The sequence below is a fragment of the Alteraurantiacibacter palmitatis genome, from assembly GCF_037154115.1.
Taxonomy (GTDB): domain Bacteria; phylum Pseudomonadota; class Alphaproteobacteria; order Sphingomonadales; family Sphingomonadaceae; genus Alteraurantiacibacter; species Alteraurantiacibacter palmitatis.
In genome coordinates this window covers 1-56,196 of sequence record NZ_JBANRO010000002.1, presented here as the reverse complement: position 1 = coordinate 56,196, position 56,196 = coordinate 1, and the positions used below count along the sequence as shown (strand labels likewise).

The 56,196-nt window shown below is 60.6% G+C and carries 56 protein-coding genes, 1 pseudogene and 1 other annotated feature (1 of these 58 only partly in view); of the genes and pseudogenes, 35 read left to right on the top strand and 22 right to left on the bottom strand.

Features of this window, described 5'->3' with window-relative positions:
- On the bottom strand, nucleotides 1-1,134 hold the 5' portion of the coding sequence (locus WFP44_RS02335; RefSeq protein ID WP_336924738.1) for a cyclopropane-fatty-acyl-phospholipid synthase family protein. The gene continues 165 nt to the left of window position 1, outside the view; the window shows 1,134 of its 1,299 coding nt (coding positions 1-1,134); its start codon is at nucleotides 1,132-1,134; its stop codon lies beyond the left edge, outside the window.
- Between the two features lie 143 nt (nucleotides 1,135-1,277).
- Nucleotides 1,278-1,332, bottom strand: a sequence feature (sul1 is cis-regulatory element that is thought to sense ions involved in sulfur or methionine metabolism; They are found in Alphaproteobacteria).
- 99 nt (nucleotides 1,333-1,431) lie between these two features.
- On the opposite strand from WFP44_RS02335, the gene WFP44_RS02330 reads away from it, so the two are divergent.
- Nucleotides 1,432-2,148, top strand: coding sequence for a polyamine aminopropyltransferase (locus WFP44_RS02330; RefSeq protein ID WP_336924737.1), 717 nt, complete (start codon nucleotides 1,432-1,434; stop codon nucleotides 2,146-2,148).
- Between the two features lie 23 nt (nucleotides 2,149-2,171).
- On the opposite strand, the gene WFP44_RS02325 is transcribed toward WFP44_RS02330, so the two are convergent.
- The 3 genes from WFP44_RS02325 to WFP44_RS02315 form a co-directional block, all read right to left on the bottom strand.
- Nucleotides 2,172-4,052, bottom strand: a complete 1,881-nt coding sequence (locus WFP44_RS02325) for an ABC-F family ATP-binding cassette domain-containing protein (RefSeq protein WP_336924736.1) — start codon at nucleotides 4,050-4,052, stop codon at nucleotides 2,172-2,174.
- A gap of 59 nt (nucleotides 4,053-4,111) precedes the next feature.
- A complete protein-coding gene (locus tag WFP44_RS02320) occupies nucleotides 4,112-4,339 on the bottom strand; it encodes a DUF4170 domain-containing protein (RefSeq protein ID WP_377922500.1) in 228 nt (75 codons plus the stop codon).
- A 190-nt stretch (nucleotides 4,340-4,529) separates the two neighbouring features.
- A complete protein-coding gene (locus WFP44_RS02315) occupies nucleotides 4,530-5,120 on the bottom strand; it encodes a hypothetical protein (RefSeq protein WP_336924735.1) in 591 nt (196 codons plus the stop codon).
- Nucleotides 5,121-5,653: 533 nt separating this feature from the next.
- Here WFP44_RS02315 and WFP44_RS02310 point away from each other — a divergent pair.
- From WFP44_RS02310 to WFP44_RS02295, 4 genes are all read left to right on the top strand, one after another.
- Nucleotides 5,654-7,306, top strand: a complete 1,653-nt coding sequence (locus WFP44_RS02310) for a peptide chain release factor 3 (protein WP_336924734.1) — start codon at nucleotides 5,654-5,656, stop codon at nucleotides 7,304-7,306.
- The gene (locus tag WFP44_RS02305; RefSeq protein ID WP_336924733.1) at nucleotides 7,303-7,476 is read left to right on the top strand and encodes a hypothetical protein; all 174 of its coding nucleotides are present in this window, start codon (nucleotides 7,303-7,305) and stop codon (nucleotides 7,474-7,476) included. Before WFP44_RS02310 ends, WFP44_RS02305 begins: the two co-directional genes overlap by 4 nt.
- 29 nt (nucleotides 7,477-7,505) lie before the next feature.
- Nucleotides 7,506-7,739 (top strand): hypothetical protein, encoded by a 234-nt coding sequence (locus tag WFP44_RS02300; protein WP_336924732.1) that lies wholly within the window; start codon nucleotides 7,506-7,508, stop codon nucleotides 7,737-7,739.
- A 95-nt stretch (nucleotides 7,740-7,834) separates the two neighbouring features.
- Nucleotides 7,835-8,923 carry a nucleoside monophosphate kinase gene (locus WFP44_RS02295; protein ID WP_336924731.1) on the top strand — a complete coding sequence of 363 codons (1,089 nt, stop codon included), beginning with the start codon at nucleotides 7,835-7,837 and terminating at the stop codon, nucleotides 8,921-8,923.
- Between the two features lie 114 nt (nucleotides 8,924-9,037).
- Here WFP44_RS02295 and WFP44_RS02290 read toward each other — a convergent pair whose 3' ends face one another.
- The gene (locus WFP44_RS02290; protein WP_336924730.1) at nucleotides 9,038-9,907 is read right to left on the bottom strand and encodes a GGDEF domain-containing protein; all 870 of its coding nucleotides are present in this window, start codon (nucleotides 9,905-9,907) and stop codon (nucleotides 9,038-9,040) included.
- Nucleotides 9,908-10,291: 384 nt separating this feature from the next.
- Here WFP44_RS02290 and WFP44_RS02285 point away from each other — a divergent pair, with 384 nt between their 5' ends.
- The 4 genes from WFP44_RS02285 (at nucleotide 10,292) to WFP44_RS02270 (ending at nucleotide 13,985) form a co-directional block, all read left to right on the top strand.
- Nucleotides 10,292-10,648, top strand: a complete 357-nt coding sequence (locus WFP44_RS02285) for a hypothetical protein (protein WP_336924729.1) — start codon at nucleotides 10,292-10,294, stop codon at nucleotides 10,646-10,648.
- A 74-nt stretch (nucleotides 10,649-10,722) separates the two neighbouring features.
- Nucleotides 10,723-11,313 carry a class I SAM-dependent methyltransferase gene (locus WFP44_RS02280; protein WP_336924727.1) on the top strand — a complete coding sequence of 197 codons (591 nt, stop codon included), beginning with the start codon at nucleotides 10,723-10,725 and terminating at the stop codon, nucleotides 11,311-11,313.
- A gap of 73 nt (nucleotides 11,314-11,386) precedes the next feature.
- Entirely contained in the window at nucleotides 11,387-11,734 is a 348-nt protein-coding gene (locus tag WFP44_RS02275) for a hypothetical protein (RefSeq protein ID WP_336924726.1), read from the top strand.
- Between the two features lie 115 nt (nucleotides 11,735-11,849).
- A complete protein-coding gene (locus WFP44_RS02270; RefSeq protein ID WP_336924725.1) occupies nucleotides 11,850-13,985 on the top strand; it encodes a HelD family protein in 2,136 nt (711 codons plus the stop codon).
- A gap of 88 nt (nucleotides 13,986-14,073) precedes the next feature.
- On the opposite strand, the gene WFP44_RS02265 is transcribed toward WFP44_RS02270, so the two are convergent.
- Complete coding sequence (locus WFP44_RS02265; RefSeq protein ID WP_336924724.1) at nucleotides 14,074-15,312, bottom strand: MFS transporter; 1,239 nt, start codon at nucleotides 15,310-15,312, stop codon at nucleotides 14,074-14,076.
- Between the two features lie 90 nt (nucleotides 15,313-15,402).
- Here WFP44_RS02265 and WFP44_RS02260 point away from each other — a divergent pair, with 90 nt between their 5' ends.
- On the top strand, nucleotides 15,403-15,867 hold the full coding sequence (locus tag WFP44_RS02260) for an NUDIX hydrolase (protein ID WP_336924723.1): 465 nt from the start codon (nucleotides 15,403-15,405) through the stop codon (nucleotides 15,865-15,867).
- A 749-nt stretch (nucleotides 15,868-16,616) separates the two neighbouring features.
- On the opposite strand, the gene arsH is transcribed toward WFP44_RS02260, so the two are convergent.
- From arsH to WFP44_RS02230, 6 genes are read right to left on the bottom strand one after another with little or no spacing between them, the layout of a single operon-like run.
- Nucleotides 16,617-17,369 (bottom strand): arsenical resistance protein ArsH, encoded by a 753-nt coding sequence (gene arsH, locus WFP44_RS02255; RefSeq protein ID WP_336924722.1) that lies wholly within the window; start codon nucleotides 17,367-17,369, stop codon nucleotides 16,617-16,619.
- A gap of 17 nt (nucleotides 17,370-17,386) precedes the next feature.
- Nucleotides 17,387-17,725, bottom strand: a complete 339-nt coding sequence (locus tag WFP44_RS02250) for a YnfA family protein (RefSeq protein ID WP_336924721.1) — start codon at nucleotides 17,723-17,725, stop codon at nucleotides 17,387-17,389.
- Nucleotides 17,725-18,801, bottom strand: a complete 1,077-nt coding sequence (gene arsB / locus WFP44_RS02245) for an ACR3 family arsenite efflux transporter (protein WP_336924720.1) — start codon at nucleotides 18,799-18,801, stop codon at nucleotides 17,725-17,727. Before arsB ends, WFP44_RS02250 begins: the two co-directional genes overlap by 1 nt.
- Nucleotides 18,798-19,226, bottom strand: a complete 429-nt coding sequence (arsC, locus tag WFP44_RS02240) for an arsenate reductase (glutaredoxin) (protein WP_336924719.1) — start codon at nucleotides 19,224-19,226, stop codon at nucleotides 18,798-18,800. Before arsC ends, arsB begins: the two co-directional genes overlap by 4 nt.
- The gene (locus WFP44_RS02235; RefSeq protein WP_336924718.1) at nucleotides 19,223-19,744 is read right to left on the bottom strand and encodes an arsenate reductase ArsC; all 522 of its coding nucleotides are present in this window, start codon (nucleotides 19,742-19,744) and stop codon (nucleotides 19,223-19,225) included. Before WFP44_RS02235 ends, arsC begins: the two co-directional genes overlap by 4 nt.
- Before the next feature lie 29 nt (nucleotides 19,745-19,773).
- Entirely contained in the window at nucleotides 19,774-20,112 is a 339-nt protein-coding gene (locus WFP44_RS02230; protein WP_336925027.1) for an ArsR/SmtB family transcription factor, read from the bottom strand.
- Between the two features lie 96 nt (nucleotides 20,113-20,208).
- Between WFP44_RS02230 and WFP44_RS02225 the strand changes: the two genes are divergently transcribed.
- The 6 genes and pseudogenes from WFP44_RS02225 to WFP44_RS02200 all read left to right on the top strand — a co-directional run bounded on the left by WFP44_RS02225 (nucleotide 20,209) and on the right by WFP44_RS02200 (nucleotide 24,449).
- On the top strand, nucleotides 20,209-21,693 hold the full coding sequence (locus WFP44_RS02225; protein ID WP_336924717.1) for an alkaline phosphatase: 1,485 nt from the start codon (nucleotides 20,209-20,211) through the stop codon (nucleotides 21,691-21,693).
- A 76-nt stretch (nucleotides 21,694-21,769) separates the two neighbouring features.
- Nucleotides 21,770-22,084, top strand: a complete 315-nt coding sequence (locus WFP44_RS02220; protein ID WP_336924716.1) for an ArsR/SmtB family transcription factor — start codon at nucleotides 21,770-21,772, stop codon at nucleotides 22,082-22,084.
- 1 nt (nucleotide 22,085) lies between these two features.
- On the top strand, nucleotides 22,086-22,295 hold the full coding sequence (locus WFP44_RS02215; protein ID WP_336924715.1) for a hypothetical protein: 210 nt from the start codon (nucleotides 22,086-22,088) through the stop codon (nucleotides 22,293-22,295).
- Nucleotides 22,295-23,140: pseudogene (locus WFP44_RS02210) on the top strand (permease). The gene WFP44_RS02215 and the pseudogene WFP44_RS02210 overlap by 1 nt, the downstream one beginning before the upstream one ends.
- A gap of 15 nt (nucleotides 23,141-23,155) precedes the next feature.
- Nucleotides 23,156-23,392, top strand: coding sequence for a thioredoxin family protein (locus WFP44_RS02205; protein ID WP_336924714.1), 237 nt, complete (start codon nucleotides 23,156-23,158; stop codon nucleotides 23,390-23,392).
- A gap of 4 nt (nucleotides 23,393-23,396) precedes the next feature.
- Nucleotides 23,397-24,449, top strand: coding sequence for an ArsO family NAD(P)H-dependent flavin-containing monooxygenase (locus WFP44_RS02200; protein WP_336924713.1), 1,053 nt, complete (start codon nucleotides 23,397-23,399; stop codon nucleotides 24,447-24,449).
- A 149-nt stretch (nucleotides 24,450-24,598) separates the two neighbouring features.
- Here WFP44_RS02200 and WFP44_RS02195 read toward each other — a convergent pair whose 3' ends face one another.
- Nucleotides 24,599-24,859 carry a helix-turn-helix transcriptional regulator gene (locus tag WFP44_RS02195; RefSeq protein ID WP_336924712.1) on the bottom strand — a complete coding sequence of 87 codons (261 nt, stop codon included), beginning with the start codon at nucleotides 24,857-24,859 and terminating at the stop codon, nucleotides 24,599-24,601.
- Nucleotides 24,860-24,908: 49 nt separating this feature from the next.
- Complete coding sequence (locus tag WFP44_RS02190; RefSeq protein ID WP_336924711.1) at nucleotides 24,909-25,361, bottom strand: helix-turn-helix domain-containing protein; 453 nt, start codon at nucleotides 25,359-25,361, stop codon at nucleotides 24,909-24,911.
- A gap of 347 nt (nucleotides 25,362-25,708) precedes the next feature.
- Between WFP44_RS02190 and WFP44_RS02185 the strand changes: the two genes are divergently transcribed.
- The 18 genes from WFP44_RS02185 (at nucleotide 25,709) to WFP44_RS02100 (ending at nucleotide 43,802) form a co-directional block, all read left to right on the top strand.
- A complete protein-coding gene (locus WFP44_RS02185; RefSeq protein WP_336924710.1) occupies nucleotides 25,709-26,053 on the top strand; it encodes a hypothetical protein in 345 nt (114 codons plus the stop codon).
- A 29-nt stretch (nucleotides 26,054-26,082) separates the two neighbouring features.
- Nucleotides 26,083-26,370, top strand: coding sequence for a type IV conjugative transfer system protein TraL (gene traL / locus WFP44_RS02180; protein ID WP_088914971.1), 288 nt, complete (start codon nucleotides 26,083-26,085; stop codon nucleotides 26,368-26,370).
- A 12-nt stretch (nucleotides 26,371-26,382) separates the two neighbouring features.
- Entirely contained in the window at nucleotides 26,383-26,955 is a 573-nt protein-coding gene (locus tag WFP44_RS02175) for a type IV conjugative transfer system protein TraE (protein ID WP_336924709.1), read from the top strand.
- Entirely contained in the window at nucleotides 26,955-27,710 is a 756-nt protein-coding gene (locus WFP44_RS02170; protein WP_377922486.1) for a type-F conjugative transfer system secretin TraK, read from the top strand. The genes WFP44_RS02175 and WFP44_RS02170 overlap by 1 nt, the downstream gene beginning before the upstream one ends.
- Nucleotides 27,707-29,044 (top strand): TraB/TrbI/VirB10 family type IV secretion system protein, encoded by a 1,338-nt coding sequence (locus WFP44_RS02165; RefSeq protein WP_336924707.1) that lies wholly within the window; start codon nucleotides 27,707-27,709, stop codon nucleotides 29,042-29,044. The genes WFP44_RS02170 and WFP44_RS02165 overlap by 4 nt, the downstream gene beginning before the upstream one ends.
- Nucleotides 29,041-29,928, top strand: coding sequence for a DsbC family protein (locus WFP44_RS02160; RefSeq protein WP_336924706.1), 888 nt, complete (start codon nucleotides 29,041-29,043; stop codon nucleotides 29,926-29,928). The genes WFP44_RS02165 and WFP44_RS02160 overlap by 4 nt, the downstream gene beginning before the upstream one ends.
- Nucleotides 29,929-29,932: 4 nt before the next feature.
- Nucleotides 29,933-30,715: a conjugal transfer protein TraV gene (locus WFP44_RS02155; RefSeq protein ID WP_336924705.1), complete on the top strand. Its 783-nt coding sequence runs from the start codon at nucleotides 29,933-29,935 to the stop codon at nucleotides 30,713-30,715.
- Nucleotides 30,715-33,258, top strand: coding sequence for a type IV secretion system protein TraC (gene traC, locus WFP44_RS02150; protein WP_336924704.1), 2,544 nt, complete (start codon nucleotides 30,715-30,717; stop codon nucleotides 33,256-33,258). Before WFP44_RS02155 ends, traC begins: the two co-directional genes overlap by 1 nt.
- Before the next feature lie 40 nt (nucleotides 33,259-33,298).
- A complete protein-coding gene (locus tag WFP44_RS02145) occupies nucleotides 33,299-33,700 on the top strand; it encodes a hypothetical protein (protein ID WP_336924703.1) in 402 nt (133 codons plus the stop codon).
- Nucleotides 33,697-34,104, top strand: a complete 408-nt coding sequence (locus WFP44_RS02140; RefSeq protein ID WP_336924702.1) for a type-F conjugative transfer system protein TrbI — start codon at nucleotides 33,697-33,699, stop codon at nucleotides 34,102-34,104. Before WFP44_RS02145 ends, WFP44_RS02140 begins: the two co-directional genes overlap by 4 nt.
- The gene (locus WFP44_RS02135) at nucleotides 34,091-34,615 is read left to right on the top strand and encodes a S26 family signal peptidase (protein ID WP_336924701.1); all 525 of its coding nucleotides are present in this window, start codon (nucleotides 34,091-34,093) and stop codon (nucleotides 34,613-34,615) included. Before WFP44_RS02140 ends, WFP44_RS02135 begins: the two co-directional genes overlap by 14 nt.
- A complete protein-coding gene (traW, locus tag WFP44_RS02130; protein ID WP_336924700.1) occupies nucleotides 34,612-35,250 on the top strand; it encodes a type-F conjugative transfer system protein TraW in 639 nt (212 codons plus the stop codon). Before WFP44_RS02135 ends, traW begins: the two co-directional genes overlap by 4 nt.
- A complete protein-coding gene (gene traU / locus WFP44_RS02125; protein ID WP_336924699.1) occupies nucleotides 35,247-36,263 on the top strand; it encodes a conjugal transfer pilus assembly protein TraU in 1,017 nt (338 codons plus the stop codon). The genes traW and traU overlap by 4 nt, the downstream gene beginning before the upstream one ends.
- Nucleotides 36,260-37,024 (top strand): type-F conjugative transfer system pilin assembly protein TrbC, encoded by a 765-nt coding sequence (gene trbC, locus WFP44_RS02120; protein WP_336924698.1) that lies wholly within the window; start codon nucleotides 36,260-36,262, stop codon nucleotides 37,022-37,024. Before traU ends, trbC begins: the two co-directional genes overlap by 4 nt.
- On the top strand, nucleotides 37,021-38,754 hold the full coding sequence (locus tag WFP44_RS02115) for a conjugal transfer protein TraN (protein ID WP_336924697.1): 1,734 nt from the start codon (nucleotides 37,021-37,023) through the stop codon (nucleotides 38,752-38,754). Before trbC ends, WFP44_RS02115 begins: the two co-directional genes overlap by 4 nt.
- Nucleotides 38,735-39,562 (top strand): conjugal transfer protein TraF, encoded by an 828-nt coding sequence (locus WFP44_RS02110; RefSeq protein WP_336924696.1) that lies wholly within the window; start codon nucleotides 38,735-38,737, stop codon nucleotides 39,560-39,562. The genes WFP44_RS02115 and WFP44_RS02110 overlap by 20 nt, the downstream gene beginning before the upstream one ends.
- Before the next feature lie 64 nt (nucleotides 39,563-39,626).
- Nucleotides 39,627-41,054 (top strand): conjugal transfer protein TraH, encoded by a 1,428-nt coding sequence (locus tag WFP44_RS02105; RefSeq protein WP_336925026.1) that lies wholly within the window; start codon nucleotides 39,627-39,629, stop codon nucleotides 41,052-41,054.
- 45 nt (nucleotides 41,055-41,099) lie between these two features.
- The gene (locus WFP44_RS02100; RefSeq protein ID WP_336924695.1) at nucleotides 41,100-43,802 is read left to right on the top strand and encodes a conjugal transfer protein TraG N-terminal domain-containing protein; all 2,703 of its coding nucleotides are present in this window, start codon (nucleotides 41,100-41,102) and stop codon (nucleotides 43,800-43,802) included.
- A 3-nt stretch (nucleotides 43,803-43,805) separates the two neighbouring features.
- Here the strand turns inward: WFP44_RS02100 and WFP44_RS02095 are convergent, their stop codons facing one another.
- Entirely contained in the window at nucleotides 43,806-44,036 is a 231-nt protein-coding gene (locus WFP44_RS02095) for a hypothetical protein (protein ID WP_336924694.1), read from the bottom strand.
- 407 nt (nucleotides 44,037-44,443) lie between these two features.
- On the opposite strand from WFP44_RS02095, the gene WFP44_RS02090 reads away from it, so the two are divergent.
- Nucleotides 44,444-45,019, top strand: a complete 576-nt coding sequence (locus WFP44_RS02090; protein WP_336924693.1) for a recombinase family protein — start codon at nucleotides 44,444-44,446, stop codon at nucleotides 45,017-45,019.
- A 42-nt stretch (nucleotides 45,020-45,061) separates the two neighbouring features.
- Here WFP44_RS02090 and WFP44_RS02085 read toward each other — a convergent pair whose 3' ends face one another.
- The 7 genes from WFP44_RS02085 to WFP44_RS02055 all read right to left on the bottom strand — a co-directional run bounded on the left by WFP44_RS02085 (nucleotide 45,062) and on the right by WFP44_RS02055 (nucleotide 56,051).
- Nucleotides 45,062-48,163, bottom strand: a complete 3,102-nt coding sequence (locus tag WFP44_RS02085) for a type III restriction-modification system endonuclease (protein ID WP_336924692.1) — start codon at nucleotides 48,161-48,163, stop codon at nucleotides 45,062-45,064.
- Nucleotides 48,160-48,816: a hypothetical protein gene (locus WFP44_RS02080; protein ID WP_336924691.1), complete on the bottom strand. Its 657-nt coding sequence runs from the start codon at nucleotides 48,814-48,816 to the stop codon at nucleotides 48,160-48,162. The genes WFP44_RS02085 and WFP44_RS02080 overlap by 4 nt, the downstream gene beginning before the upstream one ends.
- Nucleotides 48,804-49,178: an ATP-binding protein gene (locus WFP44_RS02075; protein WP_336924690.1), complete on the bottom strand. Its 375-nt coding sequence runs from the start codon at nucleotides 49,176-49,178 to the stop codon at nucleotides 48,804-48,806. Before WFP44_RS02075 ends, WFP44_RS02080 begins: the two co-directional genes overlap by 13 nt.
- Nucleotides 49,179-49,181: 3 nt before the next feature.
- Nucleotides 49,182-51,218, bottom strand: coding sequence for a site-specific DNA-methyltransferase (locus WFP44_RS02070; protein WP_336924689.1), 2,037 nt, complete (start codon nucleotides 51,216-51,218; stop codon nucleotides 49,182-49,184).
- A 412-nt stretch (nucleotides 51,219-51,630) separates the two neighbouring features.
- Nucleotides 51,631-52,290: a DUF4391 domain-containing protein gene (locus WFP44_RS02065; protein WP_336924688.1), complete on the bottom strand. Its 660-nt coding sequence runs from the start codon at nucleotides 52,288-52,290 to the stop codon at nucleotides 51,631-51,633.
- Nucleotides 52,287-55,574 (bottom strand): helicase-related protein, encoded by a 3,288-nt coding sequence (locus WFP44_RS02060; RefSeq protein ID WP_336924687.1) that lies wholly within the window; start codon nucleotides 55,572-55,574, stop codon nucleotides 52,287-52,289. The genes WFP44_RS02065 and WFP44_RS02060 overlap by 4 nt, the downstream gene beginning before the upstream one ends.
- 105 nt (nucleotides 55,575-55,679) lie before the next feature.
- Nucleotides 55,680-56,051 carry a hypothetical protein gene (locus WFP44_RS02055; RefSeq protein WP_336924686.1) on the bottom strand — a complete coding sequence of 124 codons (372 nt, stop codon included), beginning with the start codon at nucleotides 56,049-56,051 and terminating at the stop codon, nucleotides 55,680-55,682.
- Nucleotides 56,052-56,196 lie beyond the last annotated feature (145 nt).

Sequence of the window (56,196 nt, the reverse complement as noted above, 5' to 3'; positions counted from 1 at the left end):
TTCACTGGTTGCCAAGTAGAATTCCCACATACGGCAAAAGCGTTCATCATAAAGTTCAGCAATTTGATCGCGATGCTGCATGAACCGTGTGTACCACTGGCTTAGCGTTTCCGCGTAGTGCAGCCGCAGGATTTCAATATCGGTGACCCAGAGCCCGGCCTTTTCAATTGCTGGCAGCACCTCGGACAGCGCTGGTATATAGCCACCGGGAAAGATGTATTTCGCCACCCAGGAATTGGTGATGTCAGGCCCATCCTTGCGCCCGATCGAGTGAATGACAGCCACGCCATCATCCGCCAGCAGGCTCGCAATTTTGCGGAAAAACGTATCGTAATTGGGCACGCCAACATGTTCGAACATCCCGACCGAAATGATCCGGTCAAACGATCCTTTGACATCGCGATAGTCGGTGAGCGAGAAACTGGCGTTGGTGCCATCCCCTCGCTGGGCAGCAATGGCAAGCTGTTCTTCAGACAGCGTTATTCCATGCACGCTGACTTCGGCCGACCGCGCAATTTCAAGGGCCATGCCGCCCCAACCGCAGCCAATATCGAGAACCGATTGGCCATCTTCCAATAGGAGCTTACCGATCAGATGCTGCTTCTTGGCTGCCTGCGCTTGTTCGAGTGAATAACTCGGATCAGCGAAATAGGCGCAACTATATTGCAGGTCGTCATCGAGAAACAGCCGATAAAGCTCGGCGGACAGGTCGTAGTGGTGGGCGACGTTACGGCGCGACGCTACTCGATTGTTCGCTTGTTGTAATGCACGCATCAACCGGAGCTTGAGCGCTCCGGCCGAAGTTTGCGATACATTGACGGCCTCCTGGTTGAGAAAGATCACTTCAAACAATGAACGCACATCGCCTGATAGAACCGTGAGCGCACCGTCCATATAGGCTTCACCCAGAGCAAGATCCGGGTTGGCGGCAATTCTCGCAGCTCCTGCCGCGGTGACCCCGATTAAGACTGCTGGCCCTTGTCCATCACCAAAGCTGACTTCCGTGCCAGAAGCGCTGTCAAAGAAAGACAGCGAACCCCTTTTGATAGTCTTCTCAATTAACGCAGTCAGTACTCGCGGCGGACGAATGAATGCTTCGCGATCCTGATTTTTCCGCGCAATTACGCTTGCCATATCCATAACCCCCATTTGCCTTAGCAAGATGGACATCGATCAGACGCACGGAGGCGCGCCTGCCAATGAAACCCTACCGATGATGAGTAGCAGACAGAATGCGTCGATCGCTCTTGCGGTCGCCAGCATTGGATCTGCGTTGCGATTATCCCGGGGATTGGCGCCGGGCCGAGCCACCCGATAAGAATCAGGTCCGGCGGATGGCCATGGCTCTTAACGCGAGTTCTGAATGTTGCAAGTGCGAAGGATGAACTTTTTTAGGATGGCAGGAAGAGCGATGCGGAGTATCGCGTTTGTATGAACCCGATGTTTGAAGAGCTCGCCTGGGAGCAGACCCCGATCGGAGAGCTGGCCCTGCGCCGCCGCCGTCTCAGCCCGGATGGTGACGATATCTGGGAGATCAAACTCAACGACGGTTACTTGATGTCGAGCCAGTTTGTAGATGGCGAAATCGCACTGGCAGACTTAGCGCTGGCGATGACGCAGGGCGAAAATCTTGATGTTGTCGTTGGCGGGCTTGGCCTTGGCTACACCGCGGAGGCTGCGTTGCGCGACACCCGTGTTGCAAAACTCACCGTGGTTGAGCTGATCCCGCAAGTCATTCAGTGGCACCGCGACTATTTGTTGCCCCTCGGCCCAATCGTGGCCGACGATCCGCGCTGCATTTTGCGACGGGGCGATTTTTTCGCGCTCGCAGCAGGGCCTGATGCGTTTGATCCGGCAAGCCCGGATCAGTTGCACGACGCCATCCTGATCGACATTGACCATTCGACGACGCATTTCATCGACGAGGCAAGCGCAGGATTCTACAGCGCCCAAGCCATCGCCGCAATCACCGCCAAACTGAAACCAAATGGCGTATTCGCTCTGTGGTCAACCGACGCGGCGGACACCGATTTTGTAGCGGCTCTTATGCAGAGCCTTGTCGATGTACGGGTCGAAAGGGTCGAATTTGCAACGCCATACCGCGAGAGGCCTGCATTCAACCTGATCTACCTGGGCCGCAAGCCTTGAAGCCGCACCCAAAGAGCAATGCATCACATTGCTTCACCGCTTTCGATGGCTTCGCAATCGAGCAGCCATTGTGCCTCGGCGTCCTTTATCTGCGCGGCAAAATTTGCGCGTAATTGCAAAAGTTCTCCCATCGGCTTTCCGGCGTATGGCGGATCTGCAGCAGCCGGCACGAACATCGTCCGATCAATTTCACGGCAGCGCGACTCAAGCCTCGCAATTAGCTTCTCGGTCTGCTGAATTCGCTTGCGCAACTCGCCCTGTCTTTGACGCAAATCAGCTGCAGCACGGCGACGGCCTTTGCGGTCAGAAGCAGACTGCGCAACCTGAGGACGCTCGGTCTTGCCTGAGCCAAGAACAAGCGCCGTGTAATCGTCCAGCGTTCCGTCAAAAGGCTTCGCTGTACCAGCTTCGACCAGCACCAATCGATCTGCTGTCGCCTGTAGCACATGCCGGTCATGGCTGACGATAATCACCGCGCCGGTAAAGGCTGCGAGCGCCTGCACCAAGGCTTCACGGGTATCGACGTCAAGATGGTTGGTCGGCTCATCGAGGATCAGCAGGTGCGGGGCATCGCGGGTGATCAATGCAAGCGCGAGACGTGCGCGTTCACCACCAGAAAGTAAGTCGATCCTGATGGTCGCTTTGTCACCCGAGAAGCCGAACCGTCCCAGATGTGCGCGCACGACCTTTGGCGGTGCATCGGGCAGCAACCGCGCCATGTGATCGAGCGGCGTAGCGTCGTGATCGAGTTCTTCCACTTGATATTGGGTGAAATAACCCACCCGCATCTTCGAAGGAGCTGTGATCGTGCCTTCGACCGGGTCCAGTTGCCCCGCGAGCAGGCGGGCAAGTGTCGTCTTGCCATTGCCGTTACGCCCTAGCAGGGCAATGCGGTCTTCCGGATCGATCCGGAGGTTAAGCCGGCGCAGAACCGGATTGCCGGGCACATACCCGACCGCTGCGTTATCGACCGCAATCAGCGGCGACTTCAGGTGTTCGGAATCGGGAAAATCGAACGTGAGCGTTGGGTCTTCAAGCTGCGCTACAATCGGCTCCATCCGGGCGAGCGCCTTCATCCGGCTCTGCGCCTGGCTGGCCGTGTGCGATTTGACGCGCCAGCGATCGACGAACGATTGAAGGCGTACCCGCTCAGCAAGCTGCCGATCCCGCCAGGCGGCGACATGAATGTCACGCTCGGCCCGCTGCTTTTCAAAGCTGTCATAATTGCCGCGATAAAGCGTCACCGTTCCGTGATCGAGATGAAGGATATGATCGGCGACCCGGTTGAGCAGGTCTCGTTCGTGGCTGACGATCAGCATAGTCGCGCGGCACGATCTGAGAAAATCCTCCAGCCACAACGTTGCTTCCAGATCGAGGTGATTCGACGGCTCGTCCAGCAACAGCACGTCGGGATCGGAGAACAGCAGGCCAGCCAAGGCCACCCGCATGCGCCATCCGCCTGACAAGCTGTCCAAAGGTTGGCTCTGCGATGCCTGATCGAAGCCGAGACCGGCGAGGATGCGCGCAGCGCGCGAAGGGGCAGATTGACCGCCTATCGCCAAGAGACGCTCTTGAATTTCGGCCAGCACTTGAGGATCAGAGGTGGTGTCCGCGTCGCGCATCAGCCGGGCGCGTTCGCGATCAGCAGCCAGAACTGTTTCAAGCGCGCTACCATTTCCAGCGAGAGCGTCCTGCTCGAGATAGCCGACACAGGTGTTGGTGGGGACAAGGATCGACCCCGAATCGGGCTCAATCTCCCCCATCAGCGTGCGCATCAAGGTCGATTTGCCTGCACCGTTCCGGCCGACCAAACCGACCCGGCTACCGGGGGGAAGCGCAGCACTGGCACGATCGAGGATCATGTGCCCGCCGAGGCGAACTGTCAGGTCAGCGAACTGGATCATCGCGATCCCAGAATAAGGCCAAAGGAGTCAGGTAAGTGGAAGCCATTCAAGCCTCGCGATCAGGCCGTAACCGGGTCCATACCGACCATGGGGCCAACCAATGTGTGCAGAGGAACAATGACATAGCGCATTTGGGCGTCGTCAATCGTGCGCTGCGACGCCCCCCGCCAGGCATGAAGCGCATCGTCGTAGTTCGCAAACAGACCGACAAGCTCCACCTGATCGGTGGTTATACGCTCGGCTTCGGCGGCGGCAAAAGGCCCGCCCAGAACAAGATGCATTTCCATTATGGTCTTCCTTTCCAATTATCGCCCGAGGCAACTGCGTGGCGTTGTGCGCCAAGCGCGAAAAAACCTTCCACTGGCTTGTGCGACCTGACAAAGCTGACGGCGATTAAGCAGCTCGGTGCAAAGCAAACGCGAAACCGAAGCATCGCAAGTTCCAAAGGTTCTTGTTTGTTACTGGTCAGCGCCATTTTCATTCGGCGAGATATTTTTTGGCAGCTTCGGAGAAGGCGCGTCTGAATGTCCAGATTTCCTCCGCCTCGTCCGCAACACATGACGGCTCCATAATCAAATCCAGCGCTGCTGAGGTGTTGGCAGGCCCTTTGGGTAGTGAAATGCTGAGTATGGCGGCGATCGACCGGGCTAATCGCGCAATGTCGCGCCGCAAGATTTCATGGTCGCCTCCAGAGCGCCGCAAAACCTGCTGCACAGAAACTTCGCATCCTGCCGTCAATGCCTCAAGAACACTCTGCACGCGGTCATTGATCTTTTCCGAAAGAAGGGAAAACGCCAGAACAAGCTCGTCGGGAGAGGGATGGTTGTCCTTGCGCCGGGACAAATGGTCCGCGTAATTGCGATCAATCTGAGATTTGAGGTCGTCAAGCGCACCCTCCAAATCGCTTCCGCTTCCTGTAAACAAACTCGTCTTTCCGGCATAGGCAACGGCAGAAAAGCCATCCCCCCTTTGCCCCGCAATGAGACGGTAGTACCGGTAGGTTTCATCTAGGCTTCGCCGGATCGGTGCAGGACGGCCGGCAGAACGGTGGGGCTTCGTAGCAAGCAAATGCTGTCTCCTTCGCTGTTTATCGTCATCAAGCGAACGAGAACGGCGAGCCTGGAAGCCAGGCTCGTGCGCGATAATCCCGGTCGAAAGCTGGCCCTTTCGGGCCCACGCAAGCTTCCGGGATCATGCACGGACATGTGTCCGCAGCATCTCGTGGTCGCTTACATCAACTTCCAACCGGATTGCTGTGCTGGAAAAAATTAAGAGCCTGCGGCCTTTTGACCAAACGACATCCGGATGACACACATATACGTTGCATCGGCATATTTGTGTAGCCCTCACCTGAAGATGACGTGACATGGCAGCTTCGTTCAGCTATGGCTTGGTACGGATCTGCTGGTTCCAAACCGCAGGTTCGAGTTTCCGACAACCGAACGGACACTCGCGATATTGGAGGTTCTGGCCTCGACGGCGTGCAGCCGGCGACGCAGGATATCTCCGGGCTGAGGCCCAATCGCGAGATACCTGCATCACTCGGCCGTAAGGTCGGTCGCTCTTCTGCGTGTCTGTTTCAGGCCTTGCAGGAGACACAAATGCTCATCGATCAGCAAGCTGGCACAGTAACGGTCGAGGGTGAAGACTGGCCCGTAGTTGCTGATGCTCTTCCCCGGCGCACCTTCGCAATCATCTCACACCCTGATGCCGGCAAGACCACGCTGACAGAAAAGCTGCTGCACGAAGGCGGCGCGATCAGAGAGGCTGGCGAGGTCTTCTCAAAAGGCAACCGGCGCCGGGCACGCTCGGACTGGATGGCGATCGAACAGCAGCGCGGCATTTCGGTAACCAGTTCGGTGATGACCTTCGAGCATCAGGGCATCCGGTTCAACCTGCTCGATACCCCGGGGCACGAAGACTTTTCAGAAGACACCTATCGCACGCTGACCGCCGTTGATTGCGCAGTGATGGTGATCGATGCGGCCAAAGGCATTGAAGCGCAGACGCTCAAACTGTTCGAGGTTTGCCGCCTGCGCAGTATCCCGATCATCACCTTCATCAACAAGATTGACCGGGAGGGCAGATCGCCGTTCGAGTTGCTCGACGAAATTGCCGACAAGCTTGCCCTCGATACCGCGCCGATGTCCTGGCCGATTGGTATGGGCGGCATGTTTCGCGGTCTTTATTCCTTCGAGGAAGATCGCGCTTGGCTGATCGATAAGGTCGGCGGTGCGCTTTGTCCCACGATCATCGATGGGGCGGGGCTCGATGACGAACGCCTGCTTGCGGCTGTTTCATCGCAGACCCATGATGGCTTGCTCGAAGATGCCGCGCTCGCTGCCGAAGCATGCCCGGCATTTGATCGGACTGCCTTCCTGTCTGGCGATATGACACCGGTCTATTTCGGCAGCGCCCTGCGCAAATACGGGATCGCGTCGCTGCTGTCCGCACTGGCGCGGCACGCCCCGCCGCCGCAACCGCAGCCGGCCCTGCCCGAACCGGTTGAACCGGACGCCAGCGATGTCGCAGGCTTCGTCTTCAAGATGCAGGCCAATATGGATCCCAATCACCGCGACCGGGTAGCCTTCATGCGGGTGTGCTCGGGAACGCTGAAACGCGGCATGAAGCTAGGCAATAGCCGGACCGGCAAGACCATCGGCCTGCACAACCCGATCTTCTTTCTCGCTAGGGATCGTGAGCTGACCGAAGAAGCTCGCCCCGGTGACATTGTCGGCATTCCCAACCACGGCACGCTGCGGGTGGGGGACACGCTGAGCGAGCGCAGCGGCCTCGCGTTTACCGGTCTTCCCGACTTCGCGCCGGAGATCCTGCGCCGCGTCCGGCTCGACGATCCGATGAAGATCAAACAGATGCGCAAGGCTCTGCTCGATCTTGCCGAAGAGGGGATCGCCCGTGTCTTTCGCCCGCTCGAAGGCTCGAACTGGGTTGTTGGCGTGGTCGGAGCGCTTCAGCTTGAAGTGATCTCCACCCGCTCGGAGGCAGAGTATGGCCTCGCCATCGGCTTCGAGGCGACAGCCTACGAAACCGCGCGATGGATCGACATTGCTGATGAGCCAATGCGCAAGCGCTTCATAGCATCCCAGCGTGCCAATCTCGCCGAAGATGGTGACGATGCGCTGGTCTTCCTTGCACGCAACGGCTGGGAGCTTGAACGGGTTCAGAAGGAATGGCCCGAGGTCAGCTTTTCGGCGGTCCGTGAGCGCATCCGGCAGGCGGAGGCGGGCAAATGAAGATAAACACTGAAAATCTGCTCGACCGCGTTCTGGTGGCCCGGCCCGATGCCACGCCTGATGATGTACGAAAGCTCGCTCCGCTGCTGGCTCACCTCCCTGACGCCGATCTGGCGGCACGTATCGCCAAGGCACACCGACGCAAGGAGCGCGCGGACAACAATCAATGAATAATATGCAACTCGATATGGAGAACCCAATGGACCTGAATGAACTCTTCCGCCGTCATCAGCTTGCTCTGATTGGCGTGGGCGAAAACGAAGCCCCTGACAAAAGGGTTGCTGCTGAACGGGAGGCTGACAGATATGCAGCTCAAATCGATGCTCTGCGAGCAACGGCGCCGGGCAAGCGCTCAGTCATCAGCGTGCATACCTATAGGTCGCTTTCCCGCACCGAGCGCACCGCCCACGGCACGTCCTCACAAAATGCCTAACGCATGGTAACCTGATCTCTTGCCTCGCATTCCGCTCGGTTCAGCCTTTCACTGCAAAGATTGCTGCGTGATTTTAGACGTGATGAGCTGAGCGCATGTTCGTGGGCCTCGCGCCCGAAATCAATCAGTCGAGAGAACTCATGACCATTACCGACACAAAGGCCTCGCATAGCTTGTTCCTTGAAGTTTCCTGCGCGGGAATGGCAGAGGTCGATGGTCTTTACGTTCCTTCGAACGCACCGCCGGCCAGGTCCGAGTCCGGCACGCTGTCAGCTGCCGGTTACTGGAATGGCAAGCCAGCATGGGATCGCGCTGACGGCCAAGGAACCCGCAGCCCGGCAATATCCTATTCCAACAGCTACAGGTCTTGGCGCATTGCGCGTCTCGATGGGCACCTGGCCTATGAAATCACCTGCGACGATGCCCTGCCGCCCACGGGCCAACCCTGGAATGTGTACAAGATGGGGATCGCACCAGCACCATCCGTGACGCTCCACTACTGCGATCCGCGCTTGCCTTGTCCGCAGCCGAACATTGTCTTCATTCTCGGCGGTCCGGGCGCGGGCAAGGGCACGATGTGTGAGCTGGCAAATATCCAGCTTGGCTGGACCCACTTGTCGACTGGCGATCTGCTGCGGGCAGAATTGAAGACCACCAGTCCAACAACCGCGCTGATCAGGCAATTTATCGACGCGGGCAAGCTCGTGCCTGATGAGATCGTGGTGGGATTATTGAAAGACGCGATCGAAAGCACGATCAGGCAAACCGGCAATCGCAACTTCCTGATCGACGGATTTCCGCGCTCGTTTGGCAATCTTGATGCCTGGTATGAGGTGTTCGGACGTGACGGCGATCTGCCCAAGATGATCTATTTCGAATGCCCGCTCGATGAACTGACACGGCGGATTCTGGGCCGAGCGCAATACTCCGGCCGGAGTGACGACAATGTCGAGAGCATGCGGCTGCGCTTTGAGACCTTCAAGGCGGAGACATTGCCGATCATTGAGCATTTCAGGAACCAGAACCGATGCACCGAAATCGACACCAGTCAGGATCGGGTTTCGGTCTATGCTCTGCTACGCGAACAGTTGGCGGATCAAACCGATGAACTCTCTCTGGCCCGTCCGCTTGGCGAACATGCGGAGATCTTGCTTGGTCTGAGACCTTACCCCGACAAAGGCTGATCTCGACGGAATGTCAGGGGGGATACTGGTCGACGTTTTCTTCCGTGGAAACCAGGCCCCCCCCGTGTGCCAGAGCACGCGGCTAATGACGTGTGAGGAGCCAGGATCTTTTGCTCATTGAATTGCGTCGACAACGACCTGCGGATGCGCGGCTCGAATCGGCAGAATTTTATCGCGCCCGTTTTCGCTCGACGCCGGGCGCATTGCCAAATCGGAAAGGTGTTGCAAATCCAGTCGCCCTCGGCCCGATCGTTTCACGTCATACATCAGACCATCGGCAAGCCTGACAAGCAACGCGGGTTCGGCATACTTGCTAGGGGGTATGATGATTCCTCCGGCACTTGCGGTGATCTGCCAAGGCAAGTTGCTCACAGCATCGATCAGCACGTCCTGAAACTGCTCCAATCGTGATCGCTCGCCGGCAAAGCGAAGAAAGACCAGAAACTCGTCGCCGCCAATTCGCGCAATATGGTCGTCTTCGAACAGAACATGACGCAATGCCTTCACGACTTCGATCAGGGCGTGATCGCCTTCGGCATGGCCATACCGGTCATTGATGTCTTTGAAATGGTCGAGATCGAGGAAGATCAAGGCCGTTGTCCGTGACTGTCGGTGCGCCGCGCGCAACTCCCGATCGAGCATTTTTTCGAAGCCGCGCGGTGTCAGGGCTCCGGTCAGGCGATCTATGTTTGCCGCGTGCTCGGCGCTGTCATAGTGGCGGCGCAATCTGATCATCCCTTCGGCAGCGATGATCGCCATCGGTGCCAGCAGATAGAGTTGCCAGCTCTCGTCATGGACAGACGAGCTGAACGCCAGAATGACGGCACTGATCGCAGCCGCGCCGCGAGCGATGCCGCAGTCGAAGTGCCAGCAGACCATTGCGACAATGAGGATGCACCCACATTGCAGGGTCGCTGTCGGCTGTTCCACAAACAGCAAGCCGAGCAGGATCGGCAATGCCCCGGCGAGCGTGACCTTGGGCAAGCGCCTTCCAGAGCCCCCTCCCCCTGATGAGCCGGTTCTGCTGCCGCGATGGAGAGACGACAGGCTCGTAGGAGAACAAGTATCCATGCGAGCTGCCTTATCAGTCAAAGTTAAAGCACCGTTTGCGATAAAGGGTTTGCGCAAGCTTACCGGCATGCGGTTCCGGCTCCCCGATCGCGGTGAGCTTCGCTGTAGGGAGGGCGAAGATGGTGAGAACTGCCGGGAGAAAATGTCACCTCCGAAAGTCGGAATGTGCGTCGCCGGGGGCTACACAAACGTGGCCGACTTCTGTAAGCCGCTAGTGTTCCGGGGAAGAACCGGTTTCACTCGACAAATACGACCTGCCGGTCGGACATTGATGACGAGCTAACGGAAAGCGAGACGATGAGTCCCGCGCTTGTTCCGCGGCTCGTTTCCATGATGGGCCGGCGGGGACAAGCTGCCCGCATGGGCCTTCCGCGTGCTCGCACTCGCCAGCGCGAAGGAAAGATCATGCCATTAGCACAAGTAAAATCATCAAACCCGAAAGCTCTCAAGACGCTTCGGCCGACTGACGCCAGCCACTGCAATTTCGGCTTGAGTGTCGGACGACGTTGCGAAGAATTCGATGACATTGCTCATGCTGACAAGATTGCTGTCTTCCGGCCTCAACGCAAAATCACCGACAACGTGAACGGCACGCTGAGGATTGAGATCATCCCCCTGACAGCGGGCAAGAATTCCGTCGAGTTTGAGCTATGAACAGCACGAGCACTCTTGCTGAAGATGAGTCGTGCAGGATTTGCGCAGTCGGAAACGTAATGCCTCGTGTGGTCGTGAAGTCCGATCAGCAATATCGGCAATGCGATCGCTGCGGAGGAACTTTTGCTACGCTTGACAGTCTGCCTTCCCGCGAACTTGAGCGCGAGCAGTACGACTTGCACGAAAATGATCCTAGCGATCCAAATTATCGCCGCTTCGTGTCATATCTTGCCGATCCTCTGATCAAGCGGCTGCCGGAAGGTGCTGAGGGACTCGACTATGGCTGCGGTGATGGCCCGGCGGGCGCCGCGCTGCTGGCCGAAGCCGGGTTCGCCGTACGGTGTTATGACCCCCTCTTCGCAAATGACGTCTCGGCGCTTGAGCGCGAATATGATTTCATCTTCTGCTGCGAGGTGGTTGAGCATTTCCATCAACCCGCGCGCGAATTTGAAAAACTGGATCAGTTGTTGAGACCCGGCGGGATCTTGGCAGTGATGACGGCGATGGAATATCCCGACATTGACTTCGACAGCTGGCACTATCGCCGTGACCCTACTCACGTCGCTTTTTATCGGCCGGACACAATGCTGCAGATCGGGTGGGATCGTCATTGGCAAACGGCCCTGCCGGCCCGCAACGTCGTGCTGTTTACGAAACGTAGCTGATGGTGCTGCTTCTTCACCACCGCGTGACAGATGCCACACATTTTCAGACGCCGGGAAAACTTCGGAGGCGAAAATGGATGTAAATCGAAGCCGGACACCGGAACAAGCCACCAGGCAGGAACTGCGGTTGCTTCTGAGCTCGATCGAAGCGGCGACAGGTGCGGACCGGGAGCTTGATAAAGCCATTTGTGAGGGCCTTGGGCTGAAAGATGCCGACCTGACCGGCGATGCTGTCGCGAGCCACGAAGCCGTCGGTCAGCTATTGCCACGCAGTCAGTTGCGAGTGGGGTATGATGTCAGAGGCATTCTACCCCGCGCGACCCTGGAACAGGAGGGTGCACGGTACGATGCCGTGGCGCCGACCGTTCCCCTAGCGATCTGGCGCGTCGCTGTTGCAGCGTTGATCGACCCGAAATCATGACAAGCTGGCGGGCGAGACCCTGTTGCGAGATGTCGCGGGCGATAACAATCACTACGGCTTGCGGCCTCGCGCAATCCTTGCCTCGGCCTGCGCCAAGCGCCAGATTGCGCGTGTCATGAACATGAGCACGAGCAACCCAGCCAGCAATTCCTTTGAAACGCCGCAAATCGAAGAAGCCCTGCATCTCGACCATTGCCTCGCTCAGATCGACCGCAATCTGGCCATCGCCAATGCCCGTCTCGGCGAGTACCAGCGTGAGATCCAGGCGGCCCACGATCACATGTGGGATGCCAGGCGCGATATGGACCACATCGACAAAGCGGCGCTGCGCCAGTCGATCGACCAGATGATGCGCAGTTCGGATGTAATGCGCGAGCAGCAGGTCAAGCTGCGCAAACTGCGCGCTTCGCCCTATTTTGCCCGTTTCGATTTTCGCCGGTCGGACTCGCATCAGGAAAGCACCCATTACATTGGTGTGCACGATTTTCGCGACGAGGATGGCGGCGAGCATCTGGTGTATGATTGGCGCGCACCCGTGTCCTCCCTGTTCTACGATTTCGAAACTGGCCCGGCCTTCTATGAGGCGCCTTCGGGCCGCATAGAAGGCGAGATTACCCGCAAGCGGCAGTTCCGGATCCGCAAGGGCAAGATGGAGCTGTTGATCGAGAGCGCGATCAATATCATCGATGACGTCCTGCAGGATGAGCTGGCGCGCAGTTCCGAGGAGGGGATGAAGACGATCGTCGCGACGATTCAGCGCGACCAGAACGCCATCATCCGTGACGCCGAGGCCCATACACTGATCATTCAGGGTGTCGCCGGATCAGGCAAGACGTCGATCGCGCTGCACCGGATCGCCTTCTTGCTCTACAGGTTCAAGGAAACGATCAGCTCCGACGATATTCTCATCATTTCTCCAAACAGGGTCTTTGCCGACTACATCGGAAATGTGCTGCCCGAACTGGGCGAGCATCCGGTTCCGGAAATCGGAATGGACCGCCTGGCGGCCGAGTTGCTGGACGATATCCGCTTCCAGACCTTTTTTGAACAAACAGCCGATGTGCTCGAAAAGCAGGACCCGGAAGCGATTGCCCGGATCAAGGCGAAGGCGAACCTGGACCTGCTGCGCGAGTTGGATCAGTATGCCAAGTACCTCGAGCAGACATCTTTCACGCCGACTGATTGCGAAATCCGCCGCCGCCCGGTTCCCGGTTTCCTGTTTGAGCGCGAATGGAAAAGATACGCCAACCTTGCGCCCGGTGCGCGGCGGTCGGCAACGGCCAACTCGGTGATCGAGGAGGTGGAAAACCAGTACCGGATCGAACTGCGCAAGGAGGAGCGTGCAGTCATCCGCACGGCCCTTGCAGCCATGATCAATCGCCCGACCCTGCGTCAGGCCTACAAGGGGTTTTATGAATGGAACGGGCGGCCCGAACTCTTACGCGTTGGCGGCGGCAAGATAGAATATGCCGATGTCTTTCCGCTCATCTACCTGAAGTTGCTCACCGAAGGCATTGAAAACCCGTGGCCGGGGGTGCAGCACCTGCTGATTGACGAAATGCAGGATTACACGCCGGTGCAATACGCTGTGCTGTCCCGCTTGTTTCCCTGCGGCAAGACAGTGCTGGGCGATTCCGGGCAGTCGGTTAATCCTCACAGTGCCTCGCGTCCGGAAGACATCACCAAGGTGCTCAAGGGCGCAACGCTTGTCACGCTCAACAAAAGCTATCGTTCGACCTATGAAATCATGCAGTTTGCGCTGCAAGTCTCTCCCAATCCCGATCTCGTTGCGATGCGCCGTCACGGCGAAGCGCCGCGCGTGATTGCGTGCCGAAATTCCAACGAGCACCTTGCCGTAATCCAGGCTGAGATCGCGACGTTCACGGCCTCTGATCATCGCAGCATGGCGATCATCGCCAAAACACAGACCCAGGCCCGCAAGCTGTTCCGGCAATTGGCCGAGGCTGGGACTGCGGCAAAGCTGCTCGACAATGACAGCGAGGGCTTCAGCACCGGGGTGCTGATTTGCGCGGCACAACTTGCCAAGGGGCTGGAGTTTGACAGAGTTGTAATAGCTGGCGCTGACGACAAAAACTATCACACGAACATGGATCGCAATCTGCTGTATATCGGCTGCACCCGGGCGATGCATCGGCTCTCTCTGGTGAGCCATGGTGACCCTTCTCGCTTTATCCGCGCAGCAGGTGATCGCGAATGTTTAGGACATAGAGGCCCAAAAGATCAAGGCTAGGCTCCGGTGAGAATCCTACGCATGTGTGCTGCGCAAGTTTGTCCAGCACGTCTTGAGTTTTGGGGGCCAAGTAGCCAATGGCCGGCCGTCACGCTTCTTTGGAAAGGCCATGGCGTGCTGCATCGCCGCGCGAAGCAATAAGGCGCGCTGCCAAAACCAGTGCGCCAGTGGCGACCACGCACCACAGCGCCATCCACCACAATTGCTGAGGCAGGGTGATCCCTTGATCGATTAGGGCACCCGTGAGTCCCGGTCCGACCGCTGTTGCAAGGACCATACCCGATACCACCAGCGCACGGATCGAGCCGAGGTGCGCGGTGCCATAAACCTCCGGCCAGATCACACCGAACATGTTCGACGTAAGGCCGTAGCTGACACCGAACAGGAACATGAACAGGTAAATTCCCCAGAGCGCCGTGATCGATGCTGCTGCAAGGCTAGCGATGCAAATCGGCACCAGGAAAAACGGCAACAGGCGCACCGATCCGAACCGATCCACCAGATAACCGCAGATAAGCCCGAACCCGACCGTCGTCATGGCCATCACCGGGAATGCGCCGGCAAACGCCAGCTGGTCGTATCCACGCACATCGATCAGGTGGCCCTGATGGAAGAAGATCGTGGTGCCGATAAATGGCGGTGCGAGCAGGCCGAGCAAAAGCAAGTAGAACACCGGATCACGCATCACCTCGGCGCGGGTCCAGTCGCGGCCCGCCTGCGCGTTGGCCAGATTGATCTCAGCCTGCTGCGGAACGCGGGGCTTTGCCAGCAGACCGATGATCACCGGCATCCCGATCACGAGGATTAGCGCTGCCGCCGCCGTCCACGCCCCCTGCCAACCCAAAGCGGCAGCGACGAGCACGAATAGCGCCGGTAGGATCGCCTCGCCCGCCTGATGCCCGGGCACCACCAGAGACATTGCTCGGCCACGATTGGCGACGAACGCCCGCGCTGTTTCGGTCTGGGCGATATGGGTCATCATGCCCTGACCCAGCAGCCGCAGCAGGTAGAGTGCGATCACGAAGCCCGCTATGTGGGGCGACCAAGCGGCTAGCAGGCACGCGGCGGCCAACCCGGGCATCACCATTGCCGCAACCTTGCGACCGCTCATCACGTCCATCACTTTGCCGATCCACGGCAATGTCGCCGCACTCGCGAGCGTGGCCACCATGTAAAGCAGCCCGAACTCGCCGCCCGATAGATCAAACCGTTCCTGAAATTCGGCGCCGAACAGTCCGATGAAAAAGGTCTGTCCAAAGGACGAGAACATCGACAGCAGAAAACCCGCCGCCAACCAGCGGGCATTGTGGCGCACAAATTGAAGCATTGGCTCGCCTTACGTCAGGCATCCGGGTGACAACAGAAAAAAGGGCTCGTGGGTTACCTAGGCTTAACTGAACCAATCTAGCTTTGCCCTATGTCTGCATTTTTTCATGAGGGCGGGCTCAAGCTCCGCCAGAAAGTCCGCGCCGTTGTCGTCAACGATCATGGCGAATTTCTGCTGGTTCGCCCACACGGATACCGCGATGGGGAATGGACGCTTGCTGGCGGCGGCGTCGAGGAAGGCGAAACTGTGCATCAGGCGATGCGCAGGGAGATCGCCGAAGAACTCGGAGTGGAGCTGGAAGAGGATCTGGAGCGGCTGCCGGTTGGCAACCGCTTCATCTACAGCGCCGAGCATAAGGCCAAAAAATCGTTGGACCATGACGGCCAGGAGGCCGCGATGTTCGTGGTTCGCCTGCCGCATAACGCCCAGCTTGCACTCCAAGCTGAAGAAATAGCCGACGCGCGCTGGTTCACCGCAGATGAGGCCTTGGCGGCATTTCCCGTAGCGAAGCAGCGCCAGGTGTTCGAGGCTTGTCTGGAAGCGATTGCGGCCTGACTGCAGACGAAGGGCTGCTCTTGCTTTCGAACGGACATTACTCGCCATGCGGCGAAAAATAGACTTAACGGTCCAGCGGGGTTGAGGGGGGTCTCTGGCTGGCTCACACCGACTGAAAATAGCCGAGCTACAGCCGATCCTGTAAATACCGCTCCGAAGAATCAATTCAAACCTATTTGATGGAGGGCTGATCCAAAATCTGAGATGTCGCTATTTCAGACAAGGCAAGGTTGGGATTCATTTATGAAGCGCGCAGTCATCATTAGTCTTGCAGCATGTTCTCTTACAATTTCAGGTTGTGCAACATTTCGTTCAAGTCCAACTGTTTCTCAGGCGGACTCAACCAGCGTGACTTACAGGATCAAAGGTAATCAACTCGACAAGGCGCGCGCCGCTGCAGAAGAACATTGCGCCACCTTCAACCGGACGGCTTTTCAAGAGAACATTAGCCGGGGTTCGGGCGATAGCAGGATCGTTAGGTATGTCTGCCGCTAAAGTAGAGCCGCCACGGGTCTGATTTGGAACTCGCATATTTGGCTTGCATCACCTGTAAGGCGCCTCTGTCTGGCAAATTGGGCTTTGCGCGACCCGTATATTTCATTGCTAATAATCATGATCCTGACCTGTCAGCGGGATAGGCGCGCATTCCTACGTTGACTGTTAAACGCAATGTGCACACTTTGAGATTGGGGATTGGTGCTGTTCCTAATCCGAGTTCTCCGCTGACGGGCGGGTCCCATCATTCGCATCTATTTTGTCACGGCGATTCCAGCTGCCTCAACCGGGGTTGCGACCGGCAGATCGCGCTCGACCCGTTCGGAATAGCGATCGACCAACTGCTCTGCGTAAGGACGCAGCAGCACAGTGAAACGCACCAGTTCCTCCATCACGTCGACGATGCGGTCGTAATAGGCCGACGGCTTCATCCGGCCGGCATCGTCGAACTCCTCATACGCCTTGGCGACTGAGGACTGGTTGGGGATCGTGACCATCCGCATCCACCGGCCCAGCACGCGCAAGGTGTTGACGGTGTTGAAGCTCTGCGACCCGGCACAGACCTGCATCACGGCCAGCGTGCGGCCCTGCGTGGGACGCAGGCCCTTGTAGGCGAGCGGCAGGTGATCGATCTGCGCCTTCATGATACCGGTGATCGTGCCGTGGCGTTCGGGGCTGCACCAGACCTGCGCTTCAGACCACAGCGAGTGTTCGCGCAATTCGTGCACGGCGGGGTGATCGTCGCCCGGATACTGATCGGGCAGAGGCATGTCTAACGGATCGAAGATGCGCGTCTCGCAGCCGAATAATTGCAGCAGGCGCGCCGCCTCCTCCACCGCCAGCCGCGAGAAGGACCGCTCCCGCAGCGAGCCATAGAGCAGCAGGATACGCGGCGGGGGGTCGATCGCGCCAAGGCCGCTCGCCGGATTGCGATGCAGGTATTCGGACTTGAGCGCCGGAAGGTGATCGGGATCACTCAGGCTACGAAGATAGCGATATTCGGACATTATCTATTTCAACTCCGTCAGGCTGTCCTGGGCACCAGCAAGATAATCGCGGCCCCAAGTATGCAAACTGTGGCGCCTATCAGGTCCCAGCGATCGGGCTCTTGACGCTCAATCAGGTAAAGCCAAAGGATCGATGCCGCGATGTAGACACCGCCGTAAATCGCAAAGGCCCTTCCGGCAGCGTCAACGGGCACCAGTGTCAGCAACCATGCGAATATGATGAGTGAAAAGGTTCCCGGCACAAGCCACCAACCGGATTTGCCGAGCTTCATCCATGTCCAAAAAGCAAAGCATCCAGCAATTTCGAACATGGAAGCCGCAAGGTAAATGGCGAAGGTCGGGACCCAAGCATGCATCAGGCAGCTGTTCCTGCGAAGTTTCCACGTGTGCGGTTGGCGAATGCCACCAACGACAGCATGACTGGCACCTCAACTAGCACGCCTACAACTGTTGCCAGCGCCGCCCCGCTGGTCAGGCCGAACAGGCCAATGGCAACCGCAACCGCAAGTTCGAAGAAGTTGGACGTTCCAATCATCGCGCACGGCGCCGCAATATTGTGCGGCACCTTCCACGCAAACGCCCAAGCATATGCGAGTGCGAAAATGCCGTAGGACTGGATGATGATCGGAATGGCGATCAACGCAATCAGCAGCGGGTTGGCGACGACCGTCCCGGCCTGGAATGCGAATAACAGCACCACCGTCGCCAGCAGCCCAATGACCGACCACGGCTTCAATCGCGCGGTGAAGGCATCGATCGCAGCTTCATCACCGCCATGCGATGCGATCACTTGCCGCCGCGTCATCCAGCCTGCCACCAGCGGGATGACGACATACAGCGCTACCGACAACAGGAGCGTATCCCACGGCACGACAATGTCGGTCACGCCGAGAAGCAGCGCGACAATCGGCGCAAAGGCGACGATCATCACCAGATCGTTCACCGACACCTGCACCAGTGTGTAGGCCGGATCGCCCTTGGTCATCTGCGACCACACGAACACCATCGCGGTGCATGGCGCGGTGCCCAGCAGGATCAGCCCGGCGATATACTGGTCGGCATCCGCATCGCTCATCATGCCGGCGTAAAGATAATCGAAGAACACCACCGCCAGCGCCGCCATGGTGAACGGTTTGATCAGCCAGTTGACCACCAGCGTGATCACCAGCCCCTTGGGCTTGCGGCCAATGTCCTTGATGCTGGCGAAGTCCACGCCCACCATCATCGGGAAAATCATCGCCCAGATCAGCACGGCGACCACAAGATTGACCGAGGCATATTCGAGCCCCGCCAGCACGCCGACGGCGTCCGGCGCGATCAGGCCCAGCGCAAGTCCCGCCAGAATGGCAAGCAGCACCCATACAGACAGATAGCGTTCGAACGTGCCGAGAGGCGAGGCCGCTGGCGAAGATGTGGCGAGGGTCTGGGTCATTTTACGCGCTGCCCCGATGCATCGACGACCTGTTCGCCGTCTTCCTTGGTGAAAGCGCCGAGCTGATCGGCGGGGAGCAGATCGAGCACGTATTCCGAAGGGCGGCACAGCCTCACACCCAGCGGCGAGACCACCAGCGGGCGGTTGATGAGGATCGGGTGGGCCATCATCGCATCGATCAGCTGCGCATCGGTCAGTGCGGGATCATCCAGCCCTAGCTCGGCAAACGGCGTGCCCTTCTCGCGCAGCAGATCGCGCGGCGTGATCCCGGCCCGCGCAATCAGGCTTTCCAGCAGCGCGCGCGCGGGCGGCGTCTTCAGATATTCTACCACATGGGGCTCAATCCCCGCATTGCGGATCATCGCCAGCGTGTTGCGCGAAGTCCCACATTCGGGATTGTGATAGATGACGATGTCGGTGTTCATTGGGTGTCCTTCGCCCGGATGCTGGCGCCTTCCTCGCGCCCGATGTCAGCAAGCTTGCGGCGCATGGCCAGTTCGTCGATGCTCTTCATGGGCAGCATGAGGAACAGATCAATCCGCCGCTTGAGGTAGCTCATCGCATCAAGAAATGCTTTGCGCTGGCCTTCCCCTTCAACAGCGGCAGGATCTTCCACACCCCAATGTGCGGTGATCGCCTTGCCGGGAAAGACCGGGCAGCTTTCGCTGGCGGCATTGTCGCACACGGTAAAGATGAAATCGAACTCAGGCGCACCGGGCCGGGTGAATTCGTCCCAGCTTTTCGACCGCAGGCCGTCGGTCGCAAAACCGAACCCGTCCAGCACCTCCATTGCCATCGGGTGGACATCGCCCTTGGGCTGGCTTCCGGCACTGTATGCGGAAAAACGGCCTTCCCCCAGCTTGTTCATCAGCGCTTCGCCGAGGATCGAGCGAGCGCTGTTGCCGGTGCACAGGAACAGGACATTGTAGATCTTGTCAGTCATTCGAACCTCGGTTGCGGGAAGGTTGAGAGTTAAGGCTTGCAAGACGCGGTTTCGGTGAAGTCAGCGCACAGGCGCGGATCGCCCTGGCAGCAATCTTCCATCAGAAAACCAAGCAGGCTGCGCATTCCAGCGTAATCGGCGCGGTAACGGATCACCCGGCTTTCGCGTTCAGATTTGGCAAGGCCCGCCCGCTCCAGATTGGCGAGGTGATGCGACATCGTAGACGGCGGAACCCTGCAGCCTTGCGCAATCTCGCCAGCCATCATCCCGTCTGGTCCGGCTTTCACAAGCATCCGGAATACCGTCAGCCGCGTTTCATGGCCAAGCGCCTGAAGCGCATCGACAGCCCACACCTGTTCGCCTTGCATCATCCGAATCCATGTTTGCTTTGAACTTGTCATAAAGCGCCTGTAGGGCCGTGCAATCGATATTTCCGCTATCATCGAAATAAGGATTTGCTGCCGATGTCCCGCCCACTCCTAACCGCCACCTTCTGCTTTTCGGCTCTGCTGACCGTCCCCGCGCTCGCGCAGCAAGCGTCCAGCACAGCGGACTACCGCGCACAGGGCGAGGCTGAACTGGCAGACCGTCTTGCGGCAGAGGAACGGCCCGAAAAGGCGCGCAATGTCATCATCTTCATCGGTGACGGGATGGGGGTATCGACCCTCACAGCGGCCCGTATTCTGGCGGGTCAGACCGCGGGCGTTGATGGCGAATCCTATGTCACTGCCATGGACCGGCTCGATCATACCGCACTGGTGAAGACCTATTCGCACGATGGACAGGTATCCGACAGCGCGCCGACTGCGACTGCGATCCTTGCAGGGGTCAAGACACGCAATGGCGTGATCGGTGTGGGGCCTGAGGCGATCCTGGACGATTGCGCGTCCGGCCTCGCCAACACCGTCCCCTCACTGCTCGGTCTCGCGCAAGAGGCGGGTTTTGCCACCGGGATCGTGACAACCACGAAGATTACCCACGCCACTCCGGCGGCAGGCTATGCCCATTCGCCGCAGCGTGATTGGGAGGCCGACGCCGATATGCCCGCGGAAGCCATCGCCCAGGGCTGCCGCGACATTGCGCGTCAGCTGGTCGAAGCCCCGGTCGGTCAACGGCTCGACGTGGTGCTAGGCGGGGGACGCAGCGCCTTCCTGCCTGCAAACGCTGCCGATCCAGAATATCCCACCAGCACGGGCAGCCGTAAGGATGGCCGCGACCTGATCGCCGAATGGCAGCGCAACCATCCGGGCGGCACCTTCGTGTGGAGCGCGGGCCAGCTGGCCAGCTACGATCCGGCCAGCGGACAGCCCCTGCTCGGCCTGTTCGAGCCCAGCCACATGCAATACGAAGCGGATCGCGCCGCCGATACCGGCGGCGAGCCTTCGCTGGCGGACATGGTCGAATTGTCGATCCGGCGGCTTTCCGGTAAGGACGGCGGCTATGTGTTGCTGGTTGAAGGCGGACGGATCGATCACGCCCACCACGGCGGCAATGCCTTCCGTGCACTCACCGATGCGGCGGCGCTCGATGCAGCGGTGGCCCGCGCATTGAGTCTGGTTGATCTTGATGAGACGTTGATCGTCACGACCGCCGATCACAGCCATACCTTGACCATCAGCGGCTATCCCGCGCGCGGCAATCCGATCCTCGGCACGGTGGCGTTCGGCGAGACGGTGAAAGCCCGTGACGGCAAGGGCTATACCACGCTCGGCTATGCCAACGGGCCGGGCGCCGTCGCCGGTGAACGCACCGATCCGGCGACTCAGGACACCGCTGCCCCGGACTACCGCCAGCAGGCGACCGTGCCGCTGTCGGGCGAAACCCATGCCGGGGAAGATGTCGCCGTTCGTGCATCAGGGCCGAGCGCTGATCTGTTCCGCGGGACGATGGAGCAGCAGACCATCTTCTACATCATCAAGCGGGCGCTCTTTGGCGACAAACCAGAGTGACAGCACAAGATCGCGCCCGGCGCGCCGTTTGATTTGCGTCAAAGCGCATATGCGGATGGCGGCATATGCGTGACAAATGGACTTGCAAATCGATGACCTGCTGACCGCTCTCTCCGAACCCACCCGCCTGCGCGCCTTGCAGGTGGTGTGGGACGGCGATGAGCACTGCGTGTGCGAGCTGATGGACCGGCTTGATGTTACGCAGTCGCGTATGTCGCGGCACATGGCGCGGCTGAAGGCCGCAGGCCTGCTGACCGACCGGCGCGATGCGCAGTGGGTCCGTTATCGCCGCAATCCTGAACTGCCGTCTGAATGCGAGGCGATCGTCAATGCGGTGCTGGCCGCGCTGCCCCCGCTTGCCCCGGCCCCATGCCAGAAAAAGGCTGCCTGATATGAACACCATCGCTGCAAGCCTGGGTCAGGCCCGCAAATCGCAAGGGATCTGGTTTGCCGGAATCGCCATCTTCGTGGCCGCTTGGTTTGCCATCTACAACCAATTGCTGCCTTTTGCGCAGTGGCTGGTGGCGCAGCTGCCGATTGAACAAGGCAGTCACTGGCCGCGTCGGTTGAATTCTTCTTCTACGATACGCCCAAGGTGCTGATGCTGCTGACGTTGGTGGTGTTCGCTATGGGTGTGGTCCGCACCTTCTTCTCGCCCGAACGTACCCGCGCGTTGCTTGCGGGGAAGCGCGAGGGCTTGGGCAATATCGCCGCTGCGCACCTCGGCATAGTCACGCCGTTCTGCTCATGCTCCGCGGTGCCTTTGTTCGTCGGCTTCGTGTCGGCAGGCGTGCCGCTGGGTGTCACATTCTCGTTCCTGATCGTCGCACCGATGATCAACGAGATCGCGCTTGGCCTGCTGTTCGCCCTGCTGGGCTGGAAAGTTGCGCTGACCTATCTGATCTTCGGTCTCTCAATCGCGATCGTGTCGGGCTGGATCATCGGCCGCCTGCATCTGGAAAGCTGGCTCGAACCCTGGGTGCGCGAAGTGCGCACGTCTCCCGCCGAACTCGGGGACGAGCATCTCAGCTGGATCGACCGGTTCGAGGCAGGTTGGGACGCAGTCAAGGAAATTGTCGGGAAAGTCTGGTATTGAATTATCGCCGGGATCGCTGCCGGAGCGTTCATCCATGGCTATGTCCCGGCTGAACTGCTCGCTGACATCATGGGGGCGGACAGCTGGTGGTCGGTGCCAGCTGCCGTGCTGCTGGGCATTCCGATGTATTCCAACGCCGCCGGGATCATTCCGGTGATCGAGGCGCTGCTGGGCAAGGGCGCGGCGCTGGGCACGGTGCTGGCCTTCATGATGTCGGTGATTGCGCTGTCGCTTCCCGAAATGATCATCTTGCGCAAGGTGCTCAGCATCAAGCTGATCGCAGTGTTCGTCGCGGTGGTCGGCACCGGCATCCTTGGCGTCGGCTTCCTGTTTAACGCGCTGATCTTCTAGAAAAGGACAATAGCCATGAAAGACATCAAGGTGCTCGGCCCCGGCTGCAAGCGGTGCCAGACGACCGAAGACATGGTGAAGGCAACTGCCAGCGAACTCGGCGTGGAAGTCGCAGTCGAAAAGATCACCGATTCCGCCCAAATCGCGCAATACGGCATCGTGTCCACGCCCGGTATCGTGATCGACGGCAAGGTCGTCCATGCTTGCGGCCTACCCAAGGAAGACGACCTGAAGCGCTGGCTGCAAGGCTGACACGGTGGAGACTCACGACATCGTCATCATCGGCGGCGGTCAAATGGGCCTGTCGCTGGGCTATTATCTTGGCAGGGCCAAGGCAGACTTCCTGATCCTCGATGCTGAAGATGGCCCGGGCGGCGCGTGGCGGCACGGCTGGGACTCGCTGCGGCTGTTCTCGCCAGCAGGCTACAGCTCGCTCCCCGGATGGCTGATGCCGCCGCCCGATCACAAGGGATATCCCACCCGCGATGATGTGATCGACTACCTCACCCGTTACGAGGAGCGCTACCGGCTGCTGGTCCGCCGCCCGGTGCGGGTGGAAGCGGTTGAGCGGGGCGATCAGCATTTGCTGGTTCGGACCAACACCGGCGATTTTGCCGCGCGCAATGTCGTCAATGCTACCGGCACCTGGTCGAAACCTTTCATCCCGGACGTTCCCGGGCGCGATCTGTTCAAGGGTCGTCAGGTTCATTCGGCGCATTACGAACGACCCGAGGATTTTGCTGGCCAGACGGTGCTGGTGGTCGGCGGCGGCAATAGCGGTGCGCAGATCATGGCCGAAGTTGCACCCCTTGCGCGCGCGCTATGGGTGACGCTGGAAGAGCCGCTGTTCCTCCCGGAAGATGTCGATGGCCGCGTGCTGTTCGAGCGTGCCGTCGCGCGGATGAAGGCAGGGCCCGGCGACACGCCGGTTGGCGGCATCGGTGACATTGTGATGGTCCCGCCTGTCAAAGCGGCACGCGACCGGGGCGAGTTGTCCTCGGTGAGACCATTCGACCGGGTCACATCTGAAGGTGTGGTGTGGCCTGATGGTTCTACGATGCCGGTCGACGCCATCATCTGGTGCACCGGCTTTCGCCCGGCACTGGATCATCTAGATGGCCTTGGGGTGATTGAGGATGATGGCCGCATTCTTCTCGATGGGCAGCGGTCAACGAAAGTGCGACGCATCTGGCTAGCCGGATATGGCGACTGGACCGGTCCGGGATCGGCGACCCTCATGGGCGCAGCGCGAACTGCGCGGGATTTGGCGAACGCCTTGATACAGGCCATGGCTGCCTTGCCGGAATGATGGCTATGGGGCCGCTTGCGAGCCGTCGGCTTTGGCAGAGCCCGTGCCGAAACTGACTGACCGGTTTTGGCAAACCCAGTCATTCAACACGTCGATTGAGACCGGCAGAAAAGTCCCAAGCTCAGGCATCGGGTTTGACAATTGCCAAATCAGTCAGCCTGGTTTGAAGAGCGCACGATGCCATCAATCCAGGCATTGATCTCGGCTTCCACCCAAACCGAGCATTTGGCTCCCAGCGTGCGGCATTTGGGAAAACGCCCCTCGCTCATCCGCTGATAAATCGCCGAACGGCGAAGTCCCACCCGGTTCATGACCTCAGGCAAGCGCAGAAGACGCGGCGGTTGCGCGCTGGCAGGCTCGATTGCAGGGGCGGCAGCGCCTTCTTCAGCGGTATTCGAATTTGTAGTCATTGACGGTCCTGTCAGGTTATCGCGCCGGTCCCCTCCGAGTTGCCCTGCTTTAGCGTGTCAGCGACATGGCGATGTCGCGATTGGCGAGATCATCGATGTGCCTGGAGAGCAGCTTGGCCACGAGCTGCGAGGTGCCGCTAGCCCAGCGCGGTCTCAGGTCATCAACGCGGCGCCCGAGGGTGCGATCAAGTTGCCCCGGCAAGCTGGTGATGAATTCATCGAGGAAGGCACCCATCTCGCGGTGCATCCATTCACAGGCCAGCGCTTCTTCACCCGCCAACGTCAACACGATGGCTGCGTGAGGACAGGCGCCGCAGATCTCGAGGAGGCGGACAGCCCTGTCGATGCTGATGGCGCGCTTACCGCGCATGACTTTGAGCAGGGTTTCACGATGGATCCCCGCCTCGCTGGCGATCTGGTGCTTTGGCTTGTCGGCAGTTTCGATGGCGTGCGTGATGACGCGTGCAAGGCTCGCATTCGTATCAAGGGCAGACTGATGCATGGCGACGACTCCTGTCATTGAGCAAGTGAGTCGAAGGCATATCGCGCATCCAGTGCATAAGAAAGAAATTAGAACATATACCGAACATCTCGTTTCTAGGATGGCTCATCATAGGACACGATTCGTCGGCGAATCCCGACAGCCCGGTCGGCTTATGGCGACCATCAACGGCGCAATAACCACTGATCATGCAGGAGAATCTAGCTAAGCCCAATTCCATGCGTCCATATAAGTCCGGCCAACGGCACCCTCAGCACGCCAGACTTCCTACACGTATTTCCTAGATGCATAGAGAACACACAGCGAACGCAAGAACGCTGTTCCACCCTCCCAGACGGAGTTCTCTTATGCAGTCCCTTCCCCTCCCCCGGCGCGCTGCCGGATCTCCCAGGCGCGCCACCAAAATCGACCGGGCCATGGCGTTTGCCATCCCGGCGCTCATCGCCAGCCTCGCGGCAGGCGCAGCCTATGCCGGCGCTGACACGACCTTCGATCCGGCGCTCACCCAGTTCACGAACTTCCTCGAAGGCTCGGGCGGCAAGATCATCACCGTCCTCAGCCTCGCGGGCGGCCTGATCGGTCTTGCCTCGGGCCGCTTCTCGCTTGGGCAGGTCGCTGTCCCGGTGGGTGTCGGCATCGGTGTCGGCACCGGCGTTCCGATCGTCACCTCGGTCGTAACCGCGGTCATCTGACGCACCGGGCACGGGAAGGCAGCATCGCCATGAAGGACCCCTACATCATCCCGCGCAGGCTCGACGATCCGGAGCTCATCGGTTTCTGGACCATCGACGAGTTTGCCGGGATGATCATTCCCTTCACCTGGGGCATTCTCAGCCAGCATATCTTTATCGGCATTATCGTTGCTTTCGGCGCCTGGTTCGCGCTGCGAAAGGCAAAAGCAGGACGCGCCAGCTCCTGGGTAGCCCATGCCGCATATTGGTATCTGCCGGCCGGAATTCTCGGGCTTAAAGCGACGCCGCCTTCCCACTGCCGCCTGCTTGCCGGTTGAGGGGAGACATCCATGTTTGCCGACATTTCTCATGAGCGACAGCAGAGCCTGCTGCGTCAACGCAATCTCTTTGCGCTGACCAGCGCAGGCCTCGGGATCGCGCTTGTGATCACCGCTGGCCTCGCCGCCACAAGGGATCGCGAGGTCGTTCTACTCCCGACCCTGCCAAGCGCGCTGACCGTCAGCAGCGCTGGGGTTGAGGCCGACTATCTCGAGCTCGTCACCCGCGACACAGCGCTCGTCCTCCTCAATCGCAGCCCGGAAGGCCTCGATTACTGGATGGCCGAGATCCTCAAGCTCGCGGACCCTGCAAGCCACGGTCAGCTCAAGGCCGATCTTGTCCGGATCGTTGCCGAACAGCGCGGGTCCGATGTCACCCAGGCTTTCGTGATCCGCTCGATGACGGTCGATCCTAAGGCGCTCACCTCGGAGGTGACGGGCACGCTCAAGACCTTCGTGGGCGCGCAGGTCATCGCCAGCGATGATCGCCGCTTCCGCTTCCACTGGACCTATCGCGGCCTGCGCTTGGCGCTCGCTGGGTTTGCCCAGGTTCCCACCGATAAACAGATGAAGGAGGCCAAGTGATGGCTTGCCAATCCCCACGCCGCAGTCACCGCGCAGTGCTCTGCTCGGCCGTGCTGCTCGCTCTTAGCGCCACCAGCGCTAAGGCAGCAGACCAGTTCCGGCAGGCCGCCGACGGCTCGAGCATCGAATGCGCGGTTTCGGCGCGCGAGCTCACCCGCTTTGCGCTAATCGATGATCAGTTCGCCAGCGTTTCGAAGATCTCGAACGGCACGCCCTACAATGATTTCGCGGTGACCAATGAGCCGCTGCGCGGCGACATCTATGTCTCGGTCCCCGAGACCTTTGCGGCCCGTAGCATCAGCTTCTTTGCCACCACCCGCAAAGGCTATGTCTACAAGCTTGCCTGCAAGATCGAGCCAATCCCGGCGGTCCAGGTCTTCATTGCGAACCCGGCGATCGCGCAGGTCAAAGCGGCAGACTGGGAGCGCGAGACCCCGCTTTCAACCAGCGCAGTGCGCCTCATTCAGGCGATGGCCAATCACCGCGCTGTCGATGGCTTCGAGGTCCGCCAGTCTGCCAATCCTCCGGCACGCGTCGGCGATCTCGAGGTCCAGCTGATCTCCGATTACCGCGGCGCAGAGCTAGCAGGAAAGGTCATCCGTATCGCCAATCGCGGCGCCACGCAGGTGACGCTGGCCGAGCGCGACATTGCCCCTGCCGACACGCTGGCGGTGACCATCGTCAATCCTGTTCTCGAACCGGGCAGCAGCACGACTGCCTTCATCGTCGGCACGAACGGAGGGTTCGAGCAATGAGCGATGCGCCACCCGCACCTGCCTCGCAGCTTGCGCACCCGGAACACCCTGCACCTTCGCCGGTCACTGAACTCAACGCCCGCACTGCACGCCGCCAGAAGCTGCTGATGGGCGCCATCGGCGCGCTCGTCCTCGTGGGCGGCAGCTGGTTCATTCTTGGCGGCGACGACAAACCCGCCGGTAGTGATCCTGACGCCGCGCAGACCATCGACACGGCCGGGATCGTCAACCGCGACCTCGCCAACCGCGAGTTCGTTGCGACTTACAGCAACCGGCTTGATGCGATGACCCGCGAGCAGAAGGCGCTGCGCGATGCGAGCGTGCCGCGCGGCGAAGTCGAAGAGCAGCTTGCAGCGCTCAAGGCCGAGAACCAGGCCATGCGCACCGACGGGCAGGCGGCAATCGATGCAATCTCGGCGGAGAACGCCGAGCTCAGAACCCGGCTCGCCAGTGGGCCGCCCGCCCCTGCCCCTGCTGCGCCGGCGCCGGCCTATGGCCCGCAAGCAGGAGGCTACGACGCGCGCGGCAGCGCGGCCGCGACCACCCGGTCAGCCAGTGCAACGACCGATAACGCCGGCCCTGCCTTTGGGCCCGGCGAGGTCAAGCTGATGAGCTTTGCCTCGGAAAAGGCGAACTCTGCCGGACCGCGCACGGCGCGCCCGGAAACGCCGCCCGTGGTGGTCGAGGACTCGCCCGACTATCTGCCGCCCAACTCCTATGCGCCGGCGCGGGTCATCGTGGGCGTCGATGCCTCGGCAGGGGTCTCGAGCCAGACCGATCCGCTCCCCGTAGTCCTGCGGATCACGGGCCCGGCGCGCTCGGTGATGCAGAACGGCAAGGTCCTGACGACGCGGATCGAAGGCTGCATCGTCAATGGAGCCGCGCGCGGCGATCTCTCGTCCGAAAAAGTCTATGTGAAGCTTGCCCGCATGACCTGCGACCAGCCCGGCGGGCGTGTCGCGGTCAGCGAAGTCAAAGGCTTCATCAGCTTTGCCGGCAAGTCCGGCGTGCGTGGACGCGTGGTCAGCCGCGAGGGTAATCTGGTCAGCCAGGCGCTGCTGGCCGGCATCGTCGGCGGGTTCGGACGCGGGTTCTCGGCCAATGCCAACGGGATCTTCGCAGGCCAGGTCGGCACGGGCCAACAGCGCCAGCAGCTGTCGGCCACGGACATTCTGGCGGGAGGCCTCGGCCAGGGTGCGGGGGAAGCTGCCGATACGGTCAGCCGCTACCTCATCGAGCGCGCAGAACAATACCAACCCGTCGTCGAGATGCCGACCGGCATCGCAGTCGAGATCGTGTTTCTCGACGGCGTCTTCGTGAGGAATTCCCAATGATCAGCGATACGAACCCCCTCCCCCACAAGCGGCGCATGCGCTGGATCAAGCCTGCTGCCGGTATCGCCGGGGTGATTGCCCTTTCGGCCGCAACAGGCTGGGCTGTCGCCAGCCTCGCCTCGCCCATGAAAGCGCCAGACACGGACGCGGTACGGGCGGCCCTCAAGCTGCGCCTGCCCAAGACACCGATCGACCGGATTGCGTGCGAGGGTCTGGGCGGCCTGTGCGAAGTCGCCTCCAAGTCGACGCTGTTCTACGTCGACCGGGCGGCTCGCTATCTCGTGATCGGCCGGGTCTATGACATGGAAGCGCGTCAGGATCTGACGGCGGCCCGGCTGCTTGAATTGAACCCTGATCTTTTGACGGCGGGCGCGCCTCGGGCTGCTGGCGGCGAGAAAGCCCCTCAGGCCGCGGCGCGAACGGCCCCCAGGAAAGTCTCGCTCGCGGGGCTTCCGGCCAAGGGCGCGATCACCTGGGGACCGGCGAATGGACCGAAGGTCGTGGTCTTCTCCGATTTTCACTGCGGCTACTGCAAGAAGCTCGAAGAGGAGCTGAAAGCGATCGGCGCGCGGGTCGAGGAGCGACCGATCTCGATTTTCGGGGCCGAAAGCCGCCGTGATGCCGAACGCGTCCTGTGCGCGCCGCGCCCCGAACTCTCGCTCCGGCTTGCCTATTCGGGCGGCGCGCTCGTCAATCCCAAGCCCTGCGACACCAGCGGTCTCGATGCCAACGAAGCCTTCGCCAGGGCCAATGGCTTCACCGGCACGCCCGTGCTGGTGCGTCCCTCCGACGGCGCGGTGCTCGAGGGCTATCGTCCGGCAGCAGTGCTCCGCGAATTCCTGCGCCCCGCCACTCCGGCGCTCACCCCCACCACAAAAGGATAGACCGATGCGGCTTCCCTACCGTTTCCTCGCCTGTGCCGGTCTTGCCGTGATGGCGAGCGCCTGCGCGACCTTAGGCACCAACGTCGAAGGCTCGTTCCAGTGCCGTGCGCCCAAGGGCGACTGCGCACCATCGCATGTCCTCGATGCCCGCGCGACGAGCGACATGACGACGGACAAGAACCCGGCGCACGCCATGCGTCCAGCCATTGCTGTCGCGGCAGGAGATCAGGCGCGCACATCCGAGCGCACGCTGAAGATCGTGTTCCCGGCGCGGGTCGATGAGGCGGGAACGCTGCACGACGAGGCCATCGCCTGGGCCGTGATCGAGAACCCGCGCTGGGCGGCGGAGCTGCGCCGCAAGCCTGGCGAAAGGTCCGCTCCGCCGCTGATGCGACAGCTGAAGCGGCAGCTGAAGGCGCTGCAGGTCCCGGCACAAACCGGTGCGCAGGCAGACAACATGCTCGCGGCTGACAGCATGGACGAAGCCACCACCGCCCAGTCAGACCAGAGCACCCCTGACGCCGAATTCCTCATCCAGCCCGACAACCATTCCGACCTTTTCCCGTTGGTCTCGCCGCCGGTATCCCCCTCCCCGGCGAACGAGACTGCGACCGGTGCTGATGCACCGGTGGCCGGGGGGCTCCATGCGACCGCGTCCCCGCATGATCCAGTCCCCCGGCCTTCCAACACCCGCGCGCCGCTTACCTTCCCGAGCATCGAAGCAATCGAGGCGGCCAAGCACGGCGCAGCCACGAGCAACGAACAGCCCGAGAAGGAGCACAACTGATGGCCCAGCGCCTCAACATGATCGTCGACCGTGTCCTTGCGGGGCTTCTGGGCGATGCCGAGCATTCCGAACCGGCGCGCCCAGCCCTGATAATCGATCAACTTTCGGACTGGCTCCCGTACCGGGTCTATGATCCGGCAAACCGGCTCTACCTTAACGCGCGCTCCAAGGGCTTTGTTTTGTCGGTCACACCGCTGATCGGGGCCGACGAGCGCACGGGCGAGATCCTCGGACAGTTCTTCTCCGAAGGGCTTCCACCCGGCGCATGCCTGCAGGTGCTCCACCTCGCCTCGCCGCGCATCAGCCGGATCATCGCGCCGTGGTTCGCCCCGCGTTATCTGCAGGGCGGGGTCTATGAGGCGATTGCGCGCCACCGCGCCAAGCGGCTCTATGGCCTGGTGTGGCAATCAGGCTCGGCCGATGCGCCCTTCCATGCCCGCCACCACCAGGTAATCGTTTCGGTCGGTGTTCCCGCTTCGAAGGCGGTCAGCAATGAGGAATTGCGGCAAACCCGCGACGGCCTCATCGCCATGCTCAAATCGCTGAACCTTGGTGTGGCCGAAGTGGGGCCAGAGGATCTCATCGCCATTATCGATGACCTCACGTCCCCCACCACCGCGCCTCAGGAAGATGCCCTTGCCTATAATCCGCACGACGCGATCGCCGCGCAGGCGATCCGGCATGATATCGAGCTAATAGTGCACGAAGACCGGATGCGGCTTTCAACCGAACGCTTCCGTCCGACGGGCAAGCTCCATGACGGCGTGCCGGAAATCGGCACGATCTACCCTGACGCTTTTGATGTTCGCCACTTCGGTGTGCGCAATACGCCGTCGCGCTGGGGCCCGTGGGAATGCGCGCGGCTGATCGGCGACCTTTTCACCGACAAGCTGCGCTTTCCGTGCCCGGCGGCTACGATGCTGTGCCTCGTCTATCCTGATCAGGAAGCGGCTGCCGCCAAGGCGGGGTTCAAATTCGTGCGCACAACCAGCCTTTCTGAAACGCGCAGCGCGCGCTTCCTGCCAAGGATCGGCGAACAGGCCGCAGAATGGCAGCACGTGCAGGCCGAACTTCAGGAAGGCCGCCGGCTCGTGCGGGTATTCTATGGCCTCACGACCTTTTCGCCCCTCGGACGCGGCGACAGCGACGAGCGCGCGATCAAGTCGATCTACAAGGCGGCAGGCTGGGATCTGGCCGACGAGCGCTTCCTGCAGATCCAGGGCTTGCTCGCTGCGATGCCGATGACGCTCGCCGACGGCCTGGGTGCCGACATGGAGCGCTTGAAACGCTTCAAAACCGTCTTGTCCACGACAGCTGCCAACATGGCGCCGATGCAGGGCGAGTATCTCGGCAGTGCGCATCCGCATCTTCTGTTCATCGGCAGGCGCGGGCAGCCCTTCTTCTGGTCCCCGTTCGAGAATGAGGCGGGCAATCACAATGTCGCGATCTGCGGCAAGTCGGGATCGGGCAAATCGGTGCTGCTCCAGGAAATGTGCGCTGCGCTGCGCGGTGCGGGCGCGCAGGTGGTGGTGATCGATGATGGCCGTAGTTTCGAGCATTCGGTCAAGCTGCAGGGCGGCCGGTTTGTCGAATTCACGATGAAAGCGGGCTTCTGCCTCAATCCCTTCTCGATGATCGATGCTTCGCGCGCAGCTGAGGACGAGGATTATCGGCTCGACTGCTTCGGGATGGTGAAGGCGATCATCGGCCAGATGGCACGGCACTCGGCCAAGCTCACCGACATTGAGCGCGGACTCATCGACCGCGCGGTCAACACGGTGTGGAACGAGGCCGGCAGCGGCGCAACTGTCACCAGCGTCGGCGAGGCGCTTGCAAGTGTCGGCCATGAGATCGCGAGCGATCTTGCGACCTCGCTCGCTCCCTACATGGCGGGCGGGACCTACGGCGCCTTCTTCGAGGGCGAGGCGAGCCTCGCGCTCGACAGCGACTTTACAGTCTTTGAGATGTCGGACCTGTCGGCCCGGGAGGAACTGCGTGCCGTGGTGCTCTCGGCGATCATGTTCATGACCAGCCAGGCGATGATCCGCACCCCGCGCCAGGTGCGCAAGCTGCTGCTGATCGACGAGGCCTGGTCGATGCTGAAAGGCGGGTCGATGGGCGAGTTCGTCGAGACCTATGCCCGCACCTGCCGCAAATATGGCGGCGCGCTGGCGACCGCGACGCAGTCATTGAACGACTATTACAAGTCCGACGGAGCCACGGCCGCGCTCGAGAACAGCGACTGGATGCTGATCCTCCAGCAGAAGCCCGAGACCATTGCCGACTTCAAGGCCAGCAAACGCCTCGACATGGATGATCGGACCGAGACGTTGATCCGCAGCCTCAAGCGCTCGGGCAATGACTATTCCGAGGTTTTCATCAAGGGGCCCGAGGTGGAAGCAATTGGCCGGCTTGTGCTCGACGAGTACTCGGCGACCTTGTTCTCAAGCTCGCCCGAGACCTTCGCCGCGATCGATGCCGAAGTCGCCCGCGGGCACCAGCTTGCCGATGCAATCGAGCAGATCGCCTTCGGCCGGTCCTGAACCATTACCCTCACAACATCACTAGGGACCCCAGAAAACCATGGAACTCCATCTCGTCGACCCGGTACATCAAGCGCCGGTGCTCCCTCAGTCAAATATAGCGTCGGTGACTTCCGCACCCAAACGCACCTGGCAGAGGCGAACCAGCGACCTTTGCTACATCGCGCTGAAGGCCAGCGGCTTTATCGCCTCGAGCTATCTCATGGCCTTGGGCGCGCCGCTGCTGTTTTTTCTTGCCCTGTCGGGCGGGGACGCAGGGCTGCTGTTTGGGCAGATCGCCAACATCGCCGAGCGCTTTCTGGCGGCCGATCATGCCCGCCAGGCCGCATTCCTTGGCGAGGTCAAAGTGGTGCTCATCGGGCTCGCCACCCTGCTGATTGCCTGGCGCCTGCCACGCTTCCTGCGTGATTTGAACAACGAGCTTTCGGGAGAAAAGTCGTGAAGAACATATTGGCAACAAAAGACCTGCGCGGCAGGCTGCCCGCAATCAATCCGACTGCCCTCGTCCTCGGAGCAAGCATGATCGCCTCGACCCTCTGGGGCGTCTGGGCTACCGACGCGCTGCTCACCCTTCAGAAGCGCGAAGTGGTGACGGTTCAGCTGAGCCGCATCATGGGCGACTTCATCGAAGCCGAGGCGCGCGCGGGCCGCCCCCCTGAAGAGACGAAGCAAAACGTCGAGCTTTACCTGAAGGCGGTCGAAGCCTCGGTCGAGGCGCTGGGCCGTGACGGGCGCACCGTGCTGGTGGCCGAGGCTGTGGTGTCGGGCAGCGCGCCCGACCTTACCGAAAGTGTCCGCGCCGATGTGGCGCGGCGGGTGGCAGGCGTTCGCGATGCGCAGCCCTGACCTCCTGTCTCGTTCGGCCACAGCGCGCCGCTTTGTTCTCCTCGCAGGCCTTAGCGCAGGGGCACTCGCGCTCACGGCGCTCGGTGCCTTTGCCAAGGGCCATGCGCTGATGATCAATGTGAGCCCGAGCCTCCCCTATTGGGCATTCTGGACCACAAAAGGCGCGGTCCCGCAGCGCGGCGACATCATCCTGTTCGTCCCGCCACCCTCCCCGTTGCTCGAGGCGCATTTCGGCAAGGAGCCGAAGCCCTTCGGCAAGATGGTGAGCGGCGCGCCCGGCGATGTCGTGACCCGCAAGGACCGCGCTTTCTTCGTCAATGGACGCCTGGTGGCGACGGCCAAACCGGTTAGCCGCCGCGGCGAGGCGCTTGTCCTCGGCCCAACCGGAAGGGTGCCGAAGGGCTGCTATTTCGTGACTACGCCGCACAAGGACAGCTTTGACAGCCGCTATGCGGCGATCGGATGGGTCTGCAAATCACGCATCCTTGGGGTCGGGAGGCCGATTCTGTGAAAGCGCTCCTCTGCTCCGCAGCACTGTGCCTCGCCTGCAGCGCGCCTGCTGCCGCGCGCGACTACGGCCAGCACGGGACGCTTTGGCCGGTTATCGAGCCCGATCTCCTTACGCAGATCGAAGCGCGGCTGGTTCACCTTGAAAAGACGGGAGAGACCGCGCGGCTCAATGAGCAACTGAAGCAGCGCACGATCGCGCGGGTCAATCGTCCCGAGCCGGTCGCGGGTATCACGAACGCCGTAACCGCCCGTACGTGGGACTTCGATCCGACGATCAGCGCAGAACGCGATATTGGCGATGAGAAGGGCCGCATCATCATTGCGGCCGGCACGCGGGTCAATCCGCTTGATACGGTGCGCCTGCGCAGCTCCCTGGTGTTTCTCGATGGCGACGACCCGGCGCAACTCGCTTGGGCCAGTCAGCGCTATGGGACCACATCGGCCAAGTTCATTCTGGTGCGCGGCGCGCCGCTCGCGCTCATGAAAGCCCGCCAGCGCCGCTTCTACTTCGACCAGGGCGGCACCCTCGTGAAGCACTTCGGCATCCGTGCCGTTCCGGCCGTGGTCGAGCAGCAGGGCCGCGTGCTGCGCGTCAGCGAGGTCCCGCTCAAACCTCGGGAGCGCAAAACGTCATGACCCCCAGAAATCGTTTTCTCACATGGATTTGCAGCGCGCTCCTGATGCTGAGCCTCAGCGCGCCAGCCAGCGCGGATGCGGGCCCGGGCAAATGCACGGGCAAGTTCGTGAACCCGATCACCGACATCTGCTGGTCGTGCCTGTTCCCGATCTCGGTCGGCAGCCTCAAGATATGGCCATCGAACCGTCCGGACCCCGACAATCCCGATCTTCCGGTCTGCCTGTGCGGTATTCGGCCCGGTATCGCGATGGGCTTCTGGGAGCCCGTGCGCCTTGCCGATGTCAGCATGAAGCCGTGGTGCTTCGTCAATTTGGGCGGGATGAAGATCGATCCGGGGTTCGACATCGGATTCAAGACCATGGCCGGGCCTTCGGCGGTGGGCGGCTCGACGCAATACCATTCGCAGTGGCATGTCCACTGGTACGCCTATCCGCTCATCTACTGGATGGAGCTCGTCGCCGACTTCCTGTGTCTCGAGGCAGGGTCGGTCGACATTCTCTATGTGAGCGAGATCGATCCGCTGTGGCAGGACAGCGAGCTCACTGCGATCATCAACCCCGAAAGCGTGCTTTTCGCCAACCCGCTGGCGTTAGCTGCCTGCGCGGCCGATTGCGTCGCAGCCACCTCGAAGCTGCCGAGTGACGATCTGTTCTGGTGCGCCGGGTGCCAGGGAACGATGTACCCGCTCAATGGCAATGTCTCGGCGACGATCGGCCACGTGCAGGCGTCGCGGCTCGCCTTGTCGCGCTTCTCTTACAAGCTCCATCGCCAGCTCGTCGCCTGGGGCACGATGGGCAGCAAGGGCCTGTGCGGCAAGTATCTCATGCCGGTGATGAGGAAGCAGCAATACCGCTTCCAGGCCACCAACCCCAATCCGCAGACCAAGGGCCGCTATGCCTGCGCGCCGATTGGCGCCTCCTCCACCTTCATGTCAGCAGGACAGGTCTATCCCGCGATCGGCGAGGACATGGGCTACCTGGTCTGGCGCAAACGGAACTGCTGCGCGCTATGAAAACCCCCTTCATATTTCCTGTACTTACGATTTTCGTAAGCCTCGCGGCCATTGCCGGGGCCGCCACACAGTCAATTGAACCCGAGCTTGACCTCGCAGCCATTCGCGCGAAGGCTGAGATCAATGCGGGCGAGGCAGAGGCGCTGGCGGCCATGGCACAAGCGCGGGCCAAGGCCCTCATGGAAGAGGCCGATGCCAATGCGCGCGGCGCGCAGACGCATGGCCAGGCCTACACGCAGGCGGCGCGAGCGGCAGCAAAGCCCCCCTCGCAGGACACCTTCGATTTCGACCGCATGGTGGTCGATGCCGGAGCGATGGCGACAAGCGATCTCGGTGAAGCACCGCGCTTCATAGCCTTTGCATCGCTGTCAATGCCGCCGGCTGCTCTCAAACAGATGATCCGGGACGTGAATGCTGCAGGCGGCGTGGTCGCGCTCCGCGGCTTTCCGCAGGGCAGCGCCAAGGCCTTTACTGAGGCGCTCGGCCAGCTCGCGCTCGATCAGGACACGCTGGGACAGGTGGGAATCGACCCGCGCCTATTCCGCGCCTTCAACGTGACGGCGGTCCCGACCTATGTGGTCGCGAGCAGCGACTTTGATCTGTGCGACGGGTTCGACTGCCAGACCACCGTGCCGCCACATGATCGCATCAGCGGCAATGTGAAACCCGCCTTCGCGCTCGAGACCATCGCACGCGGGCAAGGCCCGGCGGCGCGCATTGCATCCCAATATCTTGGCCGTCTTGAAAGGACCGGACAATGACGCGCAGGCTCATCATCAGTCTTGCCGCCCTCAGCGCTTGGCTTGCACCCGCCGCACAGGCCCAGACCGCGCCACAGGGTCCCATCACCACAGAAGCGGCCAAGGCAGAAGGGAAGGCCTTTGGCCGCGAGCAGGCTGGCGCTGCGCAAAGCGCGGCCACCGCCCGCCCCGACGCCGACCGGATCCCGAACTTCAGCAGCGCCCCCGCTGAAGCGCGCTATTTCGATGATCCGGCGCGCATGGAGCGTGACGCGGCAAGCCAGGCGAATGCCAACACCGGCTATCGCACCATGCGCGATTCCATGGAGCGGCGCGCGCGCTTCACGCCCGAGGACCTCGATGCGGTTGTTGCTCGCAGCGGGCAAATCAGCGCCGACCCGCTTGCCTTTACCAGCGGCATGAGCGTCAGCGGCTCGCAGGGCCGCTGCGTCCCGCTGCCCCCTGGCAGCGGAACGGGCGCGCGGTACATGGCAACCTGCAATGTCGGCTACACGGCAAGCGAGGAGACGCGCAGTTGTGCGATCCCGCTCAACGTCGCGGTCGAGACACAGACCCGCTACATCTATTGGTGCAGCGAATTCGGCTCGGGCTTTGAGGAAGATTGCACTCGGTTCCATGCGGCGAGCTGCGAGCGGACGAGATTTATCGAAGGTCCTTGCCTGCAATGGGGCGACTTCGGCCCACCGCGCTTTTGTGCCGAGCCCGGGAACCCCATCAGTGTCATGTCCTGCCCCGCCTCGGTTACAGGCGGCGAACTCCAGAACATCGTAGCGACGCGGAACGTCACCACCAGTCGCGATGAAAGCCGCTGCGCCGGCCTAGTAGCGGATGCCAGCTGCCGTGAGGCCATCGAGACCTGCACTGACAGCGATCCGGTCACCCGGATCATCGATGGCGTTGCCGTGACACAGCCCTGCTGGGCGTGGGAGCGGCAGTTCACATGCGCCCAGTTTGTCGAAGCACAGGACTGCCAAACCCTCGAGACGACCCCGGGCTGCGCGCTGGTCGGCGAGGAATGCCTGTCGGGCGAGCCCTGTCGCACGTGGGAGCGGGTCTATGATTGCCCGGTTCCCGACCAGCCAGGTAGCCCCAACCAGTTCATATGTGATGGCGACGTCTATTGCATCGACGGTTCATGCGAGACGATCGAGCGCGAGGCGAACGACGAGTTCAAGGATGCCGTCGTCGCATTGAATGCGATGGACCAGGCCCGCCGCGAGCTCGATCCCGACACGCTCACATTGTTCAAGGGGACCCGCAATACCTGCTCGTCCAAAGTCTTCGGCGTGCTCAATTGCTGCAAGGGCAAGGGCTTTCCGCTTATCCCCGGGATCCAGCTTCTGGTGAGCCTTGGCTGCAGCCGCGAGGAAATGCTGCTGCATGAACGCGATGCCAAGGGCCTGTGCGCCTATGTCGGCACCTATTGCTCGGACAGCTTTCTCGGCGTCTGCCTGACCAAGAAAAAGGCCTATTGCTGCTTTGAATCCAAGCTCTCGCGGATCCTTCAGGAGCAGGGTCGCAGGCAGCTGAACAAGCCGTGGGGCAAACCCAAGACCGAGCAATGCCGCGGCTTCACGCTCGACGAGTTTTCCCGGCTCGATCTCAGCCAGATGGATTTCAGTGAGGTCTACGCCGAGTTCACCGAGGCTGCCCGTCTGCCCGACGAGCTCACAGCAGCCAGCGATCTCCAGCAAAAAATCGAGGACTACTATGCCCGTGCCAGCAATTAGGGCCGCCTTGCGGCCGCTCGCCACCTGCATCGCTCTGCTTGCCGTCGCGGCGACGCCGCTGCGGGCCGAAGAACAACCAACAGTGCAGACCGGAGAGCAACAGGACAGCTTCTACTGCCAGGAGCGCAAGCTCGGCTACTGGTTCTACTGCGCCAGACCCAAGGCCGAGAAGCCCCAGAAGGAAGACCTGCAGCAACCGGAAAGTGCGACCGAACAGCTCGATGCTGTGACCGCAACCTTGCGGGAGCTCAAGGCCAAGGCGATCCTCGAGCCGACCCCGGCGAATGTGACCGCCTACATCCGCTTTCAGCGTGAACAACTCGACCGGGCATCGCTGTTCAGCGATGTCTGGCAGCGGGCAATCTGGCAGGATCCCGAGCTCGATTACACGCTGCAGCGCCCGGTCTCGACGCTCGGCAAGCGGCAATGGCAGGATGATCGCAACGCGGAGCGCGATGCCGCGATGGCCCGGCTCTCACAGCGCTACGGGCTGTTCTACTTCTTTGCGCAAAGCTGCGGCGCCTGTGAGGTCATGTCACCGATCGTTCAGGGCGTGGCTTCGCGCTGGCGCATCACCGTGAGGGCGATCTCGACCGATGGCGGTCCGTCGCGCCATTTCCCCGGATACACCGTCGAGACCAACCAGCGCGCGCGGCTCGGGCTCGAGCCGAAGATCACCCCCGCGGTCGTGCTGTGGGACGCCGAGAAGGGCCGCCCCATCCCGATCGGCTACGGGGTGATGAGCGCCGATGAGCTCCAGGACCGCATCTATCTCCTCACATCGAAGGAAGCTGGCCGTGACTACTGAAACATCGCGCCAATCAAAAAGCAAGGGACCTCTGGGCCGCGAGCGCGGCACCCCCAGCCATGGGATGAAGTCCCGAGCTCTTTCGGCACTGCTTGCCGTCACCCTGCCCCTCACAAGCGCGTCGGCCGATGTCGGAAGCTCGATGGACGCGTTCCTCGACGACGTCGGCGGGGCGTCCAACGTCACGGGTCCGACCGCCTTCGAAGGCCAGTCAGCCGGTTACTACAGCCTCGGCAATGTCTGGACGCGCTTTCCGCAAAAGACGACCAGCATCGCCAATCTGCAATTGCCGCGAGCGCGCGCCGGCTGCGGCGGCATCGACATCTTCGCCGGGTCCTTCAGCTTCATCAATGCCAGCGAGATCGTGGCGATGATGAAGGCGGTCGCCAACAATGCGGTCGGGTTCGCCTTCAGCCTCGCGATCGACACTGTTTGCCCCGAGTGCTCGAAGATCATGCAGGAGTTTGCCCAGAAAGCGCAGCTCATGAACAACCTCAACATCAACTCATGCGAGATGGCGCAGGGTCTGGTGGGCGGGATCTGGCCAAAGGGCGACCTTGCGGACAAGGCAATCTGCGAAGCGATCGGCAACTCCGAAGGCATCTTCACCGACTACGCGGCTGCTAAGCATGGCTGCGGCACCAGGGGGCAGCGAGCCAGCACCACGGCGCAGGGTTCGGGCAAGTATGACGACGTCAATCCGGGCGTCGCCCGAAACTACACATGGACGATCCTCAAGAAGTCGGCGTTCTTCTCGCCGGGCGGCAACTTCGACCGCGAACTCGCTGAATATGCGATGACGCTGCTCGGCACGATCATCTACATCCCGCCTACCGACGATCAGCCGGGCAAGTTCGTGCCGATCGCGGGCGATGCCTCTTCGACGCTCGTAACCTCCCTGCTCGACGGGACGAGCGGCAGCAATGTTCTCATCTATGACTGCGACGAGCCCGACAAATGCCTCGATCCCGGCTTCAAGCCATTGAGCCTTTCGGCTTCCAAAGCGCTGCGACCGCGTGTCTCAGCGCTGATCGCCGGGATGGTGGACGCAATCCGCGAAGACACCCCGATCACCGAGGCGCAGAAGGAACTGCTGCAGGTCGCTTCGATCCCTCTCTACAAGATCCTCACCGTGCAGGCCGCCTATGGCCGCGGCATGCCGACTGACGACCGCGAAACGCTCGCCGAGATCGCGAGTGTCGACCTGTTGTTCGCGGTGCTCGACCGGATCGTGAGTGAATCCGGCCGTTCGATGTCGAGCTTCATCGGCGCCGACGAAGCCAAGATCGCGATGTGGCAGGGACAGGTCAACGTTGTGCGGCAGGCGCTCGCAGACCGGCAGGCCAACACGCACCTCAAAGTCGGCGCGATCATGCAGATCATCGAAAAGACCGCCTTCATCGAGAATGTGCTCGCCGCCTCGATGTCGCCCGGCATGTCGGCTTCGCTCGACTGGTCGCGCGGCGTGCAGTCGCGCGCGCTCTCCCAGTAATTCCTACACCCAGCCGCAAGGCCGCCTCGCGAGGAGCGCAGCACGATGGTCGAGATTTTCACGGTTGGCGGCGGCGATTACCTCGTCAATGTCTTCCAGGCGGTGGCGGCCTGGACCGGCAACGGCGGCTACAAGAGCCTGCTGCAGGTTGTGATGGTGATGGGCCTGGCCCTGTCGGCGATCACGCTGGCGTTCAACCAGGACTGGCGTGCATGGATCAACTGGTTCCTTGGCGCGACGCTGATCTATTCCTGTCTGATGGTGCCGCGGCTCGATGTGCGCGTCACCGACCGGATCAATCCCGGCCTGGCACCAGCCACGGTCAGCAATGTGCCGCTCGGCCTTGCGCTGATGGCGAGCTTCACTAGCCAGATCGGCGACTACCTGACAGGCTCGGCCGAGGTCGTGTTCGCCCTACCCGGCGATCTCAACTACTCGAAGAACGGGATGATCTACGGCGCGCGGCTCTATGACGCGACGCGCTCGCTGCGCATCTCCGATCCGGAATTCGCGGCCAACCTCGATGAGCATTTCCGGCAATGCGTCTTCTACGATGTGCTGCTGGGCCGCTACTCGATGAAGGAACTGGCCGAGAGCGGCGACATCTGGTCGACGATAGCGCCGGGCAGTCAGGCGCGGGCGCAGCGCTTTCTCACGCGTGATGCGGGAACGGGCGCGGTGACCGCCAACATCGTCACTTGCCGCGAGGCCTATGGCGCGCTCAATGCCCAGTGGGCGAGCCTCGTCGACAGCATGGGGACCGTGTTCGGACGTCAGCTTTACCCCAACCAGACAGCGACCCTCGCCAAGGCCAAGCTGTTTGCCGACCTGCCGGTCGCCTACCAGTACCTGACCGGTGTCTCGTCGAGTGCGACCGATATCTTCAAACAGACGCTCACCATTAACGCGATGAGCCAGGCAATGCATTCGATGTCGGCGGCAACCGGTGCCGGGAATGTCGACGTCTATGCCCAGACCCGCGCCGACATTCAGACCGAGCGCACCTATGGCTCGATTGCCAGCAATGCGATGAAGTGGGTGCCGCTGCTCAATATCGTGCTGACGGTGCTGTTCTACGCGCTGTTCCCCGTGCTCTTCCCGCTGTTCCTGATGCCGAAGACCGGACCGATGGCATTGAAGGGCTACATCACCGGCTTCTTCTACCTTGCCGCGTGGGGTCCGCTGTTCGTGATCCTCCATATGATGCTCATGGTCAAAGGATCGGCCGACATGACGGCGGCGACCGGCGCGAATGGCATCAGCCTCGCAAGCTTCACCGGCATGGCCGACGTCAACAGCGATATCGGCCTTCTGGCAGGCTACTTGATCGCCTCGGTGCCGTTCCTCGCGGGCGGCGTGGCCAAGGGCGCGATGGCGATCTCGCATCATGCGACGAGCTACCTCAATCCGAGCCAGAACGCGGCGGAGGAGGCCGCGCGGGAAGCAAGCACCGGCAACGTCTCGCTAGGCAACACCAGCTTCGAGAATTCGAGCGTGCTCACCCGCCAGTTCGCGCAAGGGACCGTGGCGCCCAGCTTCACCTATGGCGCACCGCAGACGCGCACGGTCAGCGACAGCGGCGCGGTGACCACCAGCTTCGGGCAGGCAAGCTATGATCAGCTTCCGAATTCGAGCTATCCCTTCACCCCAACGCTGGGGCAGGAATTCACATCGCGGCTGTCGACCATGGCTTCGCAGGCGCGTGCCAACAGCGAGAGCTATGCCAACGTCGCCGCGGAATCGACGAGCAGTGCGGTGAGCAGGTTCCGTGAGCTCAGGGACCAGTTCAGCAGGGGCAATTCCTTCGAGAGCGCCACCGGCTCGTCGACCTCGGACAGCATCCAGACCGCTTACAGCGAAGTCGATCAGGCTTCGACCAACCTGCAGCGGCAGTTCGGGCTATCGCGCAGAGCAGCCGATGACATAACCGTTTCTTGGTTCCTTAATGGAGAGGCTGGCGCGAGCGCCGGTCTCACAAATGGAGTCGCATCGGCGAAGATTGGAGCCAAAGGTGGTCGGAACCAATCGTGGACGGACAGTGATGTGGGTATCGCTTCGGAGGACCGTTCGCGGATCTTCGGTAGCCTTTCCCAGATGTCGGATAGCCGAAACTGGTCGAGCGCTCGCGACGGGTTCGTCCGCTCGGTGAGCACGTCGTCAAGCTCTTCGACCTCGACCACCGCGAGCGGACTGAATGCCTCTCTGACAGAGGCGCAAAGCTACACGGTAGAGGCACGCCGGGCTGAGGAGCTTGCCAATCGTCTCGAGAGCCAGGCGTCGTTCTTCGAAGGCGACAGTGCAGCTGGCAATCTCAACCTGTCGCAAGCATATCGAGACTGGGGCTTGGCAGAGATCGAGGGCAATCGCGACTTCTACGGCAACGCGCGGTTCGACGACATCGCTTTCCAGCTGAGCCCGGACGGCCAGGCACTGCAGGGCAAATTCATTGAAAGCTACGCCGAGGAACTTCGCGACGGCATCGAAGATCGCCTTGTTCTACCCGCAGGACAGTCCATTTCTCGCCCATCGATATCTGGTCCAGGCTCCGTGCGCGGGCGCGCGCAAATCGGCGGGGGAGTATCAACGGACGTCCCCAAGGTGGAGACAGTTACCATCAAAGATGAGGTGCAGCGCGCTCAAGCTGGCGGTCGCCAGATGATAGAAGGACCGAGATCGCGCTTGGAAGCTATCACTAAGCGCGCCAAGGGGGCGAGTGTGGAGGCCGCAGACGATGTGAAGGAGTGGTAGCGATCAGGCCTTGATGAGGTCCCAGTAAACAACGAAGGCAGCAAAAAGAACCAAAATGGCGATGCAGGCGATGGTCAATGCCCGCGACAACGGATCAGCCCATGCCTTCCTAATCCGATACGCCGTAAGGCGATTTTCGCTTAGGGCCTGATCGACTTCGGACAGCCCATCCCACTTGCAGGTTTCGCGAGCCTTCTCTGCATCGATGTCGAAATTGGTCATGATGGCATTCATCCCGCTTCTCCTTGGAACATAGAGGAAACACTCGGGCGGGGCTAGAAAAATTCGACAGTTGCCCATGGATGCCCGGCGAACCGGAGCTTTCTCTCCTCTTGGCGCTGGCCGGGAAGCTGCGGTCCAAGCCAAAAGCCTAGGCCCGCGATCGTTAGCCTGATGCCTCCGGACGGCTGCTTCGTCGGTATGAGAGAAGGCGAGATAATCGCCCTTTGCTGGCCGCCCAACAACCTCGACAGATATCTCGTTCGGCCCAGACTCATGCCATTGACCAAAAGGGATCGCTCACCGGACACTTTTGGGGGAACGGAGGTCAGACCCCCCTCCCCTCCGCAAATCCGGCTTGCCCGCTCTCTCATTAAGGTGGTACGCTTTACTTTCTCACACAGGGGCCTCATCCGTTACAAATGACCACCACTCTCATCGGATATGCCCGCTGCTCGACCGACAAGCAGGATCTGACGGCTCAGCGCCGGGCGCTCATCGAGCTCGGCGTGCCCGAGGACCGCATCTACACCGACCACGGCCTGACCGGCCGCAATCGCGATCGCCCCGGCCTCGCCCAAGCGCTGGCCGCGGTCCGCGCCGGCAAGACGCTGGTTGTGCCCAAGCTGGATCGTCTCGCCCGGTCGGTGCCCGACGCGCGCGCGATCGCCGATGAGCTGGAAAAGTGCGGGGTGAGCCTCGCGCTTGGCAAGCAGGTCTACGATCCCAATGATCCGATGGGCCGGATGTTCTTCAACATCCTCGCCACCTTCGCCGAGTTCGAGAGCGATCTCATCCGCCTGCGCACCCGCGAGGGAATGAAGATCGCCCGCGACAAGGGCAAGCTCCGCGGCAAGCCGCCCAAGCTATCTGACCTCCAGCAGCGCGAGCTGCTCAAGATGCACGCGACCGGCGAATACTCGATCAGCGACCTCGGCAAGCTCTTCAAGGTCTCGCGGCCGACCGTGTATCGGACGATCAAACGCGGTGGAATTTGAACGAGCTGTCTTCGGGCGAGCTAAGAGGCGCCAGGCCAATGATCATTTCGTCACGATCTCCATCAGCTTGTTGTAGCTGTCAGCTACCCCGTACCGGACGTTAGGCGTCGGGTTCGATTCCGCCAGCTTGGCGAAGAACTTCTTGGCGCAGTCGATTTTCGCCCGTTCGAGATCTCGAAGCACGAGCGACGACATCGAGCCTTTGGTTTCAGCGACGAAATAGATGTGCTTCACGGCGCCGGCGCGAAACACGATGGCCCAATCGGGATTGTAGTCGCCCACAGGGGTCGGGATGAGGAAGCCGCGTGGTAGCTTCGCATAGACCTCGACCTCCGCACTTGTATCCAGCTCCCCGACGAAGTCGCGCTCGACCCCTGAGTCTGTGATGCAATAGTCGAAGACGTGGTTCTTGAGCCGCTCGGTCGCCCGGGAGAAATCCTGGCCGATCTCAGCTGCGGTGAAGATATCGGCGTCATAGCGCTCATCGATCGGATCGTAGACGAGCTGCTCGATCAGGTGTCCAGCCTTCTGTTCCTTGATCAGCCGCGCCGCCTCAGAAATGAAGTGCTCGGGATTGGCGCGATATTGGTCGAAGATCGCAGGCTCGATGCCTGTGAGGATCTGGGCCACGGTCTGCCGCAGGAGGTCGGTCGCGTCTGAGACTTTCCCCAAAAGATCGTACCTCACCGCCGACCGGGCCGACGCGGCCTGGACGGTTTCGTTGCGCGTGACGGTAAAGCCAGTCCCATCCCGCAATTGCTCATCGGAGACCTTGTCCGACTGGATCCCCGTCTGCACAGTGTATTGCAGCTTGGTCACGCGCAATTCGCTGTTGAGTGCACTGATACATTTCTGGATCAGTTCCGCAGTGTCGAACTCCACGCGGTAGACGGCTTTGCGGTTGATCCGGCTCCAGAGTTCCTGGAACGCGCCCTTGTGAAAATTGTCGTTCAGCGGGTTTCGCTTGGGCTTCCGTCCGTCCTCGAACTTGGGAAGAGCTGCATCGCTGTAGACGCTGTCGATCAGGCTGAAGACCTCAGCTTGGTACGGGACCAGATCGTCATGCAGCACAGCCAAAGTGCCCTCGGCCTTCGCGGTATAATAGGTGTCCGTGATCTGATCTGCGTCGTCGATGTAGTCGTGCTTGATCAGGTAGCGGTGAATCTGCGTCGCCATCTGGTCGGTAACAGTCACGGGCCCTTCCGGCGTTTGCAGCTGTTTGCCCACGAAGAAGGCTTGGCTGGCCTTGCGCGGCCGGGCGGAGAGGCTTTCGGCGATCTCCTTCTGCAGTCCCGCGACGAAATCGGTGTAGCTTTCGCTCGCGATCACCGAGAGAATATTGATGTCGTGGACGGTCGCGGGATGATCGAGCCGATCGCCAAACCGGTCTACGGCCAGTCGGAGACCGCGCCCCACTTCCTGCCTGCGTGAAACCGTGTTTTCGCTGTGCTTGAGCATGCACATCACGAACACGTTCGGATTGTCCCACCCTTCCCTCAGCGCGGAATGGGAGAACAGGAACCGGACGGGTTCATCGAAGGAAAGCAGCCGCTCCTTGTTCTTCAGGATGAGGTCATAGGCATCGCTATCATCGGAATCCGTTGACCGTGCACCAACCTCGGGGTCCTTCAACCGCTTGGTCTTCTTATCGATCGAGAAATAGCCATCGTGTGTCTTGGCTACCGGGATCGCCTCGAGGTGCTTTCGCCAAGCAGCCTCATCGAGCGGAAGCTCCGCGAGCACGTTCGCAACAGCCTCGGCATATTCTTCCTCGAACATGCGGGCGTATTCGCCGTTCTGATCGTCGCGGCTGTAGTCGCGATACCTGGCCACCTCGTCGATGAAGAACAGCGACAACACCTTGACCCCTTGGGCGAAGAGCTGACGCTCCTTTTCGAGATGGGCACGGATCGATTCGCGGATCTGAATCCGGCGGATGTCCCGCTCCGAGAGGTCGCCATAAGCCTCCCCGGCCTTAAGCGTGATCCCATTGGTGAACTCGACGGTATCGGCGGTGGCATCGATCTGCGACACGACGAAATCGCGGTACTGGTCGAGCCCGCCTGATAAATCGTAGAGGTCATCGCGGAACTTCAGCCGTTTCAGCCGGCGCTTGATCGTTCCAGTGGTATCCTTGATCTCCATCTCCAGGCGGGCGAAAGGCCCGCCCTTGCCGCGACCGACCGTCTCAATCCCCTCGAGATAGAGATAGGCCGTCGTGCCGGTCAGTCCCTTCAGCGCAATACCCCGGACCTGGATCTTCTTCACCAGCTTCTGGTTGTAGGCGTCCAGCGCATCGAGCCGGTGGATCTTGGTGTGCTCGGTCCGGTGCGTTGCCGAATACCGCATGATGAACAGAGGGCGGAACTTGGGAAGGGCTTCGACCGTGGCCTTGCCTTCCATCTTTTGCGGCTCATCGAGGATCAGGATCGGCCGGTTGGCGGCGATCACATCGATCGGCTTGCGTGACTGGAAGTCATCGAGGGCATCATAGATGCGGCGGTTATCCTTGCCGCTGGCGTTGAAGGCCTGGATGTTCATGACCATCACGTTCAGTCCGGCATCGGACGAGAAGCTCTCGAGCTCGTGCAGTCGCTTCGAGTTGTAGATGAAGAAGCGGGCCTTCTTCCCATAGGTCTCGGTGAAGTGCTCAGCTGTGATCGAAAGCGACTTGGCCACACCTTCGCGGATGGCGACGCTCGGGACGATAATGATGAACTTCGACCAGCCATAGCGCCGGTTCAGCTCGAACATCGTCTTGATGTAGCAGTAGGTCTTACCGGTCCCCGTTTCCATCTCGACATCGAGATGAAGCGGTGCGGCGGCGACCATGTTCTTGAGATAGGCAGCCGAAGCGGGCACCGCCCTGCCCTTCGCATCCCGCGTGACGAAGCTGGTCAGGGATGGTGACTGCGGGAGATTTTGGCGGCGCTGGACCGTGTTGATGTTCGTCAGCAGCTGGGCGTCAGTGAGCGCAATATCCGGATTGCGGAACCCTTCGTCGTCAAAAGCCTCTGCCTGGTTCCGTTTGCCCGGGTCGATCCTATAGGCTGGGCCGACGCTGAAGGGCTGGCCTGCAAAGCAATCGACCACCGCGTCGACGGCCATGGTTTGGTAGGGCTGAACCTTGAATTTGAGCTTCATTTCAGCCCGCCCTCTTTCGTAAAATTCTTTCGTGGTTTCGTACTTTCATTCAAAGAATGTTCGGCGTTTGTCCGCAGCTTCCACTGAGGCGCGGAACGCGGACCATCATTGAAAATGATGTCTTTTTTCCGCAACCCTGAAAGCAAATTTCCGATCTTGTCGTGCCTTTGCTTCGGGCTCAGGGCCTCCCCCAGCTTGTCATCCAAGAGGCTGTCGATGTCCTTACGAGAGGCAGTGCCGAACTTGCTGAGAAAGCTCAGCACCATTTCCTCGTAGTGAGCATCGTTAAACGACCTTTGCTTGATATATTCCGCCTTGGTTGCCGTTGCGGCGGCAATCTTGCCCGACACAAATATGTTCGGTTTGCGCCCTTCGATGAGCCCTTGGCGACGCAGGCGTCGTAGAGCGTCATCAGTTATCTGAAGCTTTTTCTGGACCCGGTCGAGGTTGACGACGTCCTCCAGATCGAGGTCAGTCTGCTGCATCAGCAAGCGGCTATAGGCCGGGTCAACGACCCGTCCATGGATTGTGAGCCGGACCGCAGTCGGGTCGCTCACATCGAAGTCGGGCAGCGGGAAGAACCGGCGTCGCTGGGCTTCATAGATGCGCTGGATTCCATAACCCATCTGATCGATCATGTTCAGTTCGGCCATTGCTTGAACCAGCCAGTTGTTGCGATAGCGGCGCGGCGTAGACCGGACACCGGTGGCGTAATCTGGATGTCGCGGAAGGTGATGCTGCTCGTTCCGTCTAGAACCTGCTTCTTCGTGGCCTGCAGGTGCTCGGAACCTTCCTTGTAGGTTGTGCCCACCACCCGGCGGGTTTTGTTATCCACCCCGAACACAATCCAGGCGCGATCCCTGCCGCGCAGGTTCGCCTCATTGGCCAGGGCCGAGAGGTATTTGCCCAAGTCGGTCGCGGAAAAGCTATCTTTGCCGCGCTTGAACTCCACCACCTCATCCTCCCAATTGGCGATAAGCTGGGCGAGCAGAGAAGTGAGCGCGGCCTGATCCATCGCTCAGATGGCCTTCAGTTCGGTGCCCGGCGAGAGCTGGCGGAAGAGCTGCTCGGCGTTGATGCGATCGGCATCGCGGGCGAAGCTGGTGTCACGGAACACGGCGCGCAGCGGCGCGCGGGCGGCGATTTCCTTTACCAACTCGTCGGTGACGCCAGTGTCGAAGCAGGCAATCAGGGCATTGCCGTCCACCGAGTAGACGGTCTTGTCATGTAGCGTTTCGCGGTTGATCGACAGGGTCAGTTCCACGCCCCAATCGAGCAGCACCTGGAACAGCAGGTCCTCGCCGGTGCGATCCGGCTTCACGCTGTCGACCTGCCCGAAGAGCTCGTCCTGGCTCACCTCGTCAGGACGGTAGTAGACGTCGCTCATATTAGAGCTGTCGATCTTGAGCACACGAAAGCCGACGTCTCGGTTCCAGTCTTTGTGGCATTCCCCTTCAATCACGCTAGAACCCGCTCGCCGGATCCTCTCCTTAGACATCTCGGACAGAACTGGCTCTAGCCCGTTCTCGCGACACAACTGAGCTGCAGCTTTTCCCTCTTTCGTCGAAGCATTGATCTCCTCAGGGAGCTGCACCATGATAAACTTGCGGCTCCCGCCATCGGCAGCGTTCTGCGCCAACACGGCATGTGCGGTAGTGCCCGAGCCGGCGAAGAAATCTAGTACGACCCCATCTCGCGAGTTGTTCGCCCACTTGATTAGCTGGGTGATGAGCCGGACCGGCTTCTTTCCGCTAGGGAAAGGCATTCCGCCTTCCTTCGCCACATTGCCCATGTCCTGGTGGAAGCCCTTCCAGAGATCGCCACGTATCACGCTTCGGCCAAACCTTGGCTTGTAGTCATCTGACATCCGAAAATTCAGGGAAAGTGGCATGAGGGCCTGCAACGTTCCGTTAGACAGGGTCGTCAGAAAGTAAGTTCGATGATCGACCTCAAAGGGGACCCATCGCCCGACCTGCGTTATCTGCCCCTCTGCAGAAACTGGCGGCCTATCGACACGAGCAATCTGTTGAAGATGTGCCTCGATAAACGCGTTAGCGGCAGGCGACATCGCTAAAAGCTTGTCTATGTTCTTGATGCTGAACGAGCCGCGATCCATGAGCTTGTATCGTTCGATATCGGCAAGAATTTGCGGGTCCGCAGAGAGCTCATCTGCAAGTGAACCTATCGAGCCATCGTCATGCATGAACACAGAATAATGTGTGTCAAAAGACGAGATTCCATCGAGTAGGGGTATGTGCCTTAGTTGGTCAAACTTTTCAGATTTGCGATATATGTGCACAAACTCAACGTTCTTGACGATCTGACCTTGCTGAGCGTTAACCGTTTTCGGGCCAGAGGTCGTCGACATCTCGACTGCCACGGTATCGATGAAATTTTGCTCGCCAAATACTTCATCAAGCAACCTCTTGAGATTGGCGGATTCATTATCATCGATCGACGCAAATATTGCTCCATCGGATGCGAGCAAATTTCTCGCTAACTTTAGACGAGAGTACATCATGGACAGCCAATCGGAATGAAATCTCCCGTTGCTATCGGTGTTAGCGATCAGCTTTCCGTCATCTCCAGCTTGATTTGATCTGACGAGGTATTCCCGATAATCCTCCGCGAAATCATCTTCGTAGATGAAATCGCTGCCTGTATTGTATGGCGGATCGATGTAGATCAGCTTTATCTTACCAAGATAGCTCTCCTGAAGTAGCTTCAAAGCATCAAGGTTATCGCCTTCGATGAAGAGGTTCTGGGTGGTGTCGAAGTCCACGCTCTCCTCGCGGCAAGGCCGCAGGGTCTTGGCGATGGGGGCGTTGGCAGTGAGAAGCGCCTCGCGCTTACCAGGCCAGTCAAGCCGATAGCGCTCCTGCGGGCCCTCCACGATATGATCCGAAAGCGTCTGGCGCAGCTGATCGAAATCCACGGCGAGCCGGATATTGCCCTGCTCGTCAACGGCTTCCGTTACGCAATCAGGGAAAAGGGCGCGGATCTTGGCAACATTGTCCTGAGACAGGTCAGGGCTGTGCATTTTCATCTTGTCCATGGCCCGATTTCCTAGCGGGCAAGGCAGCTTTTGTCGAACGGACAGCGGCACTTGATGGGCAAATGAGGAGCGGGCAGCCGTTGGGCTGCCCGCTCAATGGGTGGAGGAGGATACCACCGATGCGGCTACACCAGTCCCGACCGCCCACACGGTTTCGATGAAATGAGGGACGAACTTGACCAGATTGGCACTGCAACGATTTACTACACGGACTTTCGAAATAGAATTCTTCAGTTTTTTGCCCATAGCCTTCTCCTTAAAAAACTTGCTTCCGAGGAAGCGAAAGATTGAAAGAAAGGCAATCAGGACTAGTGCAGCCGCCGGATTCGAACCGACTCCAACCCCCGAAGTGGAAGAAGTTGGTTTTTATTATACACAAGTTACGAAAAAGCGCAACAATTTACTGCGGCGGTCAGGTTCGCAGCGCGTCGAGCTTCGCTTTCGCCGCACGAAGCGCCGCGTTGACCTCAATCTTGCGGTTGAACTGCTTCTCCCTTGCCAGAGCATTTTCGAGGCGCGTGATCTCGCGTTCGATCTGTGCGGCCTCTTCCGCCCGGGCAACACGCACCGCAATCGGCTCGTCGTCGCTTCGCCGGGGCGGTAGCAGAGGCTCGAGCAGCCGCGCATAGAGCGTGCCCATGTCCAGCGCGGTGGGCAGAGCCTGACGCGGTGCGTCCCCCGCTTCCCAAGCGGTGAAGGCGTGCGTTGCTGTGACCCACTTGCCCGCCTCCGCCTGACTGGGGCGCTTCCACGCCATTGCCATCCGAGTGCGCCCGGCATGGTTGAGTTCGAGGATCAAAGGCCGCGGAATGGCCTTCTCGATCGCCACCAGCACCGCCGGTTCGACGTCCGGCGCATGGAGGTCTATCGCAATGACGGCTATTTCCTCGACGTCTGCCGACGGTCGTAGATTCAACCGATCCGCGCGAAGCACGTGGGTCCACTCCATGCGCTCGACCTGATCGACGAATTTGGCCTGCATCGCGCGCGGAACCTGCGCGGCGCCGTATATCCGGCTTTTCGGGATTGCGCGGCCAAATGCAGTTCGCGGCGGCCACGCGTAGAGGGTCACGAAGCAGCTCCGGCCTCTGGCTGCTCCACCACGACGAAGGCGATCAGCTCAAAGTCTTCCAAACCGCGGATGGTGTGGGAGAGCGCAGTGGTGGCGCCGGTCGAGAACAGGCTGTCGAGATCCCGCTCCTCCTTGGCGTCGATCATGGCGCGGATTGCGGCGTTGAGCAGCTGGGACGGCCCGCTCATATCCTGACCGTCAGCCGTTCGGGTATTAAACGGTCGAAATGCAAGCGGGACCGGTGCTGTCACGCCTTTCGCCGCAGTCCGCACCAGATCGAGCAGACGCTTCACCTGGGTCTGATCGGCGACGACGCTCCCATCATTGCCCATGTAGATCAGATAGTAGGGATGCAAACGGTTCTGCCGATTGGCAAAGGCATCACCGCCCGCGGCCTTCAGCGCGAAGATAATGCCCGGCTCCAGCCCCTTCGCAGGTTCAGCCGGGACCACGGCGTGGAGTCCCTTTGGCGTCGAGGCGAGGTCGCCGTGCTCTTTCACGTAGTTGAGCAGGTCCATGCGGAAATCGTTCAGGCCCAGGTCCGTGATCGAAATGCCGGTGCGGACATCCTCGAACTCGATGACCTCTTCCTGCAGCCGGCGCAGCTGCTCGCGGCGATAGGCTGTGTCGCTCGCCTTGGCGGTCAGCACATTGTCATCGCCGGTCGCGGTAACGTCGGCGATGATCATCCGGTTTTCGACGCGCTCCTTGAGCTTGATGTAATCGTCGAGGGTGATGTCCGGCCAATAGTTCGCCAGCTGGATCTGCGCATTGGGCGAGCCGATGCGGTCGATCCGCCCAAACCGCTGAATGATCCGGACAGGGTTCCAGTGAATATCGTAGTTCACCAGGAAGTCGCAGTCCTGCAGGTTCTGGCCTTCCGAGATGCAGTCGGTGGCGATCAGAATGTCGATCTCACCCGGCTCATCGGGCATGATCGCCGCCTTCTCCTTTGAGCGCGGCGAGAACAGGGTGAGCAGCGTCTGGAAGTCATATCCCCTTCCGAGAGTGGATTTGGGGGCGTCCGATCCGGTCACGCGCCCGGTGTGCAGGCGGTGCTGCGCCAACATCTCCGCTGCAATCTGGTCATAGAGGTAGTTCGCCGTATCCGCGAAGGCGGTGAAAATGATCACCTTACGGTTGCCGGAGTTGATCGGCCGGTCCAGCTTATCCGCGATCAGGCTCTTCAGATGCTGAAGCTTCTTGTCATGCTCAGGCGTGATGCGGGTCATTTCGCCGAGAAGAGCATCAATCAGGGCGAGATCTGCTTCAAGATCATGTGCGAAGCCGGGCACGTCCATGTCCGCAAGATCGATCCGGACCTTGCCGCCGACACGGTAGGCCCCGAACCCCTCCAGCTCATCGTCTTCTGCCTCGAGTGTTTCTATGTCGTCAGCATAGTCGATGATCGAGCTGGTGCTACGGCCCGAACCGTAGTCTTCGACCACATCCAACGTTTTGCGAATGTTGTCCGCCAATGAGCCCAAGGTCAGCCGGAACGCATGGATTGAGCTTTCAAGGCGCTTCAGCAGGTTGACCGTCATCAGGGCCTGCAGGCTCTTGTCGCGGTCAGCCTGCCGCAGCTTCCCGCCGCCGCTTGACACGTCGGTATCGTACAGCGCCTCATACTTGGCGAGGCGGCTCGGCAGGATGTAGCTGGTGGGCGCGTAGACCGAGAGCTTGAGCAGCGTCAGCTGCGCAACAATCTCGTTGAGATCCATCGCGCCTGGGACGTCGGTCAGCGGCGGCCGGAAGGACAACGGCTTCCGGCGCTCCGGGAAATGGCCAATGTCTGTCATGTCGTAGAAGGTGGTGATATGCTTGCGCGAGCGAGCGATCGTCACGCTGTCGAGCAGCTCGAAGAAGTCGAAGTCGAGCTCTGTCAGGATCGTCTCGGCGGTCCTTTGCTCAGGCGGCAGTTTCGACCAGCGATTGAAAGCAGCCTGCGCCCGGCGGAAGATTTCCTCGACGCTGGCGGTGGTGTTCAGCTTCTCCGACAGCGTGTCGGAGTGGCCTTCATAAGCCAAGGCCAGCTGGTTGCGCAGATCATTGAACCGGTTGTTCACCGGTGTCGCAGAAAGCATCAGCACCTTCGTTTTCACGCCGGCCCGGATGACCTGGTTCATGAGCTTCTGGTAGCGGGTCTCTTTTTCCTTGAACGCATCGTTGTTCCGGAAGTTGTGGGATTCGTCGATCACCACGAGATCGTAGTTGCCCCAGTTCACCCGGTTGAGCGGAATGCCGTTGGATGAGCCCGAGGTGCGGGACAGGTCCGTGTGGCACAGGACGTCGTAGTTGAACCGATCGCGCGCGAACGGATTGGTTTTCAGGTTGGTGCTGTAGTTCAGCCAGTTATCGGTCAGCTTCTTCGGGCACAGCACGAGAACCGAACGGTTCCGCAGCTCATAGTATTTGATCACTGCTAGTGCGGTGAACGTCTTCCCCAAACCGACGCTGTCCGCCAGGATGCAGCCGTTGAAGGTTTCGAGCTTGTTGATGATCCCGGTCGCCGCATCGCGTTGGTAGTTGAACAGCTTCTGCCAGACGAGGCTCTCCTGATAGCCCGTCCGGTCATTGGGGAGAACGTCCTCGTCGATATCCTCCAGGAACGCATGGAAGATATTGTAGAGCATGATGAAATAGACGCGCTCGGGCGAATTCTCCCGGTAGACCGAGGCGATGTGGTCGCAGATCGCGTCAGTGACGTCTTCCACGCGCGACGGGTCGGACCAGATGGTGTCGAAGAGCTGGATGTAGCTCTGGGTGTGCATCGCCTCGTCGAAGCGGTTCACGAAATTGGAAACAGCATTGCCCTGCGCATAGCCGAGGTCGACCGCCGTGAACCCCGATAAAGGCATGTAGGCGACGCTAGCCGGCGCTCCGTCGACCGAGAGAAACTGCTGCATTGGGGCCGAGGACGCATTGGATTTGAAGCGCGCCTTCTTGCGGATCCATTCGGCGCACTCCCGCGCGATCGCCCGCTGTGTCAGCCGGTTCCGGAGCTGGATCTCGAACTCTGAACCGGAAAGACCGGCTACTCGCCTAGATTTTGGGATGAAAAACTCGCGGCGTTCGCGAGCTTTCCCGTCAGTGGCACGCTCGGCGGTGAACGTCTGCTCGGTAAACAGAAATTGCAGATCTTCGATCTGCTGAAGCTCCTTGCGCAGAGCCTCGAACGCAAAAATTGAAAAGCTCGATGCGGCAATGCGGAGCCGCTGGCCGCGTTTGATGTCTTTCTTGAGCTCTTCTCCGAGCAACACGTTGATGTTATCAATGATTTGCACAGCGGGCGGGATACCTCAAGTTCTTGCCCGCTTAAACCATGAACTGAGTCCGTCACCACACTCACACCCGCTCCCGCAGCGGGGCATGCTCATCCCGAGCAACCCCTAGCGCTCGGGACGTGGCGGAACCTTGGCAACCATCAGACGACATGCGAGCACACGTTCGCCCCAGCGGGTCGAAAAGGCGTCGGACACCTCAAACCAGCTACCATCCCCGCCGGTCCCGTGATGGACACCCATACAGGAACACTGGCACTCATGTCCCTTAGCGTTCTGGCACGACGGTGAGCAGATTTCCTGTTCGCGATAAGGCTGGATCACGTAGAGGCGGCCATGTTTCTGAAGCGCACGATTCACGAAGTCATCAAACCAGGCTTTCGGAATCTCCCAGAACTTGTGCGACGCGATCCAGCTCGGCGTCGTCCGACGCGCATTCTGCAACCACTGGTGGTTGTCGCTATTGAACGGCAAGCGCACCCGCAGGAGTTCGCCTTTACCCGTCCGTCGCAGAATGACCGGAATTTCGTCCTGATTCCAGATTGCTTGTGGTCTGAGCCCGAAGTTTCTACCAGCTACGAGTAGAGCCTTGAGCCGTTATGATGCCCATCGCTGGGCGTGATGG

Coding starts and splice junctions, on each gene's coding strand:
- WFP44_RS02330 (WP_336924737.1), top strand. CDS start 1,432: ATGAACCCGATGTTTGAAGAGCTCGCCTGGGAGCAGACCCCGATCGGA.
- WFP44_RS02325 (WP_336924736.1), bottom strand. CDS start 4,052: ATGATCCAGTTCGCTGACCTGACAGTTCGCCTCGGCGGGCACATGATC.
- WFP44_RS02320 (WP_377922500.1), bottom strand. CDS start 4,339: ATGGAAATGCATCTTGTTCTGGGCGGGCCTTTTGCCGCCGCCGAAGCC.
- WFP44_RS02310 (WP_336924734.1), top strand. CDS start 5,654: ATGCTCATCGATCAGCAAGCTGGCACAGTAACGGTCGAGGGTGAAGAC.
- WFP44_RS02305 (WP_336924733.1), top strand. CDS start 7,303: ATGAAGATAAACACTGAAAATCTGCTCGACCGCGTTCTGGTGGCCCGG.
- WFP44_RS02300 (WP_336924732.1), top strand. CDS start 7,506: ATGGACCTGAATGAACTCTTCCGCCGTCATCAGCTTGCTCTGATTGGC.
- WFP44_RS02295 (WP_336924731.1), top strand. CDS start 7,835: ATGTTCGTGGGCCTCGCGCCCGAAATCAATCAGTCGAGAGAACTCATG.
- WFP44_RS02285 (WP_336924729.1), top strand. CDS start 10,292: ATGAGTCCCGCGCTTGTTCCGCGGCTCGTTTCCATGATGGGCCGGCGG.
- WFP44_RS02275 (WP_336924726.1), top strand. CDS start 11,387: ATGGATGTAAATCGAAGCCGGACACCGGAACAAGCCACCAGGCAGGAA.
- WFP44_RS02270 (WP_336924725.1), top strand. CDS start 11,850: ATGAACATGAGCACGAGCAACCCAGCCAGCAATTCCTTTGAAACGCCG.
- WFP44_RS02265 (WP_336924724.1), bottom strand. CDS start 15,312: ATGCTTCAATTTGTGCGCCACAATGCCCGCTGGTTGGCGGCGGGTTTT.
- WFP44_RS02260 (WP_336924723.1), top strand. CDS start 15,403: ATGTCTGCATTTTTTCATGAGGGCGGGCTCAAGCTCCGCCAGAAAGTC.
- arsH (WP_336924722.1), bottom strand. CDS start 17,369: ATGTCCGAATATCGCTATCTTCGTAGCCTGAGTGATCCCGATCACCTT.
- WFP44_RS02250 (WP_336924721.1), bottom strand. CDS start 17,725: ATGCATGCTTGGGTCCCGACCTTCGCCATTTACCTTGCGGCTTCCATG.
- arsB (WP_336924720.1), bottom strand. CDS start 18,801: ATGACCCAGACCCTCGCCACATCTTCGCCAGCGGCCTCGCCTCTCGGC.
- arsC (WP_336924719.1), bottom strand. CDS start 19,226: ATGAACACCGACATCGTCATCTATCACAATCCCGAATGTGGGACTTCG.
- WFP44_RS02235 (WP_336924718.1), bottom strand. CDS start 19,744: ATGACTGACAAGATCTACAATGTCCTGTTCCTGTGCACCGGCAACAGC.
- WFP44_RS02230 (WP_336925027.1), bottom strand. CDS start 20,112: ATGCAAGGCGAACAGGTGTGGGCTGTCGATGCGCTTCAGGCGCTTGGC.
- WFP44_RS02225 (WP_336924717.1), top strand. CDS start 20,209: ATGTCCCGCCCACTCCTAACCGCCACCTTCTGCTTTTCGGCTCTGCTG.
- WFP44_RS02220 (WP_336924716.1), top strand. CDS start 21,770: ATGGACTTGCAAATCGATGACCTGCTGACCGCTCTCTCCGAACCCACC.
- WFP44_RS02215 (WP_336924715.1), top strand. CDS start 22,086: ATGAACACCATCGCTGCAAGCCTGGGTCAGGCCCGCAAATCGCAAGGG.
- WFP44_RS02205 (WP_336924714.1), top strand. CDS start 23,156: ATGAAAGACATCAAGGTGCTCGGCCCCGGCTGCAAGCGGTGCCAGACG.
- WFP44_RS02195 (WP_336924712.1), bottom strand. CDS start 24,859: ATGACTACAAATTCGAATACCGCTGAAGAAGGCGCTGCCGCCCCTGCA.
- WFP44_RS02190 (WP_336924711.1), bottom strand. CDS start 25,361: ATGCATCAGTCTGCCCTTGATACGAATGCGAGCCTTGCACGCGTCATC.
- WFP44_RS02185 (WP_336924710.1), top strand. CDS start 25,709: ATGCAGTCCCTTCCCCTCCCCCGGCGCGCTGCCGGATCTCCCAGGCGC.
- traL (WP_088914971.1), top strand. CDS start 26,083: ATGAAGGACCCCTACATCATCCCGCGCAGGCTCGACGATCCGGAGCTC.
- WFP44_RS02175 (WP_336924709.1), top strand. CDS start 26,383: ATGTTTGCCGACATTTCTCATGAGCGACAGCAGAGCCTGCTGCGTCAA.
- WFP44_RS02170 (WP_377922486.1), top strand. CDS start 26,955: ATGGCTTGCCAATCCCCACGCCGCAGTCACCGCGCAGTGCTCTGCTCG.
- WFP44_RS02165 (WP_336924707.1), top strand. CDS start 27,707: ATGAGCGATGCGCCACCCGCACCTGCCTCGCAGCTTGCGCACCCGGAA.
- WFP44_RS02160 (WP_336924706.1), top strand. CDS start 29,041: ATGATCAGCGATACGAACCCCCTCCCCCACAAGCGGCGCATGCGCTGG.
- WFP44_RS02155 (WP_336924705.1), top strand. CDS start 29,933: ATGCGGCTTCCCTACCGTTTCCTCGCCTGTGCCGGTCTTGCCGTGATG.
- traC (WP_336924704.1), top strand. CDS start 30,715: ATGGCCCAGCGCCTCAACATGATCGTCGACCGTGTCCTTGCGGGGCTT.
- WFP44_RS02145 (WP_336924703.1), top strand. CDS start 33,299: ATGGAACTCCATCTCGTCGACCCGGTACATCAAGCGCCGGTGCTCCCT.
- WFP44_RS02135 (WP_336924701.1), top strand. CDS start 34,091: ATGCGCAGCCCTGACCTCCTGTCTCGTTCGGCCACAGCGCGCCGCTTT.
- traU (WP_336924699.1), top strand. CDS start 35,247: ATGACCCCCAGAAATCGTTTTCTCACATGGATTTGCAGCGCGCTCCTG.
- trbC (WP_336924698.1), top strand. CDS start 36,260: ATGAAAACCCCCTTCATATTTCCTGTACTTACGATTTTCGTAAGCCTC.
- WFP44_RS02115 (WP_336924697.1), top strand. CDS start 37,021: ATGACGCGCAGGCTCATCATCAGTCTTGCCGCCCTCAGCGCTTGGCTT.
- WFP44_RS02110 (WP_336924696.1), top strand. CDS start 38,735: ATGCCCGTGCCAGCAATTAGGGCCGCCTTGCGGCCGCTCGCCACCTGC.
- WFP44_RS02105 (WP_336925026.1), top strand. CDS start 39,627: ATGAAGTCCCGAGCTCTTTCGGCACTGCTTGCCGTCACCCTGCCCCTC.
- WFP44_RS02100 (WP_336924695.1), top strand. CDS start 41,100: ATGGTCGAGATTTTCACGGTTGGCGGCGGCGATTACCTCGTCAATGTC.
- WFP44_RS02095 (WP_336924694.1), bottom strand. CDS start 44,036: ATGAATGCCATCATGACCAATTTCGACATCGATGCAGAGAAGGCTCGC.
- WFP44_RS02090 (WP_336924693.1), top strand. CDS start 44,444: ATGACCACCACTCTCATCGGATATGCCCGCTGCTCGACCGACAAGCAG.
- WFP44_RS02085 (WP_336924692.1), bottom strand. CDS start 48,163: ATGAAGCTCAAATTCAAGGTTCAGCCCTACCAAACCATGGCCGTCGAC.
- WFP44_RS02080 (WP_336924691.1), bottom strand. CDS start 48,816: ATGGCCGAACTGAACATGATCGATCAGATGGGTTATGGAATCCAGCGC.
- WFP44_RS02075 (WP_336924690.1), bottom strand. CDS start 49,178: ATGGATCAGGCCGCGCTCACTTCTCTGCTCGCCCAGCTTATCGCCAAT.
- WFP44_RS02070 (WP_336924689.1), bottom strand. CDS start 51,218: ATGGACAAGATGAAAATGCACAGCCCTGACCTGTCTCAGGACAATGTT.